Raw genomic sequence first — 55,603 nt, 5'->3', positions numbered from 1 at the left:
CGCCTTGTACGGCTCGAACCAGTTCAGGAACTCCTGCCCACGGGCCGAGGCCTCGGAGCCGGCGTAGTCGTCGACCACGTAGGCGGTCACCGCCTGATGCGCGAACGCGTACATGCTCAGCAGCTTGCCGACGAAGAACAGCGCGGCGAGCGTGAGAGGGAGGGTTCCGATCGCGACCCAGCGGCGGATGCTGCGCCGTCGGCGGTTCGACCGCAGCAGCGCCGCGGCCGCCTCGTCCTGAGGTGTCATGACGCACCTCCTTCGCCGGTCGATGCGGGCGTTTCGTCTCGTCGCTTCGTTCCTCGCTCAGGAACCGCGGAACGAGCGCCCTTCGTCTCGCTGCGCTCGCTCAGGGACCGATTGGTACGGGGCGACCGCAGCTGCCGGAGTCGCGCGATGAGCAGCGTCGCGCGCGTGAGCTCGACGCCGAGGAGCGCGATGATCACCAGCGCGGCGATCCAGTACAGCTCGGTGACGTTGCCGACCTCGCCGGACTCCGCGTAGCTCGTCGTGGTCGACGGGGCGTCCGGCAGCGTCGGCGCGGCATCCGCCGTTCGGTGCTGGTACTCGACGCCGAGCTGCTCGGCGAGCGCCTCGAGGTTCTGCTCGTCGATGACCGAGAGCGCATCCTCGCCCTGGTACTCGATGTATCCCTCGTCGTCGTCCACGCCTCCGCCCGTGATGCGCATGGGGCCGCCCTCGGCCGTGCCGTAGCCGAAAACGCCGCCGGCGTCGGTGTACTTCGCGCTGCCGCTGAACGGCTCGGGCGGCGTGTCGACCGTCTGCTCGCCGTCGCCGAAGTAGAACACCATGCGCGAGCGATCAGGGGAGGACTCGGCGGCCGAGGCGAGCGTCTCGGACACCAGCGGAGCGGAGATGCCGATCGAGCTTCCGCGCGACTGGCTGGTCACCTCGGGTCGCAGCACTTCGAGCGAACCCATCAGCGCCGTGGTGTCGGTGGTCAGCGGCATCCGCAGCTCGGCAGCGGCATCCGACGTGATGAGGGCGAACCGGGCGCCCGGGTACTCCTCGACGATGGCCCGCACGTCCTCGCGGACGCCGTCGATGCGGGGCTGCCCGTCGCCCCAGTCCTCCGCCACGATGCTCGCGGTGGTGTCGACCACGAGCACGATGTCGGTATCGGTGGCGAGCGTCTGCGTCGCTCCGCCGGGGATGCCGGGGCGCAGCAGCATCACGAAGCAGGCGAGCAGAAGGAGAACGCGCAGCGCCCACAGCGTGCGGGTGCCGGACTTCGCTCCCGCGGTGCCGGAGCCCGCTCCCTGGGTCCCTGAGCTCGTCGAATGGCCGCTCCCGCGCACGGTCAGCCAGACGGCGAGGGCGATCACGGGCACGAACAGCAGGACGAGCAGCAGCGGATGCAGGACGGGCTGGAAGATCACAGTCTCACCCTCCACAGCACGACGGCGAATGAGAGCAGTGCGACGGACAGCACCACGATCCAGAGGTTCGGGGTGTCGGTCCACACGACCTGCGCCTCGCCGCGCAGCTCGGTGGCCTCCTGCTCCTGCACCTCGGTCACGATGTCGGACACGGTCGTCGTGTCGCGCAGACCGTAGGCGGCGCCCCCGGTCGTCTCGGCCGCGGCGGCGAGCTCGGCGCTCACCTCGGCGTCCTTGCCCTGCACCGGGTTGAGAGCGAACACGCGCACGCCCTTGGACTTGGCGTAGCCCGCGGCCTCCTCGAGCGTCACGATCGAGGCGCCGTTGATCTCGTTGTCGGTGGCGAAGATCACCGAGCGCGACCGCTCGTCGTCGGGGCGGTCGAAGCCCATGGTGCACGCGGCGAGTCCGTCGCCGATCAGCGAGGCGCCCTCGCCGTTGAGCGTGCCGACCCAGTGCTCGGGGATCTGATCGACGTAGTCGAAGCTCTCCTTGATGCTCGCGAGGTGCTCGCGGATGAAGTCGTAGTCGTCGGTCAGCGGGAAGATCTGCACGGGCGAGCTGTTGAAGATCGTCAGACCGATCCGCTCGCCCTCGAAGTCCTCCAGCAGTTCCTCGAACACGCTCAGCACCTCGACGTCGACCTCGGTCATCGAGCCGGACACGTCGAGGCACAGCATGATGTCGCGGCTGGTGTTCACCGGCTGGATGGTCTGCGACGACATCGGCCGGGCGGCCACCACGCCGGCTGCGACGGTCGCCACGGTGCCGAGGACCAGGATGCCGGACAACGCGAGCACCCGCCGCGTCAGCGCCTGGCGGAACGACGGCAGCGCGCGCAGACGCTCTGCGCGGGCGACCCGCGCCCGCTCGCCGGCCTCGCCGCGTCCGGCGCGGCGGAGGCCCAGCGCGAGGCCGATGCCGAGTGCGATCAGCACGACCGCGAGCGCGACGATGATCATCCAGAAGTTGGCTAGTGCCATGTGCGCACCACCGTCCGCGCCGCCTCGGCGCCGGCGATCGGGTCGATCGCCGGTCCCTGGCGGAAGATGCTCGGGTAGTAGTGCCGGCCCATCGCGTCGATGAGCGCGGGGTGCACGCCGCGGGCCTTGAGGTCGTCGAGCGCGAGCACCGGCGCCTCCAGGCCGCTGTACTCGTTCACGAACGTGCGCACGACCCGGCTCAGCTCGAAGTTCGCGTTCCTCGCCGAGAGCTTCCGCTCCCGGTAGTCCGACTCGACCATCTGGATGCGCTCGAGGTACTCGGTGCGCAGCTGCGAGAGCACGTCGACCGTGAGCAGCGTGGGCCCCTGCGCCTCTCCGGCTGTCGAGAGCACGCGCCGCGGACGGGTGAGCACGATCAGCAGCCACGCGCCGAGCACCAGCAGGGCGAGGATGCCGATGGCGAGCAGCATCCATCCCCAGCCGTACTGCGCCGGCGGGTAGAGCTCGTCAGATCCCGGCATGAGACCTCCGGTTGAGCAGCTGCAGCAGCTGGGAGACGGCGTCGTCCTGCCCGTCGAGCGCGGCGTGGCTGATCTCCATGCGCTTCAGGGTCTCGGCGAGACGGGCGGCGTCCGCCTCGGTCTGCGCCGTGAGCTCGCGGACGATGCCGAGGTCGCCCTGCACGAAGTCCGGAACGTCCCACCGGCTGTCGACGTCGCTGCGGATGGTGCGCGTGGTGTGGTCGAGCACCGGGTCGGCGTCGCGCACCGTGAGCCACAGCACGTCGTGCTGCACGCGCAGGCGGCGCAGCATCCGCTCCGTCTCGTCGGTGATCGGCGCCTCATCGGTGATCACGACGACGATCATGCGCCGCGAGATGGTGCGCGTGACGTACGACAGCAGGGCGTCGCGATCGCTCGATGCGGTGCTCTCGTCGATGGCCTTGTCGATCGTGCGCAGGGCGTGCTCGAGCGCGCCCTCGCTGCGTCCTGGTGCGCGCCGACGCACACGCTCTGCGTCGCCGTAGACCATCGTGAAGTCGTCGCCGTGCCGCAGGGCGAGCACGCCGAGAACGCCGGTCGCGAGGATCGCCAGATCCTTCTTCGACTTCTCGTCGTGAGCGAGCGCGGCCATCGAGCGCCCGGTGTCGACCACGAACATGATCGTGTGCATGCGCATGGCGCGGTGACGCTTCACCAGCGGAGCACCCAGTCGTGCGGTGGCCCGCCAGTCGATGTCGCGCACCTGATCGCCGTACTCGTACTTGCGCAGGTCCTCGAAGTCGAGGCTGCGCCCGTGCAGCAGCGACGCGTAGGCGCCGTCGAGCGCGTGCAGCGACTTGCGCGACGAGTGGATGAAGAGCTTGCTCTTCACCTGCGTGATCAGGCTGGGCATGGGGGCTTTCCGGCTGGGTCCCTGAGCTTGTCGAAGGGGTCGAAGGGTCAGGGAGTCGGCACGGCGGCGAAGATCTCGTCGATGATCTCCTCGCTGCGGATGCCCTCGGCGTCGGCCTCGAACGTGAGGAGCAGACGGTGGCGCAGCACCAGGTGGCGGAGCGCCCGGATGTCCTCGGGCAGCACGTGCGCGCGGCCGTTCAGCAGCGCGAGCGCCCGCGAGGCCTGAAGGAAGGCGATGCTCGCGCGCGGGCTCGCCCCGTACTTGATGAGGCGTGCGCGCTCCTCGCCGATGTACGGCGCGGGGTTCCGGGTCACGTAGGCGATCGACACGATGTAGTTGCGGATCGCGGGGTCGACGTAGACCCGGCTTGCGACGTCCTGCAGCAGGTGCACGTCGTCGAGGGTGACCGCGCTCGTCACGTGACGGTCGGGGTCGAGCACGCCCGAGTCGATGCGGCTCAGGATCTCGAACTCCTCGGCCGGGCTCGGGTACTCGACGATCTCCTTGAGCAGGAAGCGGTCCATCTGCGCCTCGGGCAGCTCGTACGTGCCCTCCTGCTCGATGGGGTTCTGCGTCGCGATCACGAGGAAAGGCTTCGGGAGGTGATGGATCTCGCCGCCGATCGTGGTCTGGTGCTCCTGCATCGCCTCGAGCATGGCGCTCTGCGTCTTCGCGCTCGAGCGGTTGATCTCGTCGAGCAGCACGAAGTTCGCGTGCACCGGGCCGAGGACCGTGCGGAACGTGCCGGTCGCCGACTCGTAGATCTGGCTGCCGGTGATGTCGCTCGGGAGCAGGTCGGGCGTGCACTGGATGCGCTTGAACTGCGCCTTCACGGTGTCGGCGAGAGTGCTCGCCGCCGTCGTCTTGGCGAGCCCGGGCACGCTCTCGAGCAGGATGTGACCGCCGGCGATGAGCGACACGAGCAGGCTCATCCGCAGGCGGTCCTGACCGACCATCTTCGCGGAGTAGGAGTCCGAGATGACCGTGAGGACGGCGGCTGCGCGGGACATCTCGGCGTCGGTGGGGGCGCCCTGGTTCTTCGACCCGGAGACGCCCGCCGTCGTGGAGCTCGACGCCCGGGTCGCCGGGCTTGTGCCCTGGGCCCCGGAGCTTGCGCCCTGGGTCCCTGAGCTTGTCGAAGGGGCGGGAGGAGGCGGCGGGGGCGGCGGCGCAGAGCTCGCCTGCGGGTCCTGCGTGTAGGGCTCGTTCATGTGGTGGCTCCCTCAGTCACACGGGGACCACGCGTCACGGCCATCCCCCGCGCACCAGCGTAATCGCATCCGGGCCGGAGTCCGGCGGGCAGGGGTGCCCGGGTCAGGCGGAGACGGCGGGGCGGGTGCCGCGCTTGCGGCCGACCCAGACCACGAGGGCAGCGGCGCCGATGATGATCGCAGCGATCAGGAGGACGTAGAGGCTGACGGCGCCGTAGCCGCCCGGCTGGTGCGGGTCGAGGAACGGGTAGGGGTACCAGTACGGGTTGCCCGTCGCCGGGGCGATGATCAGATTCGCGCGGACCAGCGTGTAGACGACCCACACGATCGGGAAGATCGCGGCGACGAAGATCGTGTTCCAGCCGAGTGCGCGCCGCCGTGGTGCGAACAGCACGTCGAGCAGCAGCAGCAGCGGGATGACGACGTGCAGCACCTCGTTGGACCAGGGGACCGTGACGCCCTGAGGCAGCGGCACGCCCCTCAGGAGCGTGTTGTAGACGATGCCCGTCACGATCATGTACGAGTTCGCGCAGACGAGGAGGATCGCGAGCCAGCGCGGCTCGGGATCGGTGCTGTCGCGGTTGCGGAGCGCCCAGATCGCGGCGATGGCGAGCACGATCGCGGCCAAGAGGTTCGCCTCGATCGTGAAGAAGCTGAGGAAGTTCGCGGCGACGGTGGGAATGTGGCTGCCCCACTCCGTGGTCGCCGTGAGCCCGTTCTCGATGGAACGGCTCAGCTGCGCGATGATCGCCGCAAGAGCGAGTGCGGATGCCGCGAGTCGTGCATAGGGCCACCAGGTCGTCATTGTTTCGCCTCCGCCGGTCACTGTAGTGGAACCCGTGTGTAGACCGTCGTACCGGTATATCGATAGTGTTCCAGCGGGGACGCGCACGATGCACGGCGGAGGGCGCATGAGCGAGAGCGGGACCGGTAACAGCAGCGCAGAGGCTGCGACGCGAACGCGCCGATTCCGCGGAGGCGGACTCAGCATCCAGTCGAAGCTGCTGATCATGCTCCTCGCGGTGAGCCTGGTCTCCTCGGTCGTCGTGGGAGCGATCGGGTTCATCAACGGCCGGCAGTCCTTGCACGACGCGGCCGTCGATCAACTCATCACGATCCGCTCGATGAGAGCGGTCGAGATCACCGAGGCGATCGATGACGTCAAGCGCGAAGCCTCCCTGCAGTCGCGGAACCTCAGCGCGCAGACGCTCTCGAACACGATGAACGCCGCGTGGGACGAACTGCAGCAGCAGGAGCTCTCCGACGAGCAGTCCGCGCAGCTCGAGGCCTACTACGCCGACACCTTCATCCCGACGCTCGAGGCGCGCGCCGGAGAGGAGTACGGCACCGAGGCGTTCATCCCCGAGTCGAACGCCGGTCGCTACCTGCAGCTGCAGTACACGACGAAGAACGAGGACTTCGACGCCGACTACGACGAGCTGCTCGTGACCAACGACAGCGGCGACGGCACGAGCTACGCGGCTGGGGCCGAACGATACGGCGACTACTTCACACGGCTGGTGCAGCAGGCCGGCTACGAGGATGCGCTGCTGCTCAACCTCGACGGTGACGTCGTCTTCTCCGCCTACAAGGGCATCGAACTGGGCACGAACGTGAACACCGGTCCGTATCGCGACACCGTCTTCGCGCAGACGTACCGCGACACGATCGCGACCAATTCGGTCGATGCGATCGGCCTGACCGACTTCGAGCGCTGGATCCCCTCGCTGAACATCCCCACGATGTGGGTCATCTCCCCGGTCGGCAACGACAGCGGCATCACAGGCGCCATGGCGCTCCAGGTGCCGGTCGACACGATCAACGCCGTGATGACCGGCAGTGAGGGATGGAAGGCGCAGGGCCTCGGCGACACGGGCGAGGTGTACCTGGTGGGTCGCGACGACCTCATGCGCAGCACCTCCCGACGTCTGGTCGAAGACCCCGAGGACTACGTCAAGCGGCTGATCAGCGGAGGGATCGCCCCGACGATCGCCAACCGCATCGGCGAGGTCAAGGGGACCGTGCTCCTGCAGCCCGTCGACACCTTCGCGGTGTCCGAGGCGCAGGCCGGACGCAGCGGCACCGTCATCGGCCGCGACTACATCGGCGGCGACAGCGTCACCGCCTATGCGCCCCTGGAGATCGAAGGGCTCGACTGGGTCATCGTCGCGCGCATCGACACCGCAGAGGCGTTCGAGCCGGTCAACGACTTCACGCGCAACGTCCTGCTGTCGCTGCTCGGCATCATGCTCGGCGTCTCCCTGCTCTCGCTGCTCCTCGCCCAGGTGTTCACCCGTCCGATCCATCGACTGGTCGGTGCCGTGCACCGCGTCGCGGAGGGCGACCTCGACGTGCAGGTCCCGCAGGGCTCGCGCGACGAGTTCGGCGACCTCGGCAGCGCGTTCAACGACATGGCGTCGAGCCTGCGGATCAAGCAGGACCTCATCGACGAGCAGCAGAAGGAGAACGAGAAGCTGCTCCACACGCTGATGCCGGAGAGCGTCGCGACGAAGTACAAGCAGGGCGACGAGGCCATCACCGAGGCGCACGAGAACGTGTCGGTCGTCTTCGCCGAGCTGGTCGGATTCGACGATGCCGTCCGCGGCAAGAGTGCGGAAGAGGAGATCGGACTCCTCAACACGCTCATGCGTGGCTTCGACGAGGCAGCCGAGAAGGCCGGGGTCGAGAAGGTGCGCACGCTGCGCGGCGGGTACCTCGCGTCGTCCGGACTGATCGTGCCGCGCGTGGACAACATCCGCCGCAGCGTCGAGTTCGCCCGCAACCTGCTGGGCGTGCTCGAGCGCTTCAACTCCCAGCACGGGACCCAGATCGGGTTGCGCGCGGGCGTCGACGCCGGCACCGTGACCAGCGGCCTCGTCGCGCGCACGAGCCTCGCCTACGACCTGTGGGGCGATGCCGTGAACCTGGCGTACCGGGTGCGCTCGGTCACCGGCGAACCCGGGATCTACGTGAGCCAGAACGTGCGCGACCGCACGCAGGAGCTGGTCACCTACGTCGAGGCGGGGACGGTGGAGACCCAGGGCCGGACCGAGACCGTCTGGAAGGTGGTCTGACCGTGGCCGACGCGTTCGAGGACGGCTGGGCCTGGTGGGTGATCGGGCTCGCCGTCGGCGTGCCCGTGATCCTCGTCGTGCTGACCGAGATCATCGGAACGCTCACGCGTCGAGGCAATCCGGTCGCCAAGCCGCTGCGGATGCTGCGCAACGGCGTCGTGCCGGTCGGCGCGCTGTTCGGGCTCCTGGCGTTCGCGATCCAGTCGCCGGCCGATCAGGTGTGGACGCGCGTCGTGGCGACCGTGTTCGGCTTCCTCGTCATCCTGCTCGTGCTCTCCGCCTTCAACGTCGCGCTGTTCGCCAACGCGGAGAAGGATTCCTGGCGCGGGCGCATCCCCACGATCTTCGTCGAGATCGCGCGACTGATCCTCGTGGGCGTCGGGCTCGCGCTCCTGTTCTCCTGGGTGTGGGATGCCGATGTCGGCGGCCTCTTCACCGCTCTCGGCGTCGGGTCGATCGTGATCGGCCTCGCGCTGCAGAACGCCGTGGGCGGCGTGATCTCGGGGCTCCTGCTCCTCTTCGAGCAGCCGTTCAAGATCGGCGACTGGCTCGACGCGGCGGGCGTGAAGGGCCGGGTCGTCGAGGTCAACTGGCGTGCCGTGCACATCGAGACCGGCGGTGGCATCCAGATCGTCCCGAACTCGTCTCTCTCCGGAGCCTCATTCACGAACATGAGCGAGCCCGAAGGGCCGTACTCCGCCGAGACGCCGGTGAAGTTCTCTACCGATGATCCGCCGCACGAGGTCATGTCGCTGCTGGTCGCGATCGCGGATGCCCTGCCGATGAAGCTTCCTCGCGAGCGCGCCACGGTGCACTACTCGGGTGCCGGTGCGTATGCCGTCTCGATCCCGGTCGCCGGCCCCGCCGACGCGTCCCGTGCGCTCTCGATGTACCTCTCCTGGCTCTGGTACGCCGCGCGTCGCCGCGGGTTCGCGCTCGACGGGGATGCGACCGACCCGCTCGCCGAACCTCAGCGTCTGGTCGAGGCGATGGCCGCGATCGCGCCGACGCTGCATCTTCGCGATGACGATATCGAGGCGGTGACCGCGGGTGCGCGCCTCGAGCGCTACGGCGTCGGTGAGACCGTGCTGGGCAGCGGCATCGTCCCCGACGAGGTGCGTGTAGTGGTCTCGGGGCGGGCCGTGCTCGCGATCGAGGCTGATGGCGGCCGCATCGAGTTCGCCAGCGCCGAGAAGGGTGACATCGTCGGGCACACCGCCCTCACCCGCGAACGCACCCAGGCGGTCACGATCGCCGGCGAGGTCCTCACGGTCGTGGTGCTGCCGCTGTCGACGGTGGATGCACTGATCCAGAGCCGTCCGCGCCTGGCGGGCGAGATCGGCGAGGCGCTCGAGCTGAAGCGCACGCTGGCCGCCGCCCGGCTCGCCGAGCTCGGCATCGCGCGGAACGTCATCGGCGAGCGCTGAGCGCAGCCCCGTCGGTCTGCTTCCGGTCAGGCGCCCCGGCGTCGCCAGCGCATGCGGGTGACGAGGACGCCGAGAAGGCACAGCGCTCCGCCGAGGAACATCAGCGGTGTCGGCACCTCGCCGAGGATCGCCCACGACATGAGGATCGCGATCGCCGGCACCACGTAGGTGGTCGCCGAGGTCTGTCCCGCGGTGCTGCGCTGCAGCACATACGCCCAGGTGGTGAAGGCGATCGCCGTCGGGAAGATGCCGAGGTAGACGACCCACAGCGTCGCGTCGAGCGGTGCGGTCTGCAGGGCGCCGATGAGGCTGCCCGTCCACGGCAGCAGTGCGATCGTTCCGGCCGCGGCACCGAGCCAGGTCAGCGTCGTCGCGTCGGTCCCGGCGGTGAGGAGGCGCTTCTGCAGGAGCGTGCATCCGGCGTACATCACCGCAGCCAGGAGCGCGAGCAGCAGCCCGGTGATGTCGGGTCCTTCGCTCGTGGACGAGTTCATGCCGATGAGCACGACGCCGAGGAAGGCGATCGGGGCCCCGATCACGAGGGGCTTCGGGAAGCCCTCGCGCAGGAACAGTCCGCTGAAGACGACGACCATGAGCGGCGCGAGGTTCACGACCATCGCGGCGGTGCCGGCATCGAGGGTGCGCTCGGCGGCGTTCAGCGCCAGGTTGTAGACGCAGAACCATCCGACGCCCCAGACCGCGATCAACCACCAGTGGCGGCGCTCCGGGAGACGGATGCCGTGGCGCACGGCGAGGATCGTCAGCACGACCGTGCCGACGGCCATGCGCAGAAGGGCGAGCGCACCGGGGTCGTAGTGCGGTCCGGCGCCCCGGATGCCGATGAACGCGGACGCCCAGAGGACGACGGTCACGAGGGCCGCGAGGAGGACGAGCGGACCCTGCTTCTTGGGTGCGTCGGCGCTCGCGCGAACGCCGGCGTCGCCGGATGCTGCTTGTGGCATCCCCCGATCCTGACAGGGGCCTCCGACATCCGTCGATCGGCCGGACCGACAGCATCCGTCGCTTTCCCGCCACGTCCCGCCGGAGCCGCCCCGGTCGCAGATTCGGTCGCTCGCAAGCGGCCGGGGCGGCGCATACTGCGACCGGAGCCGCGCCCACCGGCACGAACTGCGACCGGAGTGCGACGGGAACGCCCCGAAACAGCCCCGAAACCCCCTCCCGATAGGATGGGACCGCCCGAAGAGGGCCAGCTCATCGGCCGGTGCAAACCCGGCGAAAGCAGGGGGGACACCCATGCCAGGAATCGTGATCGTCGGCGTGCAGTGGGGCGACGAAGGAAAGGGCAAGGCCACCGATCTTCTCGGTGAGCGCACCGATTGGGTGGTGAAGTTCAACGGCGGCAACAACGCCGGGCACACCGTCGTCGTCGGCGACGAGAAGTACGCGCTGCACCTCCTGCCGTCCGGCATCCTCTCTCCCGGCGTGACGCCGGTGATCGGCAACGGGGTCGTCGTCGACCTCGAGGTGCTGTTCTTCGAGCTCGAGGCGCTCGCCGCCCGCGGCATCGACGTCTCACGACTGAAGGTGAGCGCGAACGCGCACATCATCACGCAGTACCACCGCACGCTCGACAAGGTCACCGAGCGCTTCCTCGGCAAGCGGATGATCGGCACCACCGGCCGCGGCATCGGCCCGGCCTACGCCGACAAGATCAACCGCGTCGGCATCCGCGTGCAGGACATCTTCGACGAGAACATCCTGCGGCAGAAGGTCGAGGGCGCCCTCGACCAGAAGAACCACCTGCTGGTCAAGATCTTCAACCGTCGCGCGATCACCGCCGACGAGGTCGTCGAGGACCTGCTCTCCTACGCCGACCGCCTGCGCCCGATGGTCGCCGACACCGGCTACCTGATCGCCGAGGCTCTCGGCCGCGGCGAGGTCGTCGTCTTCGAGGGTGGCCAGGCCACGATGCTCGACATCGACCACGGCACCTACCCGTTCGTCACCTCATCGTCGGCGACCGCGGGAGGGGCTGCGACCGGCTCCGGCGTCGGTCCCGGGGCCCTCGACCGCATCGTCGGCATCGTCAAGGCCTACACGACCCGCGTCGGCTCGGGCCCGTTCCCGACCGAGCTGTTCGACGAGCAGGGCGAGTGGCTGCGCAAGCAGGGCTTCGAGTTCGGCACCACCACCGGCCGCCCGCGCCGGGTGGGCTGGTACGACGCGCCGATCACCCGCTACGCCACGCGCATCAACGGCATCACCGACCTCGTGCTGACCAAGCTCGACATCCTCACCGGTCTCGAGCAGGTCCCGGTCTGCGTCGCCTACGACGTCGACGGCGAGCACTTCGACGAGGTGCCGGTGAACCAGACCGACTTCCACCACGCGAAGCCGGTGCTGGAGTACTTCCCGGGCTGGAGCGAGGACATCTCGACCGCGCGCACCTTCGAGGATCTGCCGCAGAACGCCCAGGACTACGTGCTGGCGCTCGAGAAGATGAGCAACACACGCATCTCCGTGATCGGCGTCGGCCCCGAGCGCGACCAGGTCATCGTGCGCCACGACCTGCTCGACTGATCTCGGGAGCGACCGCATGACACGGTTCTGGCTCGGCGGCTACGGCCCCGCGATGGACGGGCAGGCCGACGGCATCGGCCTGCTCGCCGGCGACGAGGGGCGCGAGGCCACCACGCTCGCCTACCGCGGCGCGGTCGCCGAGACGCCGTCGCCGTCGTGGCTGGCGCAGCATCCGTCCCTCGACGTCGTCTACGCAGCGCTGGAGGCGGACGCCCAGGTGCAGGCCTTCGCACGCACCGGCGAGGCGGCGCTCTCGCCGCTCGGCGACCCGGTCGCGGTCGGCACGAACGTCTGCCACCTGGCCGTCGCTCCGAACGGCGCCTTCCTGATCGCGAGCTGCTACGGCGACGGACGCGTGGTGCGGATCGGTCTGGACGCGGCCGGCCGCGTCGTCCCGGCGCACGGGAAGGCGGATGCCGCGGCGGCGCTGCGCGCAGCTCTGTTCGGCGACGAGGACCCGGACGCACCGGCGGCGACCCCTCCGGGCGACGGCGTCGCCGCATCCGACCCGCACGCGGCCGGCGCCGACCGGGTCTCGCACGCGCACGCCGCGGCGTTCCTGCCCGACGGCCGCATCGCCACCACCGACCTCGGGTTCGACCTGGTTCGGTTCTGGAAGCAGAGTGCGAACGGGTTGATCCTCGACCACGAGGTGGTCCTGCCGCTCGGCACCGGGCCTCGCCACATGGTCGTGCACCCCAGCGGACACCTGCATGTCGTGACCGAGTACTCGTGCGAGGTGTTCACCCTCGCCGCGGGTGTCGACGGCACCTGGCGCGTCGTGTCGTCGACCCTGTCGAGCCCGATCGCCGAGATCGGCACCGACTTCCCTGCCGAGCTCGCGCGCTCCCGCGACGGCCAGTTCCTCTACACCGCGCTCCGCGGCAGCAACACGATCGCGACCCTGCGGGTGCGCGGCGGCGGCGACACCCTCGAGTCGGTCGCGCTCGCCGACTCCGGCGTCGACTGGCCGCGCCACCATCTCGTGCACGAGGGCAAGATGCTCGTGGCCGGGCAGCGCTCCGACACGGTCACGCTGCTCGACCTCGACGAGCGCACGGGCGCGGCGCTCGGCATCCGCCACGAGGCCCAGGTGCCCGCGCCGACGCACTTCCTTCCCGTGCGCTGATCCCACGGACTTGACCTCAACCTTTGTTGAGGTCCTATCGTCAGGTCTCATGACCACGGAAACAGGAGCGGTGCCGACGACGAGCACCGACGCGCCGAACCCCGCCCCGCCGCGCATCATGAGCAGCGAGTACCTCTGGATCACGATCGGCGCGTGCGCGCTCGTGTTCCTCGGGGCCTTCGAGTCGCTGGCCGTGACGACCGTGATGCCCACGGTCAGCGCCGACCTCGACGGCGAGCGGCTGTACGCGCTCGCCTTCGCCGGGCCCCTGGCCACCAGCGTGATCGGCATGGTGATCGCGGGCAACTGGTCGGATCGCCGCGGCCCCGTCGCGCCGCTGTACACGTCGGTCGCCATGTTCGTCGTCGGGCTGCTCATCGCGGGCCTTGCGCCGAGCATGGAGATCCTCGTCGCCGGGCGCTTCGCCCAGGGGCTGGGCAGCGGAGGGCTGATGGTGGCCCTGTACGTGGTCGTCGCCCGGGTGTATCCGCAGGCGCTGCATCCCGCCGTCTTCGCCGGGTTCGCCGCGGCCTGGGTCATCCCGTCGCTCATCGGCCCGACGGTGGCGGGCGCCGTGACGGAACTCTGGAGCTGGCACTGGGTCTTCCTCGGCGTGGTCATCCTGGTGCTCGTCGCCCTGTTCATGGTGATCCCCGCCCTGCGCGGGCTCTCGAACGACGGTGATGCGACGACGCCGTGGGCGTTCGGCCGGCTCGGCTGGTCGGTGCTGGCAGCCGTGGCGGTGCTCGCCCTGAACCTGGTCGGGGACATCCCCGGAGTCGGCACGGCGCTCGCGGCCGTCGCGGTCGTGGTCGCGCTCATCGCCGTGCGGCCGCTCGTGCCCCGCGGCACGCTTCGAGCGCGTCGAGGGCTGCCCTCTGTCATCCTCGTCCGCGGGCTCGCCGCTGCCGCCTTCTTCGGTGCGCAGGTCTACCTGCCGTACCTGTTGACCGACCGCTACGACCTCACCCCGACGCTCGCCGGGCTCTCCCTGACCGGCGGGGCGCTCGCCTGGTCGGCCGCCGCGACAGTGCAGGGGCGGATGGGCACGCGGCTGTCGAGCATCACGGCGGTGCGGGTGGGGACGATCCTCGTCCTGATCGGCATCGCCCTGACCGTCGCGACCGCCGGCTTCGGCTGGGATGCCGCGATGGTCGCCGTCGCCTGGGTCGTGGCGGGAGTGGGGATGGGATTGATGAGCCCGCGCACCAGCGCGTTGACGCTCTCGATGTCGACCCCCGAGAACCAGGGCTTCAACAGCGGCGCGATGACGGTCGCCGACTCGTTCGGCAGCGCGCTGGCGTTGGCCGTGACCGGGACGCTCTTCACTGCCGTCGCCGCGGTCGCGGATCCGTTCACCGCGGTCTTCGCCCTCGCGGCCGTCGTGGCTGTCGCCGCGGCCGTGCTGGCGCCACGGATGCGGACGCGGGTCGGAGCGCACGAGACGCACGAGGAGGTCGGCGCATGAGCGCGGATGCTGTGACGGAAGTCGAGTCGCGGACCATGCGGGCGGTCGTGCAGCGGGCGTTCGGGGGGAGCGAGGTGCTGCAGGTCGAAGAGGTGCCGCTGCCCGAACCCGCGGAGGGGGAGGTGCGTGTGCGCATCGCCGCCGCCGGAGTGCACGCGGTCGACACCGCCATCCGTCGCGACGCCGGTCCGCCGTCGATGCCGAGACCTGTGCTCCCGATGACGCCGGGGCGCGAACTTGCCGGTGTCGTGGATGCCGTGGGGCCGGGCGTCGACGCGGCCATCGTCGGATCGCGGGTCGTCGCCCACGTGGGCTTCCGCAGCGGCGGATACGCAGAGTTCGCGCTGGCACCGGTCGAGTCCCTCCACCCCGTCCCCGATGGCGTGACCTTCCCGCAGGCCGTCGCCACGATCGGCACGGGGCGCACGGCTCAGCTCGTGCTGGATTCCGTGGAGATCGGGCCGGAAGACGTCGTCGTCATCCCCGGGGCATCGGGCGGCCTCGGAAGCCAGCTCGCGCAGCTCGCCCTGTCGGGCGGGGCCACGGTCGTCGCCCTTCACGGCGGCGAGGCGAAGCGCGCCGTGGTCGAGCAGCTCGCACGCGGCGAGAAGCTCGCCGGAGGCCGATTGCTGCCGCTGGATGCGACCGACGAGTCGTGGCCAGCGCGGATGGCCGAGCTCCTCGGCGGGCAGCAGCCCTCGGTCCTGCTCGACGGCGTCGGCGGCGCGACGGGTCGAGCAGCGCTCGAAACACTCGGCCGCGGAGCACGTGTCGTGATCATCGGCTGGTCGAGCGGCGAGGTCCTGCGCCTCGACTCCGACGACATCGTCGAGCGCTCCCTCACCGTCACCGTCCCGCTCGGACGAGCTCTGCCGGACCTGCGGCTGCTCGAGACCCGAGCGCTCGCCGCGGTGGCGGAAGGGCGTACCGTTCCGCCCGTCGACGAGTATCGACTCGCGGATGCCGCGGCGGCGCATGACGCCATCGAGCAGCGTCGGCAGCGCGGGAAGGTCGTGCTGGTGCCGTAGTGTGCCGGCCCTTCCGCGGCGTGCGGTCTCAGTCAGGGGCCGGTGAGCAGGAGGGCCGCGTTGTGACCGCCGAAGCCGAACGAGGTCGACAGGATCGCGTCGACCGGATGCGATCGCTCGGTGTCGCGGACGAAGTCCCAGCCGTCCGCGGGATCGGACAGGTTGATCGTCGGAGGGAGCACCTGGTCGCGCAGGCTCATCGCGGCGATGACGGCCTCGACGACGCCGGCCGCGCCCAGCAGGTGTCCGGTGGTGGACTTGGTCGCCGTGAGCGGGACGGCCGGCGCACGACGGCCGAGCGCATTCCACAGCGCGACGAGCTCGGCGTCATCGCCGAGGACCGTTCCCGTGCCGTGGGTGTTCACGTGATCGACCGCGGATGCCGGCACGCCGGCATCCGCGAGGCAGGCCTCGATCGCCCGGGTCGCGCCGGCGGCCGCGGGGTCCGGCGCCGTGGCGTGATGCGCATCGCCGGTCGCGCCGAACCCGGCCACCGTCGCGACCGGTCGGGCACCGCGCCCCCTCGCGAAGTCTCCGGCCTCGAGCAGCACGGCCGCCGCGCCCTGCGACATGACGAAGCCGCGGCGCGCGCGGTCGAACGGCCGGGAGGCCGATGCCGGGTCGTCGGCGAAGCCCGTGACCACGGAACGGAGGTTCGTGTGCGCCGCGAGATGCAGCGGACCGAGGCAGTCGTCCATCCCGACGACCAGCACGGCATCCGCGTATCCGTGACGGATCCGCCGGAGACCCTCCCCGATCGCGACGGCACCGCTCGCGCAGGCCGCGGTGAAGGCGTGGGTCTGGCCGAGGATTCCGTATCGACGGCTGAGGACTCCGGCGACGGCATCCGCCGTTCCGTAGACCGTGAGTCCCGGCGGCACCGCGCGGGGGCCGCGTTCGCGCATGGTCGCGTCCGCGCGCAGCACCGCGTCGACCGGTCCGGAGCCCGTGGCGACGATCACCTGCACCGCAGGCGGACTCCACGGAAGGTCGAGCCCCGGCGTCGCGCCCGCGGTCGTCATGGCCTCGTCCGCCGCGGCGATCGCCCACTGCTGCATCGGTGTGAGGTGACGGGCGAGCGGTCTCGGCAGGTCGCCGGGAGCCGTGAAACCGCGGACGACTCCGCCGACCTGCACCGGTCCGGAGAGCTCCGGCGGCAGGCGGGTGATGCCGCTGCGTCCGGCCCGCACGGATGCCCACAGAGCCGGCGCCGTCAGGCCGCTGGGGGTCACGGCGCCGACGCCCGTCACGACGGCGGACCTCCGGGCGCTCATCATCGCCCCTGTCCACGGGCGATGAGTTCGGCCACGGCGGTGCGGCGGACCTTTCCGCCGGAGGTCCGCGGAAGCTCCGGCAGGGCGTACCAGCGACGAGGAACGGATGCCGGGGCCAGCCGGTCGCCCGCCCAGGCGCGCAACTCCGCCCGGGGCGGCGCCTCGCCCTCGACGACCAGTGCGATGCGCACGCCGAGAGCAGGCTGAGCCTCGGCGATCGCGCACACGGCGCCGAGCCGGGGCATGCCGTCGAACGCGCGTTCCACCTCGTCGAGCGCGACCGTGTGCCCACCTGTGGTGACGACGTCTCCGCGTCTGCCGACGAAGGTGAAGTCCCGGCCCCGCAGGTGACCCTGATCGTGCACGCTCGCCCAGCCGTCGGCATCCGTCAGCGATGACGTCGTCGTGCCGGGGAGGTATCCGGTCGAGCGCGAGCGCGAGCGCACCCAGAGAGTGCCGAACGCGCCGAGCGGCAGCACCGCGCCGTGATCGTCGCGCACCTGCGCCTCCACCTGCGGATAGAGACGGATCATCTCTCCGCCCGCACGATCGTCGCCGATGAAGCCGAGCTCGCCGGTGCCGAAATAGCCGGTGGCGTCGGCGCCCGGGAGTGCTTCGGCGATCCGGGCGCGGGTGTGCGATGAGAGCGCCGCGCCGCCGGTGATGATCCGTTCGATGCCGTCGTATCGTCCAGGGTTGCGGGTCGCGGCGTCAGCGAGAGCGTGCAGTGCCGCGGGCACCGTGACCAGGCGCGTGATGCCCTCGTCGTGCACGCGGGAGGTGAGCCACAGCTCCTCGAGGCGGTCGGCGACGTGCAGCCGGCCGCCGGTCGCGAGGACCTCGAACAGCGTGTAAAGGGTCAGGCTGTACGACATGGGCCCGGGCGTGAAGGTGGCGATGTCGTCCGCTGCGCCCAGGTGACGGCGGGAGACGTCGATGTTCGCCGCGTACTGTGCCCGCGTCTTCAGGAAGGCCTTCGGCGCCCCGGTCGTCCCCGAGGAGGTCAGCAGGAGGAACGGGGCGTCATCCGCGAGCGGCGTCGGGTCGGCCGGCAGCCGGTCGGCCGGCACCGGGTCGGCCCGCATCAGCTCGGGGAGGCCGAGGATCAGCCCGGGCCAGTCGTCGGCGCGCAGCGCGTCCCGCAGGGAGGGCGCATCCGTGACGATGACGGTCGCTCCGGTCGTGGCGAGCTGCTGCCTCTGCAGCGGGGCGGGTCCGTGCGCGTCGATCACTGTGACGATGCGGTCGCCGGCCCCAGACGCCACGACGAGGCGGGCCGTGTCGAACGCGGTGGTCAGGCAGACGGCGACGATCGGCGGCAGGGCGGTGCCGACCGCGGTGCCCCGGAGCAGGTGGTCGAGGGCCGTCGAGATCCGCCGCGACTCCGCGTAGAGCTCGCCGTACGTCAGACGGGCGTCCTTCGCGACGATCGCGGATCGGGTGGGATCTTCGACGGCGAGACGACGCAGCGTCGGGGTGATGGACGTGATCGCTCCTCGGACGGGTTTGCAGGACTTCGATGACGCCCCCTACTCTAGTGAACACCGTTCAGGTGAACAGTGTTCAGGAGGATTCATGTCGACATCCCACCCCGCCGGCTCCAGCGCCGTGCTCGGTCGCATCGCGGTCTTCTCCGCGCTGATCGTCGTGCTCGGCACGGTCATCGTGCCGCTGCCGGGAGGCGTGCCGATCACCGCGCAGACGCTGGGGGTCATGCTCGCCGGACTCGTGCTGGGCCCCCGGGTCGCGCCCCTCGCCGTCCTCCTCGTCCTCGCGCTCGCCGCGATCGGACTCCCCGTGCTGGCCGGCGGCCGCGGCGGACTCGGCGTGTTCGTCGGCCCCAGTGCCGGCTACCTCCTCGGCTGGGTCGCCGGCGTCGTGGTGATCGGACTCCTCATGCGCACGGGCCGTTTCACGTGGTGGCGTGCGGCGACGGCATCCCTGCTCGGCGGTGTGCTCGTCGTCTACGCCGTCGGCATCCCGGTGCAGGCGCTCGTGACGGGCGTCCCCCTGGATCTCACGGCCCTGTCGAGCCTGGCGTTCCTGCCCGGAGACCTCATCAAGGTGGCGGCGGCCACGCTGGTCGTCGTCGCACTGAAGCGCGCCTATCCGCGGGCGTTCCCCGCCCGCCGCATGCCGCCGGAGGCCGTCGCGGCCTGAGGCGTCGACATCGGGGGGATCCGTTGTGGCCGCCGTCGATCCGGGCCCTCGGATCCATCCGTAGGTTCGGATCACGAGTGCAGGACGACACGCCGCGGTACGCGCCTGCATCCGTGATCTCGACCTGCGGATGCAGGCCCGGACGACGCCGCAAACGCCCGACAGGGAACAACACACCCGTGACTCTGCGTTGCTCTTGAGCGAGACTGGCGACGGAGAGGTGCGACATGACTGCTGCCGAGAAGACCGACGAGTACGACCTGATCGTCCTGGGCGGAGGTGCCGTGGGCGAGAACGTCGCCGATCGCGCCGTGCAGGGCGGGCTCACCGCGATCATCGTGGAGAGCGAGCTCGTCGGAGGCGAGTGCTCGTACTGGGCGTGCATGCCCTCGAAGGCGCTGCTGCGTCCGGCCCAGGCTCTGCGCGCCGCGCAGCACGTGGGCGGCGCATCGCAGGCGGTGACCGGGACGCTCGACGTGCGGGCCGTCTTCGACCGTCGCGATTCGTTCACGAGCAACTGGTCGGACGACGGCCAGGTGAAGTGGCTCGACTCGGCCGGCATCGACCTCGCCCGCGGCTTCGGCCGGCTCACCGGTGAGCGCGAGGTCACCGTGACGGATGCCGACGGCGGAACGCGCGTGCTGCGCGCCCGTCACGCGGTCGCGATCAGCACCGGGTCGGAAGCCGTCATCCCGCCGATCGACGGGCTGCGCGAAGCCGCGCCCTGGACCAGTCGCGAGGCGACGAGCGCCGAGGAGCTGCCGAAGAGCCTCGCCGTCATCGGCGGTGGTGTCGTGGCCGTCGAGATGGCCACGGTCTACGCATCGCTCGGCTCGACCGTGACGCTCATCGCCCGGGGCGAGCTGCTCTCGTCGATGGAGCCCTTCGCCGGTGAGCGCGTGGCCGCTGGCCTGAAGGAGCTGGGCGTCGACGTGCGCACCTCGACCGGCACGACCTCCGTCCGCCGCGGCGATGACGGTGTGACGATCACGCTGGAGGGCGGCGAGGAGATCACCGCGAGCGAGGTGCTCGCCGCGACCGGTCGCTCGGCGCACAACCGCGACATCGGCCTGGAGACGGTCGGCCTCGAGCCCGGGAAGTGGATCGAGACGGATGACACGATGCGCGTGCCGGGGAGCGACTGGCTGTACGCGGTGGGCGACGTGACGGGCCGCGTGCTCCTGACGCATCAGGGCAAGTACCAAGCGCGGGCGGCCGGAGACGTCATCGCCGCGCGCGCCAAGGGCGAGGAGGTCGACGACGCCCCGTGGGGTCGGCACGTCGCCACGGCTGACCACGCGGCGGTTCCGCAGGTCACCTTCTCGTTCCCCGAGGTCGCCTCCGCCGGACTCACCGAGGCCGCTGCCCGCGAGGCGGGCCACGAGGTCGCGGTCGTCGACTACGACCTCGGCTGGGTCGCCGGCGCCAGCGTGTACGAGGACGGGTTCGAGGGTCAGGCGCGGCTCGTGATCGACACCGCCCGCGACGTCGTGATCGGGGCGACCTTCGTCGGCCCCGAGGTGGCCGAGCTCATCCAGGCCGCCACGGTCGCGATCGTGGGAGAGGTGCCGATCGCACGGCTCTGGCACGCGGTGCCGGCGTACCCGACGATCAGCGAGATCTGGCTCCGTCTGCTGGAGGGCTACGGCCGCCAGTCCGCGTGAGAGGCGGATGCCGACGGGATCATGCAATCCGTTGACGCCTCGGCACCGAACAGGTCCAGGAATGTTTCTCACATTGACGGCATCCCGCGCAACCCCGACCCGGATGTCGCAGCCGTCTTATACGCTCGAACCCACATCCGAGGAGGCAGGACCATGAAGGCTGTACTCGCAGGAACCGTCATCGCCGAAGCCGACGAGAGCGATCTCGTCCGCATCGAGGGCAACTGGTACTTCCCGCCGGCATCCATCGCGCAGGGCGCCCTCGTCGAGAGCCCCACGCCGTACACCTGTCCGTGGAAGGGCGCGGCCCAGTACTTCTCGGTGCAGACCGGAGACGAGCTGCACACCGACTACGCCTGGTCGTACCCGAACCCGTACCCGACCGCGTTCGACCGCGTCGGCAAGGACTTCTCCGGCTACGTGGCCTTCGATCCGCGCGTGCAGATCTCCGAATGACCTCCGTATGCCGGCGCCGGGGCGCTGATGTCCGCCTCGTCGATCGACCGACTGGAAAGTGACCCATGATCGAGTTCCGCAACGTCACGAAGCAGTTCCCCGACGGCACCGTCGCCGTCGATGACTTCAGCCTGGTCCTGCCGTCGCGCAAGACCACGGTCTTCGTCGGCTCCTCCGGGTGCGGCAAGACCACCCTGCTGCGCATGATCAACCGCATGGTCGAGCCGACCTCGGGCGACATCGAGATCGACGGGGAGAACGTGCTCGTCGGTGATCCGGTGCAGCTGCGCCGCCGCATCGGCTACGTCATGCAGAACTCGGGCCTGATGCCGCACTTCTCGGTGATCGACAACGTCGCCACCGTACTGCGGCTGACCGGTGTGAAGAAGCCCGAGGCGCACAAGCGGGCACGTGCCCTGCTCGACACCGTCGGCCTCGATCAGGCGCTCGCCGAGCGGTATCCGAGCCAGCTGTCCGGCGGGCAGCAGCAGCGCGTCGGCGTCGCCCGAGGCCTCGCCGCCGACCCGAACATCCTGCTGATGGACGAGCCGTTCGGTGCCGTCGACCCGATCGTCCGCGCCGACCTGCAGCAGGAGACCCTGCGACTGCAGCACGAGCTCGACAAGACGGTGGTCTTCGTCACGCACGACATCGACGAGGCGTTCCTGCTCGGCGACCAGGTGGTCATCCTCGACAAGGGCGCGCGCATCGTGCAGGTGGGCAGCCCGAGCGAGATCATCGAGAACCCGGCGGATGACTTCGTCGCCGCGTTCATCGGCGCCGACCGCGGACGCCGCGCGCTGCACCTCAAGGAGACGCCGCACGGCACCGTCGTCGTCGACTCCGAGGGGCGCACGCAGGGAGCGATCGTGGCAGAGGCCAAGACGGATGCCGTCGCCACGACCGCCGGGCAGGACGAACTGTCGTGAACTGGGTCACCGACAACCTCGGCCTGATCCTCGAGCTGACGCTGGTGCACCTGCGACAGAGCATCGTGCCGATCGTGCTCGGCTTCGTGCTGTCGCTCCCCCTCGGCTGGGTCGCGTGGCGCTACCGGCTCGTGCGCGGTCCGATCATCGTGCTCACCGGACTCCTCTACACGATCCCGTCGCTGGCGCTGCTGATCCTGCTGCCGGCCACGCTCGGCTATTCCGCGATCAGCGAGACCAACCTGGTGATCGCCCTGACGATCTACGCGGTCGCGATCCTGGTCCGAGCGGTCGCCGACGGCCTCGACTCGGTCGACGACGGTGTCCGCCAGGCGGCGACCGCCACCGGCTTCGCACCGTTCCGGCGCTTCTGGGCCGTCGAGTTCCCGCTGGCGGGACCGGTGATCCTCGCGGGTCTTCGCGTCGCCGCCGTCAGCACGATCTCGCTCGCGACCGTCGGCATCCTGATCGGCGTGACCAACCTCGGCTACCTCTTCACGAACGGACTCGAGCGCCGCATCATCGCCGAGGTGTTCGCCGGCGTCGTCGCGGTCGTGATCATCGCGCTCGTGATCGACCTGATCCTGCTGCTGATCGGTCGCGCGCTGATGCCGTGGACGACGGCCGCGAGCCGTGTCTCCGCGAGTCGCGCCGTTCCTGTGAGGGCAGCCGCATGAATCTCTTCGCAGACGCCATCGCCTGGATGTTCGCCCCGGCGCAGTGGACCGGGAACTACGCCCTGCCCAAGCTCCTCGGCGAACATCTCGCCCTCACCGCGATCTCGGTGCTGATCGCCGCGATCATCGCCCTGCCGCTCGGCTGGCTGATCGGTCACACCGGCCGCGGCCGCGAGATCGCCGTCGCGGTCTCCGGCGCAGCACGTGCCATCCCCGCCTTCGGTCTGATGGTGCTGCTGGTCCTCCTGCTCGGGGTGCTCCGCGTTCCCGAGGCGGCCATCACGACCTTCGTGCTCCTCGCGATACCCTCCCTCCTCGCCGGCGCCTACACAGGGCTCGAGGCGATCGACCGTCGCGTGATCGATGCGGCGCGGGCCATGGGCATGACCGAGTGGCAGATCTTCTGGAAGGTCGAGGTGCCCCTCGGCCTGCCGCTGCTCGTCGGCGGCATCCGCTCCGCGCTCCTGCAGGTCATCGCGACCGTCACGATCGCCGCCTACGTCAACCTCGGCGGACTCGGCTGGCCGATCATCCAGGGCATTCCGCTGCGTCGCTTCGATCAGGTGCTCGGCGGAGCGCTCATCGTCGCCGTGCTCGCGCTGGTCGTCGACCTGCTGCTGGCCGCCGCACAGCACGCTGCCGTTCCGCGCGGGCTCCGCACCGGTCGCCCGGCCCGCCGTCGCACCCGTCCGCTCACTCCGGCCCCCGCGCCGGCGGCATCCACCGCCTGATCTCTCCGTCCCGCACTCACAGCACCAGAAGAAGTCCCAGAGAAGAAGAGGAAGTCCATGTTCACAGCACGAGGCAAGCGCTCCGTCCTCGCCGTCGGCCTGGTGGCCGCGGCGACACTCGCCCTGTCCGCCTGCGGCGGCAACCCGCTCGACGAGCCGTCGAGCGACGCCGGATCCGGGTCGGGCGACTCCGAGACGATCGTCGTCGGCTCGCAGGGGTACTACTCCAACGAGATCATCGCCGAGATCTACGCCCAGGCGCTCGAGGGTGCCGGCTTCACGGTCGAGAAGAAGCTCAACATCGGTCAGCGCGACGCGTACATGCCCGAGGTCGAGTCCGGTGAGATCGACGTCTTCCCCGAGTACACCGGCAGCCTGCTGGAGTACCTCTCGGACGACGAGATCGATGTCACCTCGCCGGACGACGTCTACACGGCCCTCACCGAGGCGCTGCCCGAGGGCCTGACCGCCCTCGACTACGCCGAGGCGTCCGACCAGGACACCTACACGGTGCTCAAGAGCTTCGCCGAGGCCAACAACCTCAAGACGATCGAAGACCTCAAGAACGTCACCTCGACCGTCACGATCGGCGCCCCGCCGGAGTTCGAGCAGCGTCCGTACAACCCGGCCGCCGCCAAGGAGGTCTACGGCGTCGACCTGGCGTTCTCGGCCACCGGCCCGACGACGCTCGAGTCGCTGCTCGCCGGTGAGATCCAGGTCGCGGACATCTACACCGCGGACCCTGCCTTCGAGACCGAGGACATCGTCGCGCTCGAAGACCCGAAGAACCTGATCATCTCGTCGAACGTCGTGCCGATCGTCTCGAGCGACATCGCCGACAAGGTGTCGGACGTGCTCAACGCCATCAGCGCGAAGCTGACGGCCGAGGAGCTCGTGTCGCTGAACGTGCTCAGCACCGTCGACCAGCAGTCGTCGGCCGACATCGCGAAGAAGTGGCTCGAGGACAACGACCTCGTCTGAGTCTCTCGTTCAAGAAGTGCCCGGACCTGTTGCTGATTCCTGCAGCGGTCCGGGCACTTCTGCGTTCCCGGCGGCGAAGATCCGTCGTGAGGGGGATGCCGAGCCGGTCCGAGTCTGGTGCAGTGGAGTCATCCGTTCGACATCGTCACGCCCGGAGGAGGAAGTGTGCAGAATCTACGCACTGCGCGGTTGCGTCTGGCATCGCGGTTGGTCTCCACCGTTGCGATCATCGGGATCATCGCGGCCGCAGTCTGGTTCGGTTTCGCAGCGGTCGATGCGTCCGGCGCTCAGATGACCGCAGCCAGCGCGATGGCAGCGGCCTTGGCCAGCGGCTGGTCCGCAGCATTCGCTGTCATCAGAGCCAGATCGACGTCGTCCGAGACGGCGCACGCGTAGTCGACGCGGCTCGGATCACGCGGCAGCGATCCTCGCACTCTCGTCGACCTCTGTCGGATGCGACCTAGACCCTGGCGTCCTGGCGCGGGACCCAGACCTGCTTGATGATGATGAGGATGGATGCCGTGACCGGCACGGCCACGAGCGCGCCGAGCAGCCCGAGCAGAGTGCCGCCGGCGAGGGCGCCGATGACGACGAGCGAGCCGGGGATCGAGATCGCGCGGTTCATGACGCGCGGCGTGATGACGTAGGCCTCGATCTGCATGTAGATGAGGTAGACGATCGCGAAGACCAGCGCGCCGATCGGGTTGGTGAAGAGCGCGATGCCGGTGCCGATGATCCAGAACATCACGGAGCCGACGAGCGGGATCAGCGTGATGCAGAAGGCGACGGTCGCCATCAGCGGGGGGAACGGCAGGCCGAGGAAGAAGTAGAGCAGGAAGGCGAGCAGCGCGTTGAAGAACGCGAGCACCACCATCCCCATGACGTAGCCGCCGACCGAGTCGGTGATCTGATCGGTGATGTCACCGGCGCGGGCGCGGTCGCGGGCCGGCGCGAGACGCAGCAGGCTGGCCTTGATCCCGGAGAGGCTCGCGAGGAAGTAGAGCGTCAGCACGATCACGATGATCGTGCCAGAGATCCCGGTGGCGATCGATGCGCCGACCTTCAGCGCACCGCCGCCGATGGTGGCGAGGTTGCCGAAGTCCGAGAGGAACTTCTGCACCTCGGCCACCAGATCCTGGAACTGCTCGCCGAACTGCCTCTCCAGAGTGGCGTAGAGATCGCTCCGGGTGAACTCCTGGACCATGCCGGGCACCGAGCGGACGAAGCTCGAGATCTGGTCGACGACGATCGGGATGACCATCCACAGCAGGAGGGCGAACACCACGATGAGGCCGAGGGTCACGACGAGGACCGCGATGGCCCGGGACAGGCCGCGACGCTCGAGCAGGCGAACCGCGGGGTCGAGACCGAGAGCCGCGAAGAGGGCGAGGGCGATGTAGATGAGGACCGTCGAGAGGCTCGTGAGGGCCAGGCCCAGCACGATGGCGCCGAGGCCGCCGAGTGTCACGAGGAAGCCGAAGACGAAGGGGCGATCGATGCGGGTCCAGAACGATCCACGCGGTGCCGTGGGCTCGACGACGGGACGCGGAACAGTCTCGGTCGTCGGTCCGCCGGGGGCATCGGTCGGGGTCTCGGATGCCGCGCCGTCGGTGGGTGCGGAGGCCGGCGACTCTTCGTTGCTCATGTGCTCACGATAGCGGTGGGCGTCGTCGGAACACGGGCGTTCGGCGGCTCTAGAGTAGGGGAATGACAGCCGCTGAGGACCCGAAGGCCGAACTGCTCCGACTTCGCGCCAGCATCGACAACATCGACGCCGCGCTGATCTTCATGCTGGCCGAGCGCTTCCGCGCCACCCAGCAGGTCGGGCAGCTGAAGGCCGAGCACGAGATGCCCGCATCCGATCCGAATCGGGAGGAGCAGCAGGTCGCGCGCCTCCGTGCGCTCGCGGAAGAGGCGCATCTCGATCCGGAGTTCGCGGAGAAGTGGTTCAACTTCGTGGTGGCTGAGGTCATCCGCCACCACACCGAGGCGGCCGAGGGCCGCTGAGAAGAAGTGCCGGACGGGCGACGGTGTGTGCAGCACTCGCCCGTCCGGAGCTGGGGGAGGCCTTTCGGCCAACTAAGTTCAATGAATAAACTTACGGAGAGACTACGGATCGCAGACCGATCTGTCAACAGCTCGCTCGCGAGAGCCTGAACGGAACCCATGCTCAACTCGGATGACGCCCTCGACACCCAGGCCTCGGTGCGGCGCGCCAACCTGCGGCGGGCGCTGCAGCTGGTCTTCCGCAATCCCGGCGTGCAGACCAGGGCCGGGATCGCACGGTCGACGGGGCTGACCGCGGCCACCGCGTCGTCGCTGGTCGCCGAGCTGCTCGAGAACCGCCTCATCGTCGAGGGGGAACAGGCGGCGAGCACCGGCGGAAAGCGGGCGACGACCCTCAGCATCGACGCGAGTCACCACCTCATCCTCGTCATCGTGATCCAGCCCCGCCATGCGCACATCGCGCTCGTCGCCCTCGACGGCACCGAGGTCGATGTCCGGCGCGTGACCTACTCGGCGGAGGACCGCGACCGCGTGCTCGATGCCGCGGTCGCGGCCGTGGCCGTCGAGTTCGGCGACCGCCTGCTCGCCGCCCGAGTGCAGCTCCCCGGCACCACGGACGGCCGTTCGGTGCTCGAGAGCGTGCAGCTGAAGTGGCAGGACCTGCCCCTGGCCGAGCGATTCGAACGCGTCCTGAAGGCACCGGTCCTGCTGGTCAACGACGTCGATGCCGAGGCCATCGCCGAGGCGGGGCGGGAGGAGTCCCCCGCGGGCTACCGGCTCTTCATCCACATCGGCGGCGGGATCGGTGCCGCGGTGACCCTCGACGGCGAGCTCGCCCCGGGGCCGCGCGACCGGGCCGGGGAGATCGGCCACGTGCAGGTGGTGTTCGGTGAGGCTGCGCGGGACTGCAGCTGCGGACGGCGCGGGTGCCTCGAATCGGCATCCGCCATGGGCGCCATGCTCGGCGAGGGCTTCTCCGACGCGATGGATGCTGCGGAGATCGCGGTGCTCGCCGCTCGTGCCGACCCGCGGCAGCTGGACGACGGCGCCCGCGCGCTCGCCCGCGCCGTCAAGCTCATCAGCGCGCTCCTCGATCCGACGGAGGTCGTCATCGGGGGTCCGGCCACCGTACTCGGGCCCCGCTTCCTCGAGCGCGTGCGCAGCGAGACGGACTATTCGTCGCGGGGAACAGCGCAGGTGCCCATCCGCTACGCCGACCCGCGCGTCGCGCTCTCGGCCGGTGCCGCCCAGGCCGCGCTGACCTCGGCGCTCGGCGTGCGATGGAGTCCGGAGCAGTTGCTCGCGGCATCCGCTCCTCGCCCCTGACGCGAGCGGGGTCGCGTCCTGCGGCTCTTACCTCTGCGACCGTTCGGCGCGCGTGAGCGCGAAGAAGGGCCGTCACCGCCGCTGAGGGGGAGGCGGTGACGGCCCATGGGGAAGCCCGATCAGGCGCGGGGGGAACGCCTGCGTCGGACGGCGACGGCGCCTCCTGCGAGGAGAAGCAGTGCCAGGAGGATGGCCGTCGTGATCAGTGCAGGGTCCTGGCCGGTGGTGGCCAGAGCACTGCCGTTCGATGAGCCGGAGCCCGCGCCGGACCCGGACCCGGTGGAGCCGTCGCCGCCTCCGCCGGGGTTCGGCGCCGCACGCACCGTGACGGCGACCGAGATGCTGCCGGGTGTGCCCGCCGCGTCGCGTGCGCTCACCACCAGGTCATGCGCACCGACCGGCACCGTCGGCACCGTGAAGGCGAGGCGGGCCGTGCCATCGGCATCCGCCGTGGCCGTGCCGAGCAGCACCGGGTCGGAGTGCAGCTCGAACGTCGCGGCCGTCCCGGGCTCCAGCCCGGTCACCGTCGCGGTGGCCGGAGTCCCGACCGTGAGCGCGGTGTCCGAGATCGACACGTCGAAGGCCGCTTCGCGATCCGCGAGATACGTCCGCGTCGCCGCGTCGAGCGCCGCCTGCAGCCGGTCGACCTCGGCGGGGATGTCGACGTCACCCGGGTCGATGACGCCGCCGAAGGGATCCTTCTTGAAGCCGGGGTTCGCCATCTCCGCCATGGCGGCGTTCAGTGTGGCTGCGGCATCCGTCGATCTGGCGGAGAGCCACCGGACCTTCTCGGCGTCTCGGATCCCCTCGTTCATGTGCTCCCAGCGGACCGATGAGATGTCGTGCGGGTACACCTGCGCCGCGTCTCCCGATTCCCAGGTCTTGAAGTCCACGGTGGTGAACGGATCCTCGACGAAGCTGTCGTACGCCCACCGGAGGTAGCCGTCGGATGCCGTCGCCGTCGTCTTCCACTGCCCCCAGACCGCCTCGGCGAGGTTCGATCGCACGAAGGTGTTCGGGTAGATGCCGACGCAGTAGTAGATGCTCGTGATCAGTCCGAGCTCGCGGCGGTGCGCGGCGACGGTCTCGAACTCCTCGTCGCCGATGAGCACGTTGTCGGCCGAGACCGAGATCTTGTCGATCCGGTCGAGGCGCGGATCGTGCAGGCTGTTGTAGTTCATCGCGGCGCCGACCTTGAGGCCGGGTGCTGCCTCGTCGATGAGATCGACCGCCTGGAGGATGTCGTCGAGTCCGCGCTCGTCCATCGCCATGTAGGTGATGTCGAACCAGCCCTTCTCCTCGAGGTGCGGGCCGAACTTCTCCAGGAACGCGGTCCACATCTCTCGCCAGATCGGGGTGCCGACCGGCACCGATGCCGTGATCCGGCGGTCCTGCGCGACGTCGAAGTACTCGACCTTGCTCGCCCAGTTGACCATCGAGTACGCATCGATCTGCCCGTCGATCCCGACGTCGTCCATCATGAACTCGACCCACCGGTCGAAGACGCTGAAGTCGAACGACCAGGTGCCGTCGGCGTTCTTCGTCCACTCGACCATCGAGTCGTACGGGTCGTAGGTCTGCGACGCCCAGGGGTCCTTGACCACGGTCGTGGTGATGACGTCCTGGCCCGCGTCGCGGAGGCGCTGGTAGTGCGGGAGCATGGCGGCGAAGTGCGCGTCGCTCCAGAGCTGGTCGTGCGGGATGCCCTCGGTGCGGGCGACCGCGTACGGGTTCTGCCACAGGTCGATGAACTGCTCCCAGTCGCCTGCGGCGGGGAGCCGGAGGTCGAGGACTTCGAGTCCGAGGGTCAGCTCGATGCGATCGCCCTGGTCGCTGACCACGACGACCGTGCCGTCGTAGACGCCGGGCGCGGCATCGGCAGGCACGTCGACCGTCATCCAGACCGGCTGCACCGAGCGGGGTGCCATCTCGACAGAGGCGATGGGCTTGAGGATGTCCGGGATCGGCTCTTGCGGTTTTCCGAGCGACGGGCGTCCGCGTCCGGCCATCACGGTCGAGACCAGGGTGGCGGTGATGCCGTCGTCGAGGGATGCGCCGTCGGCGCCGGCCAGGTGCACGCTTTCCACGCGGACGCCGGTCTTGGCCTCGCCGGCGGTCCAGAGCACGAACTGCGCGTTGACGCGGTCCTGCTGCCATGCCGTCCCCTGCCACGCCGTCTCGCTCATCGTCATGACATCGGAGTAGTACTTGCGGCGGTAGTCGTCGAAGGACTTGGTGGTCACGTAGTGGAAGTTGGTGTCCGCCACGGCTCCGGACAACTCTGTGCGCGCGGCGGTCACGGTGACGGTGCGGTGGGCGGTGAATCCGCCGTCTCGCGTGGTGGCGGTGATGGTCGCCTCGCCGGCCGCGACCGCGGTGATCGTGCCGTCGGCGGCGACCGCGGCCACGCCCTCGTCATCGGAGGACCACGTGACGGTCTTGTCGGTCGCGTCCGCCGGGGTGACCGTCGCCTCGACCTTCGCCGTGCTGGTCGCCTCGAGCGTCAGCGGCGACTGATCCAGGGATACACCGGTGGCGGCGACGAGCTCTTTCGTCACGCGGGCGAAGTCGATCTGTGCGCCGGCGCGGGAGGCGGCGGGGTTCTTCTCCCCGGTCACGCGCAGCACGACGGTGTGCGGCCCGGACGGCAGGACGCCGGTCGAGAAGAGCAGCTGCTGATACTGGCGCGTCGCGGAGTACGCGTCGACGATCGTCTCCGGGCCTCCGTCGACCGAGAACGCGTAGGTGCCGTGGGCGGGGTCCGTGTTCCCGAGGAGCTCGGCCTGCACGCCGGTGAAGCGGAAGGTCATGCTCGGGGTGTCGCCGGCGCGGACCCAATGCTCCGTGCCGTTCATCCACTTGGTGGGATCGAGATCGGCGTCACCCACCCACTTGGCGGGGAACTCGAAGCCCTCGGTCGTGGAGGTGACGGCGTCGTCGACGATCACGGTCGTCTCCGCCGCCGCTGCGGGTGCGGACAGCATCGGGAGGAGGGGAAGCGCCAGCGCGAGGGCGAGGATCGCCGCCCCGCCTCTGCGGAGGGATCGGGCACGCGAGCGGCGTGGGGGAAGCAAGGTCTCGGGCACGTTCATCGGGTCCTGTCTTGTCGGCATCGAGAAAGCGGGGAACTCGTGATGGGGGACTTTACTTAGTGAGTAAGCGAAGTGGGGCTAGCGTAGAGTTTGGAGCGGCCGCGTGTCAAGGTTCCGCGGCGAACGGGCGCGAACAGGCGCGAAGGGGAGCGGGGCGTCGATGCTGGCAGAGGTGCAAGGGACGAGGGCGCGGCTCGAGCGGTCTGTCTTCGGCGGCGGTGCGGAGGGCCTCCTGGACGGCAGGGGGAAGATCCGCCGCGATCACCTGCGTCGTGCGCTCGCGCTCATCGGCTCCGACGACTCGGTGACCCGCGCGAGCCTCGCCCGGCTGACCGGCCTGACGACCGCCACCACGTCATCCCTCGTCAACGAGCTGATCGCGCTCGGCCTCGTCGTCGAGGGCGAGCAGGCCGAGAGCACGGGCGGCAAGCCGGGCACACGCGTGGAGCTCAACCGCGCGTACTACGTCGTGTGCGTCGTCATCGTCCGGGCGCAGAGCGTGGAGGCCGTGCTGCTCGATCTGAGCGGCGCGCGCGTCCTCACACGCGTGACGACCTACGCGTCCGGCGTGCAGCCCGCAGATGTCGCTCGGGTGACCGGCGAGCTCGTGCGCGAGTTCCCCGACCGCGTTCTCGCCGTGTGCCTGCAGTCCCCCGGCGTCACCGACGGAGCTGTCGTGCGCGAGAGCGTGCTCCTCGGCTGGAGGGATGTGCCGCTGGCTGAGCTCGTCCGAGCGGAGGCCGACCTCCCCATCGTCATCCTCAACGACGCCGACGGCGAGGCTCTCACCGAATCGGTGTTCGACGAGGCGGCGGGGGTGCAGCGGCTCGTACTTCGCATGGGCGAGGGCATCGGGGCCGCCGTGACGATCGACGGCCGCGTGCTCCCCGGCGCGACCAATCGGGCGGGTGAGATCGGTCACGTGGCCTTCGGTGGCAACGGCTCCCGCGTTCGCTGCCGGTGCGGCGGCTACGGGTGCATCGAGGCGGTCGCCTCCCTCACTGCCATCCTCGGCCCCGACTTCCACGACGAGCTGGAGCCGGAGGGCGTGCAGGCGCTGCTGCGGGCCGACGGCGCGGAGGAGCGGATGCTGCTCGGCGCCGAGTCCGTCGCCGCCGCGTTGCGGATCCTCTCGGGGCTCACCGACCCCCACGAGATCGTGATCGTGGGGCGTGCCCCGCTGCTCGGGGAGCCGTTCCTGACGGCTGTGCGCTCCGGGTTCGAGCAGAACCGGCCCAAGGGGACGGCATCCCCGCCGATCCGCTTCGCGCACGACTCCGACCCGGCATTGGGGCCGGGTCGGCACGTGCTCGGCAGTGTGCTCGGCGTCGCGCTGATGCGCCCGTCCGCGCGTACGTGAACGTGCCCGAACAGAGCGACTTCCGCGGCCGTGCGTGACTTCTGCGGCCATTCCGGGTGGGAGTGGCCGCAGAAGTCAGCGATGGCCACAGAACTCGAGCGTGTGAACTGCCCTACTTGACGCTGCCCGCGGTCAATCCGCCGACGAGTCGCTTCTCGATGAGCATGAAGAGGATGACGACGGGCAGGATCGCGACGATGGAGACGCCGAAGACGTATTGCCAGCTGGTCTCGTATTGTCCGACGAACTTGGTGAGTGCGACGGAGAGTGGCTGGTTCTTGTCGGTGGAGAGGATGACGAGGGAGGCGGCGAACTCGTTCCAGCAGGCGACGAAGGTGAACACGATCGCGGTGACGATGCCGGGCCAGACGAGGGGGAGGTTGATCTTGAACAGGACGGTGAAGCGTCCGGCGCCGTCGATCTGGGCTGCTTCGTCGACTTCTTTGGGGATGCCGGCGAAGAAGGAGTGCATGATCCAGACGGCGAAGGAGAGGTTGAACGCGGCGTTGATGAAGATCATCGCCGCCCACGTGTCCCCGAGGCCGAGGGTCGTGAACTGGCGGAACAGGCCCGAGGTCAGGACCGCGGGCTGCAGCATCTGGGTGACGATCACGAGGAACAGGAACACCATGCGGCCGGGGAACTTGAACCGTGCCGTGTAATACGCGGCCGGCAGCGACACGACGAGGACGAGGAGGGTCGCGAACACGGCGATGATGACCGTCGAGATGAGGTTGTAGGGCAGGGGCGTCTCGGGCGTCGACCACATCGTGAGGTAGTTCTCCCAGTGCCATTCGATCGGGAGATACGTGGGGTCGACGGAGCGGATCTGCGGTTTCGTCTTCACGGACCCGAAGAACATGATCAGGTACGGGAGCACGAAGATCGCGAGGACGAGGAACCCGGCGGCCATGCGGAGGATGACCCGCGGGAGGGTGACCTGGTCTTCGGTGTAACGGCGCTTGCGGCCGTTGATCGGGGCGAGGGCGCGTCCGCTACGGCCGGTGGTGGTGACGAGTTCGGTCTCGGTCACGGTCATGATCAGACCTCCTTCATGGGCTTGACGACCTTGACGTAGATCGCGACGATCACGATCACGATCAGGAACGCGACGACGGACAGGGCGCTGGCGACATCGACCTTCTTCTGCAGCTCGATGTATTTGAAGATCATCGTCATGATCGTGTCGGCCCCGTATCCGGGGATCGACCCGGTCATGACCTTCAGGATCGGGAGGGAGTTGAACACGTTGATGATGTTGATCAGCACCGCGACGGCGAGGGCGCTGCGCAGCTGCGGGAGCACGATCGACCAGTAGGTGCGGGCGGGACCGGCGCCGTCCATCTTCGCCGCCTCGATCGCATCCGCGGGCACCGACTGGAGGCCGGCGAGGATCGTGTAGGTCGTGAACGGGAGCGATACGAAGATCGCGATCACGATCGACCAGGCGAACGCGGTGGCGGGGTTCTTCGTCCACCCGTATCCGACGGCGTCGTCCGAGAGGCCGATGTCGTAGAGGAACTTGTTGAACACCCCGAAGTACGGCTCGAGGCTGTAGTAGAAGACCATGGTCGTCATCACGACGGATGCTGCCCAGGGGACGATGACGGCCATGCGGACGATCTGTCGTCCGGGGAACGCCTTGTTGAGGATCTGTGCGAGGGCGAGGGAGATCACGACGGTGAACGTCACGACCGACACGACCCAGATCACCGTGCGGCCCAGGATCGGCCAGAACTCCGCGAACGCGAACACGGTGGCGAAGTTGTCGAACCCGACCGACCCCTTGTCGAGGCCCGAGAGGGAGATGTCGCGGGTGGAGTTGAAGAACATCACCCCAGCGGGGAAGAACACCACGCCGATGATGAGCAGCAGCGCGGGCGCGATCCAGGGCAACGCCTGAAGAAGATCTTTCCCCCCGGACCTGCCGCGCACGGCGTTCCGTCGGGGGGTGCGGGGGCGGCCGGTGGCCGCCCCCGCGAGGTTCGAGGACTCTTTCGTCTGGCTCATGGGAATACCCGAACCTCTCCGTTCAGCGGGCTCAGCCCGCGTCGACCTGCGCCTGGATCTCGGTCAGGACATCCTGAGCCGGCTTCGACTGCAGCTGACCGAACAGCGACTTGAAAGCGCCGTCGGCGGCGGACCACTTGGCGTTCGTCGACGGGTAGAACTGGGCGTCGGGCAGCACGTCGAGGAACGGCTTGAGAGCCTCCTCGCCGGACAGCTGCTCGGACCCGGACTTCGTGACGGGCAGGAAGCCCTCGGCCTGCACCCACGGCACGTAGACGTCTGCCGAGTAGTAGTAGTCGAAGAACTTGGTGATCGCGTCCTTCTTGTCGCCGTCGTTCTGGAACGCCATCAGCTGGTCCATGACGCCGAGCGTGAACGGCGAGCCGTCCTTGGTCGGGATCGGGACGATGGAGTAGTCCAGGTCGGGGTTGCCCTCTTCGATCTGGCCGACCGTCGGCGGGAGGCCGACCTGCATGCCGATCTTGCCCTGGATGAAGATGTCCATCAGCGGCGAACGCTGCGTGGAGCCGGGGTCAGCCTGGGTCGCACCGGCGTCGATCATCTTCTTGATCTGCTCGGCACCGACGAGGTTCTCGGGGGTGTCGATCGTGATCTCGGACGCGTCGCCGAACGAGCCGCCGCCGCCCCACAGCCACACGGCCGCCTCGGCCTGCGCCTCTTCGGATCCGAGCGGCATGCCGTAACCGGCGACACCGCCACCGAGCGCGGAGACCTTCGTCGCGGCGTCGAGCAGCGAGTCCCAGTCGGTGGGCGCCGTGGCGCCGGCCTGCGCGAGCAGGGCGTTGTTGACGAACAGGGCACGAGCCGAGGCGATCAGGGGCAGCGCGTACGCGGTGCCGTCGACCTCGGCGTTCTTGATGAACGAGTCCTGGAAGTCGGCGAACGTGTCCTTCGACACGACATCCTCGACCGGGTACAGCAGCTCATCGCCGACGAAACCGGCGAACGGACCGCCGTTGTAGATGTCGGGTGCCTCGCCCGCCTGGATCTTCGTCGAGACGACCTTCTCGAGGTTGTCCCACGACTGGACCTCGAGCTTGACCTTGATGTCGGGGTTGGCCTTCTCGAACCCCTCGATCACGGTCTCCCAGTTCGCCTTGGTCCCGTCGGAGTAGCTGGGCACGAGGAGATCGATGGTGTTCGAGTCCTCTCCTCCGCCGTCTCCGGCCGAGCCGCCGAACCCGCACGAAGCGAGCGAGAGCGTGGCGACGGCCGCAATGGCGGCGGCGCCGAACCGCAGTGACTTCTTCATGTGTATTGCATTCCTCACTGTGAGTGTCCGCTCCGGATGCGGAGCCCGTGTCCGGACGGGGTGTGGTGCACAGTCGCAAGCACGATCACGCGACAGTGCGTGGTGATCGCTTCGCCGGGGGCAGCTGCGATCGTTCAAGCCGAGGCTCGGAGTTCGACGGCAGGAATCGCCGCCAGGGTGGTGGAACTTGTTCGATTATTTGTCAAGGGAACAAACAAATCAAGAGAAACCTGATCTTGATGTTCCTGATCGACATACTATGATCGAATCAAGCTACAAACAATCACAACTATGCAACATCCGCCCGAGAAAGGCACTCCGATGACTGAATCGCTGCCCGGCGCACACATGCGCGAAGAGCTCCGCTCGCAGCCCCAGACCTGGGCGACGGCCGCCGACATGAAGGCCGAGCAGGGTCTCCTTCCCGCCCTCGGGGCCCGCGTCGCCGTCGTCGGCTGCGGAACTTCGTGGTTCATGGCCCAGTCGTACGCCGCTCTGCGCGAGACCTCGGGTCAGGGCGAGACCGACGCCTTCGCCGCCTCCGAGGCGTTCATCGACCGCGGGTACGACGCTGTCGTCGCACTCACCCGCTCCGGCACCACCACCGAGGTGCTCGAGCTCGTCGACCGCATCAAGGGCCGCATCCCCACGATCGGCGTCATCGGCGACCCGACATCGCCGCTCGTCTCGATGGTCGACGAGGCCGTGCTCCTGCCGTTCGCCGACGAGACCTCGGTCGTGCAGACCCGCTTCGCGACCACGGCCCTCGCGCTCTTCCGCGCGTCTCTCGGCGAAGACCTCACCGCGGCCATCGCCGACGCCGCTGCCGTGCTGACCGACACCGACGACGAGGCCCTCCGCGATGCCGAGCAGTACACGTTCCTCGGCCGCGGCTGGGCGACCGGTCTCGCACACGAGGCGGCGCTGAAGCTGCGGGAGTCGTCGCAGTCGTGGACCGAGTCCTACCCCTCGATGGACTACCGGCACGGTCCGATCGCGATCGCCGCTCCCGGCCGCGTGACCTGGCACTTCGGCGACGCTCCGGAGGGACTGGCCGCACAGGTCGAGGCGACCGGCGCCCGTTTCGAGCACCGTGCGATCGACCCCATGGCCGACCTCGTGCGTCTGCACCGGCTCGCCCTCGACCGCGCCGTCGCCCGCGGCCTCGACCCCGATCAGCCCCGCAACCTCACGCGATCCGTCATCCTGGATGCATGAGCGGATCCATCAATGACCGGACCTGACGGCGCAGCATCCGTCCCCGACGTCGAACGCGACGTGGCGGGCGAGAGGCTCGCCGCCGTGCGGACGCTGGGTGCGGGTTCCCCCGTGCTCGCCTTCGACGTCGGCGGCACCGACATCAAGTCGGCGCTGTTCGACGCGGAGGGAAACGCCCTCGGGTTGCGGCGCACGCCGACCCCGATCGCCGACGGCGACCGCACCGACGTGCTCCTCGACCGTCTCGAGGTGCTGGCGGGTGAGCTCCGCGCCGCGCACCCCGGCGTGGTGCCGATGGCGGCCGGTCTGGTCGTTCCCGGGATCGTGGATGCGGATGCCGGGCTCGGCGTCTTCGCGAGCAACCTGGGGTGGCACGACTCTCCGCTGCGCGACCTCGCCACCGCCCGACTCGGGTTGCCGGTCGCCTTCGACCACGACGTCCGCGCCGCGAGCTGGGCGGAGCGCCGACTCGGCGGGGCGCGCGACTACGCCGACGCGGTCGTGCTCGTGATCGGCACGGGGATCGCCGGCGCTCTGCTCGTCGGCGGGGTTCCCTACACGGCCGGAGGATATGCGGGCGAGATCGGCCACTCCCCGATCGCCGACGGACCGATCTGCGCGTGCGGTGCGCGCGGCTGCCTCGAAGCGGTCGCGTCCGCCGGGGCGATCGCGCGCCGCTACCGCGACGCCACCGGAATCACTCCGGACGGTGCGAAGGACGTCATCGCCCGTGCCGCCGCCGGCGACGAGGTCGCCGCAGAGATCTGGAACTCGGCGCTCGACGCCCTGACCATGTCGCTCGCTCAGCTCACGGCTGTCGTCGCGCCCGAGGCGGTGGTCATCGGCGGCGGGCTCTCCCGGGCCGGCGGGGCGCTGTTCGACGAGCTGCGCGAGCGGCTCGCGGCCCGGTTGAGCTTCCACCGGATTCCGGAACTCGTTCCGGCCGAGCTCTCGGGCAACGCGGGGCTGCTCGGCGCTGCGCTGCGTGCGAGGGAGCTCACGTGATCCTGACGGTCACTCCGAACCCGGCGCTCGACCTCACCTGGCGCGTCGATCGGCTCGTCGAAGGCGGCACGCACCGCGCGGATGCCGGCATCGCCCGTGCCGGCGGCAAGGGCCTGAACGTCGCGCGCGTCGCGCACGCGGAGGGTGAGCAGGTGCTCGCGGTGACCACGACCGGCGGGCGCGTCGGCGAGGAGTTCGCCGCAGAGCTCGGCGCGAGCGGCGTCCCGCATGCGCTCGTTCCGGTCGCCGCCGAGACCCGCCGCAGCATCGCCGTGGTCGATGAGGCGCTCGGCGACACGACCATCATCAACGAGCGCGGCGTGAATCCGAGCGACGTCGAATGGGCGGCCGTGCTCGGCGAGGTCGTCGAACGACTTCCGAGCGCGCGGGTGCTCGTGATCTCCGGGAGCCTGCCGCCGGGCGCGCCCGACGCCCTGCTGCCGATGCTGATCGCGGTCGGGAAGGATGCCGGCGTGCCGGTCATCGCCGACACCTCCGGCCCCGCGCTCCTGCGCGCAGCGGATGCCGGAGCGACCGTGCTCAAGCCGAACGCCGCCGAGCTCGCCGACGCCACCGGCATCGCCGACCCGGTCGAGGGCGCGCGGTCGCTGATCGACCGCGGCGCCGAGCTGGTGCTGCTGTCGCTCGGGGCGGACGGGATGCTCGCCGTCACGGCATCCGCCCTCGTCCATGCCCGTCTCGACGAACCGCTGGCCGGCAACCCGACGGGCGCCGGCGACGCGGGCGTGGCAGCCTGCGCCGTGCTCTACGCGGCCGGGGTCCGCGACCCCGAGCAGATCCTCCGCCGGGCCACGGCATGGTCGGCCGCAGCCGTGCTGATGCCCCTCGCCGGCGACATCTCCCCGCGCTGGACCGCGCTCGAGCAGCAGCTCCGCGTCACGCACCCCGATCCTTCGTCGTTCCGGCCCGCATCGTCCTGAAAGGACCCTTCGTGACCCTCGTCTCCGCCCGCGAACTCGTCTCCGCGGCATCCGCCGCCGGCACCGGCATCGGCGCCTTCAACGTCATCCATCTCGAGACGGCCGAGGGGCTCGTGCGCGCGTCGGCGCTCGCGCAGCTTCCGGTCATCCTGCAGATCTCGCAGAACTGCGCGGACTACCACGGCGGCCTCGAACCGGTCGCCCTGGCCGCGCTCGCGATCGCCCGACGCGCGCAGACGCCGGTCGCCGTGCACCTGGACCATGCGGAGCGCCCGGAGCTGGTCGACGAGGCGATCGCCCTGGGGTTCGGCTCCGTGATGTTCGACGGCGGCGCGCTCCCGTACGACGAGAATGTGGCGCTCACGGCCGAGGTCGCGGCGCGTGCGCACGCGGCCGGCGTCTACGTCGAAGGCGAGCTCGGCGAGGTCGGCGGCAAGGACGGGGCGCATGCGCCCGGTGTCCGCACCGACCCCGATGAGGCGCAGGCCTTCGTCGCCGCGACCGGCGTCGACGCCCTGGCCGTCGCCGTGGGCTCCTCGCACGCGATGACTGATCGCACGGCGTCACTCGACCTCGAGCTGATCGCCCGCCTGCGCGCGGCACTGCCCGTGCCGCTGGTGCTGCACGGATCCTCCGGTGTGGCTGATGCCGTGATCGCCGACGCCGTGCGCGCGGGCATGACGAAGATCAACGTCTCCACGCATCTGAACGGGTTCTTCACGCGGGCGATCCGCGAGAAGCTGGCCGCCGACGAGCAGCTGGTCGACTCGCGCAAATACCTCGCGCCCGCACGCGACGCCCTGGCCGACGAGGCCGCGCGGATGCTGCGTCTCTTCGCGCTGGCCGGGAGCGATACGGTGGCGGGATGAAACGGGCGGCGCGACTCAACGCGATCCTCGATCAGCTCGCCGAGGCCGGCGAGGTCACGATCGATGAGCTCGTCGACCGGTTCGGCGCCTCGGCTGCGACCACGCGACGCGACCTCGACAGCCTCGCCGAGCAGCGCCTGCTCACCCGCACGCACGGCGGCGCCGTCGCGCAGACCGTCGCGTACGAGCTGCCCATCCGCTACAAGAGCCACCTGCGCGCGCACGAGAAGGCGAGCATCGCTCAGGCCGCGGCCGCGCTCGTCGTGCCGGGGACGGTCGTCGGGCTGTCCGGCGGCACCACGACCACCGCGATCGCGGCAGCCCTCGCGGCCCGCGACGATCTCGCGGCGAACGGCGGCATCACCGTCGTCACCAACGCCGTGAACATCGCTGCGCAGCTGGCCACGCGCCCGGACATCAAGGTCGTCGTGACCGGCGGGGTGATCCATTCGCGCAGCTACGAGCTCGTCGGGCCGTTCGTCGAGCAGCTGCTGCGGGGCGTGCGCCTCGACATCGCCTTCATCGGCGTGAACGGGATGGATGCCGACGCCGGAGCCACCACGCAGGATGAGCGCGAGGCCGCCGTCAACCGGATGATGGCCGAGCGTGCGCGCCGCGCCGTCGTCGTCACCGACGGCAGCAAGCTCGGCGTCGTGGCGTTCGCCGCCGTGGGCGGAGTGGACCTGTTCCCCACGGTGATCACGGATGCCGCAGCGGATACCGGCGCCGTCGACGCTCTTCGAGAGGCCGGACACGAGGTTCTGCTCGCCTGACCGCGATCACGACGAAGGTCCGAGGCCGCACGGCCCCGGACCCTCGTCACGCATCCTCACATGCGCTGCGACCGACCGTCAGGAGCGGCCGAACACCTGCGTCCAGTAGATGCCGTACGGGCCGCCGTGGCCGATGCCGACTCCCATCGTCGTGCTGCCGCAGTTCAGGATGTTGGACCGGTGTCCTGAGCTGTTCATCCAGCTCGACATCACGTCCTGGGCGGTGCTCTGACCCGCCGCGATGTTCTCGCCGCTCCCGTCGGAGTACCCTGCGCCTGCCAGGCGATCCCAGGGCGAGCGGCCGTCGAGCGAGGTGTGGCTGAAGTACGCCTGATCCGCCATGTCCTGGCTGTGTGCGCGAGCGACCTCGGCGAGGACCGGGTTGACCGTGACGGCCGCGCATCCGGCCGCGGCGCGCTCGACGTTGACCAGCCGCAGCACCTCGGCTGCCGCGGCGGAATCGGCATCTGTCGCTGCGGGTGCCGATTCCGGTGCAGGGGCGGGTTCCGGTGCCGGCGCCGGTTCCGGTGCCGGGGCGGGTGCCGGCTCGGGGACCGGTGCAGGGGCTGGAGCAGGTTCCGGGGCCGGGGTGGCTGTCGGCGTCGGCGTGGGTGCCTGCGTGGGCTTCGGCGTTGGCGTGGGCTGGGCCGTGGGCGCTGCCGTCGGTTCGGCCGAGTGCGCCGCTGCCGGCGGCGCGACGCTCTGGGTGAGGGAGTAGTGACCGCAGAAGGTGGCGATCAGCAGGAGTGCGCTCACGGCGCTCCACCACGTGCTGTGGCGGCGAGCATGATCCGTCAGTCGTTGGATGAACATGGAACCTCCATGCCGGCGCAGTATGTGTATAGACGTAGGCGGGGATATGTGTCCGGGGCGCACCGACCTTTTTACCCTAGGTGCAACAAACCTCTGGGCGAAGACCCGCGAAGCTTCGGGCACGCGCAGAAGGGCCTCGGCGTCCCCAGATCGCCGAGGCCCTGCGAGAGCGCCGCGGCCTCCCAGCCGCGGCACTCCCAGAGCAGAGGGTGTCGTGTCGTATCCGCGCTCCCCAGCGAGCGGATGTCCCCAGCCGACTGCGCCTCCTCGCACCTCACACCTTCGAGGTCCTTCGCATGGCACCTTCTGAAAGACAGGAGCGCTCCGCATCGGTTCTGATACATCGAATGGAGAAAAAGATTCGCGGCCTTCAGGGAATGAGTCGCCGATCGCGGAGGTCCTGGAAGATCCGGAGGAACATCTGCTCGCTGTCCACGTAGCTGTGGAAACCCGCTCGACGTGATTTGGATGTGTCGGCGATGACGTCGTAGTCCCAGGCGAAGACGAAGTCCCCGAACTCCCACGAGGACACGTCGCTGTACGGCGTGGGGCGCAGCCCGTGGCGCTCCACCATCGTCTCCCACAGGGACGCCTTGTCGGCCATGATCTCGCTCAGTCGCATCGGGAGCGGTGGTGCCGTCTCGAGTTCGAAGAAGGCCGCGATCTTCGGCCACATGCTCGACCAGCGGAACATGTCGCCGTTCGTGATGTTGTAGGCCTCGTTGCGGCTGCCCGGCGAGGTGGCCGCCCAGACGGTCGCTGCAGCCAGCAGGTCGGCGTCCGTCATCTCGATCAGGCTCGTGTACGCGCCGGGCTTTCCAGGGAAGCGCAGCGGAATCCCGAGCTCTTTGCTGATGGAGGCGTAGATCGCGATCACCATCGCGAGGTTCATCGGATTCCCGAGCCCCACACCGGCGACGACGGACGGCCGGAGCGCCGACCACGACCACGAGGCGCCCGCTTGTCGCCCTTCGAGGAACTGCTGCTGATCCACGTTGAACTCCGGCGGCATGTGCGGGGGATCGCTCTCCTTGGCAGGGGTGGCGAACGGACCCAGGTGCGCGCCGTATACCTTGTATCCCTGCATGAGACTGATGTGCTCCAGCCGCGGTGCGACCGGTTCGATCGCGTCCACGACGTTGACGAGCATGGCCAGGTTGGGCGCCACCAGTTCTGTCCAGCTCGGTCGATCCTGGTAGGCGGCGTAGAACACGTGCGTGACATCGGTCAGACCGGACAGCCGAGCAGTGGTGTCGTCGCGATCGAGCAGGTCGACGGCGATATGGCGGACCGCGCCGACATCGGGTCCGCCGCGACGCGAGAGCCCGATGACCTTCCATCCGCCCTCCTTCTCGAGGTGCGCGATCAGGTTCCCGCCGATCACTCCCCGCGCTCCCACCACCAACGCGGTCCTGTCCATGTCGCTCCCATCGGTAAATCGCGTTTTTACGATCTAAGAACTATCACATAATCGGTAAATCGCGATACTGCGATATGATCGACGCATGGTCGATGAGCATGCGGGGGATGAGCTGGTCACGGTCTTCAAGGCGCTCGCCCATCCGACGCGTCTGGCCATCCTCGGCTGGCTGAAGGAACCCACCTCGTTCCCTCCGCAGGATCAGCCCGCGGAGGACGTCGGTGTGTGCCTCAAGCACATCCAGGCCAGAGCGAACGTGTCTCAGTCGACCGCTTCACAATTCATGGCGACGCTGCAGCGCGCGGACCTCGTGACATGCACCCGAGTGGGGCAGTGGTCGCATTACCAGCGCAATGAGGAGCAGATCGCCCGCCTCGCTCGGGCGGTGGGAACGTCGATCTGAGTCGCGTCGTCACGCTCGAAAAAGGTCAGAATCCGTTCCCGTGGCACTGGAACGGGGCCCGCACGCCGGTCGAAGCGGATGCCGCGGCCAGGGCGACCGCCGGTGGGACGCCCTGCGCCAGCCCCTGGTGCACGGCGCTGAGCAACTCGCACGCGTCGGCGTCGGGCACGGCCACCGGGGCGGCGATCACGCAGTCCGCTCCAGCGTGCAGCCACACCCGCGTCATCCCGAGCGCCTCCTCACCCCACCGGATCGAGGAACGGCCGAGCTCGCAGGCCGAGAGGATGACCGTCGCGGGCACGCGGGGGATCAGGTCGACGTCGTAGCCGAACAGGGTGCCGTCGGCCAGCTCGAAACCGGAGAACAGCGGGTTGTCGACCGCGTGACGCCCGTGGGCGGCGATATGGAGCACCTCGACGTCGGCGGCGAGAGCGGTCACCGCGGCGACCGTGGCGCCCGGTCCCTCGAGGATCCGCGTCTCGTCAGCAGGCCAGGCGTCCGCCGCCCGCCGGACCTCTTCCCCCGCACGAGGCACCCGCGGACCCGCGGCGAAGGCGACCCGCGAAGATCCGGCACCGTGGCCGACCGTCCACGATTCAGCAAGATCGGCGCCGCCTCTCCCCGCGAGGGCGGATTTCCGCGCTGCAGCACGAGTTCTTGCTGCGCTGTGCACGGCGAGCCACCGTGACACCGACGTCGCCAGCGTGAAAGGGGTTCCGGCCATGCCGGGCAGCATCGCCCACGGCACCCCGCCGAGCGCACCGGGCACCGTGATCACGAGCCGTTCGGCGTGCGGGGCGGCACCACGCACCGGAGCAAGGAGCTCGGCGTCGAGCAGCTGCAGCCGTGCCGCGAGCGCCCGCCCGGTCACGGCACCCATCACCCCGCCGCGCGTGAGCGCCGCCATGTCGAGGTCGGCGCGCAGCCCGTCGAGCGCGGCCCGCAGGCGCTTCCAGGCGAGCCCGACGACCGTCGCCCCGGATGCCGTCACCACGACGGCGAGCAGGCCGGTGCCGGTGAACACGTAGGAGAGCACGGCCGTGTCGGGGGAGAGCGCGGCCCTCGCCTCGGCCAGTCCGAGCCGGTCGCGGGTGCCGCCTGACCCCGTCGTCGCCCACTGCCGTTCGCGCACGCGGTCGCGCAGGCTCCGGACCCTGGCGTCGGACGTCCAGTCCTGTCCCGCGAGTTCGGCGCGCAGCATCCGCAGCTCCGCGAGATCCCCCGCGAGGTCGTCATCGTGTGGGGGCCGTACGGGCGCGACCTGCTGGCTGAGGTGTCGTGCGCGCTCCGACCACTCGAACAGCACCTCGGGGTCGCCGAGGCGCGCGGCCGCGGACAGCCCCGCGAACATCAGGTCACTGCCGTGCATCGCGACCGAGGCCTGCAGGTCGAGAGCGCCGAACGACCGCTGCCAGGCCGTGAGCAGGTCGAGGCCCTCGGCCGCGGCGCGGAGCGCATCCCGATCGCGTCCGGCGGCGGATGCGCGCGCCGCGCGAACCTCGTGGGCCCGCAGCTTCAGGGGCGTGGGTGCGGCGGGGTCGAGCCGCGGCATCCGTCCCGTCCCGTCGCGTCGCGCGCTGAGACGGAGGCCGGCGGCCTCGCTGCGGAAGCCGCTGCGGTCGAGCGCCTTCGCGACGCGGACGAACTCCGCGGCGTCGGGGGGATTCCGGGGTCGCGACCGCTGCTGCGCCTCCAGCCGCACGGCATCTGCACGCGCAGCCCAGCCGTGATTGTCGAGGGAAGCGAAGCGCCGGACCGCCGTGCGTGCAGCGAGTTCGGCCGCGGCCGGGTCATGGCGCAGCAGCGATCGCGCACGATGGAGCTCCGCCTCGCCGCGGGCCTGGCGCATGCGCTGCGCCCCGAACTCGCGAGCGACCTGTTCGAGCAGCGTCTCCGCCTCGGTCGTGAGCCCGGCATCGCGGAGCACCTCGGCGCGGTCGAGGTCGCTGATCGCGGCGGCGAGGTCGCTGGTCGCGGCCAAGGTGGGACGGGAGCGCGTCATGAGGGTGAGCGCGGTGACCAGGTCTCCGCGCAGCAGCGCCGCATAACCGAGGTTGTGCTGCGCTTCGGCGAGGGGCTCCGCCGCATCGGCGGCCTCATACACGGCGACCGCGCGCTGGAGGTCGGCGGTGCAGGCGTCGAGTTCGTGCCGCTGCATCCGCACGACCGAGCGGTTCATCAGGCAGTTGGCGAGCTCGATCGTCTCGGCGCCGACGGTCGTCAGTGCGTCGATCGCCTGCGTGAGCATCGTCTCGGCCTCGTCCAGCCGGCCCGCGTGCGAGAGCAGGGTGCCGAGCTGGCCGCTGAGCACCGTGACCGTCTCGGCGGTCAGGCCGGGGCGGGCGAGCGCCGCGCGACACAGCTGCTCGGCCGCGGCCGGCTCACCCGTCTGACCGAGCACATACGCGATGGTCCCGTCGATGCGGGCGCGCAGATCGGCGTCGTCGGTGCGAGCGGATGCCGCGTCGAGTGCGCGCCGCGCCTGCGTGAACCGCCGCGCGTTCGCCGCTTCGACGCCACGCCGATGCAGCTCGCTCGCAGACAGGGGCATCCGTCCAGGATGCCGTGCGCCGAGGTTCCGCGGAAGAGTGCGACACCCGGCATCCGTCGGTCTTCTCCTCGGTGCGCGCTGTCCGAATGCAGGTCGAGACTACGGATGCAGGTCCATTCGGCCCGTTTCGACCTGCGACTGTCATCTCGGCCGACGGGTGAATTCGAGCCGGCGGCCGACCCCGAGAAGAACGGATGCCGCGGCGTCAGCCCCGATCCTTCGGGGCGGGCAGGTTCTTCCGCACGGCGGCCACGGCTGCAGCGGCGGCATCCGTCTTCACCCCTTCGACAGGCACGGTGCCGAGCTCGGCCGCGATGCGCCCGGCGACGTAAGGCGCCGCGAACGAGGTGCCGCTCCACACCGCGAACCCGCCGCGGTAGTCGTCCGGATCCAGGGTCTCGCGGCGGAGGCCGTCGAAGTCCGCCCGCGATGTCGCCTGCTCGCCACCGATGAAGGCGGGCGACGTGCTCACCACGGCCGCCCCCGGCGCATAGGTCTGCACCCACGGGCCGACGTTGGAGAAGAGCGCGACCGACTGCGCGGACGGGTTGAGCGCGCCGACCGACACGTGCGGTGCGGCGGAGTCAGGACGGATGCCGTTGTCCGATCCCGGCCACGGCCAGAGCGAGGCAGGGAACGACGGACGATCGATCGCGTCGTTGCCGGCCGAGCACACGACCACGCAGCCGAGCTCGCGCGCCTTCGCCAGCAGCGCGAACAGCGTCATGCTGAACAGTCCGTCGGTCGGTGTCTCGTGGTAGTAGCCGAGCGAGAGGTTCAGCACGTCGATCGGGAAGCCGGTGCGCGGATCCTCGCGATGCCGGCGCAGCAGCTCGACGACCTGGGCGACCGTCTCCAGCAGCGCACTCTCGTCGATCACGCCGAGTGCGCCGGCGACGCGAACCGAGAGGATGTCGGCATCCGGCGCCGCCTGCCGCACGATACCGGCGATGAAGGTGCCGTGCCCGGCGACCGCATCGATCTCGCCGTCGAGCTGACCGTACAGATCGGGATACCGCTCGGGATCGGCCTCGTCAGTGAGCCCCACCGGTACGCCGTCGAGCTCGACGTGACGGGTGACGATGTCGGCGGGCAGCCAGGCGTGCTCGCCGCAGCCGGTGTCGAGCACCGCGACGACAGGTCGCCGCCCGCGCTTCGGGTCGGGTCCGCGCTGCGGCGCAGGGCCCAGCCAACTGACCGGCTGCCTGGCGCCGCGACCGGGCTCGAGGTAGTCATCGCTGCCGCCCGCTCCGGCCCCGCGGATCGGGTTGGTGCGGGTGAAGGGGTTCGTCCGGGTGAACGGGTTCGTGCGGGTGAACGGATTGAGTCCGACCGGATCGATCGACAGCACGTGCTCGAGGCTCGTGCGCGGCATCGTCGAGCGCGACATGCGCCGCGCCCGCTGCAGCACCCGCCAGGCATCAGGGGCGACCGGTGATTCGCCGCGGGCGGGCTCATCGGGCGTCGTCAGGTACGCGCGCAGGAATCCGGGCACGCCGGCGGCGAGCGCGCGTGCTCGCCGGGACTCGCCCTCGATCACGAGCTGCCAGCCGAAGGTGTCGGCGGCATCGCGGAGAGTGCGCACCTCCTGGTCGTACTCCTCCTGATCATCGTCGGTCCGGGTGATCAGCAGCCGTTGCGGCAGGTACGCGGTCGGGAAGGCGCGGATGCCGTCGACCGGCTCGAGACTCGGATCCAGAGCCGTGCCACGGCGGATCGAACCCTCCGCGCGGTCCTGCCAGCTCCATCCCTTGGGCTGCTCCATGGATCATCCTCTCCGTGCGGGTCTCCCCGCGGTGTCATCGACGGGCAGCGCCCGGCGTCACAGCTCGAACTGCGGGGTCGACAGCGTGCGCGTCGCGTCGCCGTCGCCCGTCGTCAGTCGCACGCGGGTGAGGCCGGGCGGCACCTCGTCGAAGACGAAGCGCCCGGTCTCGGCCGGAGACGTCGTCGCCGATCTCTCCCCCTGGGTCAGCACGATCTCGGCCGTGGCCGTGTCGACCCACCCGTCGACCCTCCGTCGGCCGGTGGCCGTCGTCGTGACGTGCAGCAGGATGCTGGTGGTGCCGTCGCTGAACTGCAGCGTGAGGGCATCCGCCTCGCCGCGCACCGCGCCGAGCTCTCCCTCGACCAGGGTGAGCAGGGCGTACTCGCGCGTGAGGCCGTCGGCGGCGACCGCCGCCACCATGCGGTCGATCAGGTCGGCGGGCACCGGGTCGACCTCGCGCCAGAGCGTGCGCAGTCGGGCGAAGACCTCGGCGTCCTCGTGGTCGCTCATGAGAGTCCTCCCGTCTTCGGCGCGGGCGGCGCGTCCAGCAGGGCGCGCAGCTTGGCGAGGCAGCGGTTGCGGGTGGGTCCGATGCTGCCGACCGGCATTCCGAGGTCAGCGGCGATCCGTGCGTAGTCGGGCCGATCCTCGAACGCGATCACGCGCAGCAGGCGCTGGCAGCGTTCGGCGAGTCGTCGCACCGCCGACCAGAGCCGGCGGTTCTCGTCGCCGATGGTCGCGTGCTCCTCGGCGGAGACCTGCTCGGGGAGCAGCGCGTCGAGGTCATCGGCATCCGTCGTGTCCACGCGGCCGTTCGCCTTGCCCACCTTCCAGGCTTCGCGTCGCGCGGTGGTGGTGAGCCAGGCGGACACGGCCCGCGGGTCCGCGATCGAGCCGTGCCCGCGCACGAGCTGCAGCCACGTCGTCTGCACGGCGTCTTCGGCGAGGGTGCGCTCGAGGCCGTAGGCGCGCACGACGTGCCAGAGCACGGGCGTCATCAGACGCACGAGCTCGTCCATCGCGTGACCGTCGCCCTCGCGCCATGCGTCGAACAGGTCCGCGGCTCGCTGCCAGCGCGCAGGGCCACCGCCCGAAGCAGGATCGAGAGCGGCGCCGGGTGCACCGTCGATCATGAAGCCCATTGTGATCACACCTACCAGGAGCACGGCAAGAGCATCCTGATACATGTCCGCGTCCAAGAATTCCCGCAGTCGCTACGGTGGAGGAGTGATCCCCCTCGCCATCGTGCTCTTCCTCAACGCCGCCTTCAACGCGATCGTGTGGCCGCAGTTCTACAAGCGGGTCGCGAGGGATCCGCGTGCGCGCGACGAGAACGGCAAGGCGACGACGTTCCTCACCGTGCATGTCGTGCTCATCTCGATCGCCCTCGTGCTCGCGCTGGTCTCGGTGCTCCTCGGGATCGCGGCGCTCACCGGCGCCATCTGACGCCGATCAGGCCGATTCGTACTGCTTCGCGTGCGCGGCCCACTGCGCCTCGACGGGCAGTGCGCGGAGCGCGCGGTTGCCGAGGGCGAGGGTGACAGCGATCAGGCAGAGCCCGGCGCAGATGAGCAGCGTCCACTCACGCCCGACCGAGGTGAGACCGAACCCGGCGATGAGCGGCGCGAGCGGCAAGGCACCCATGCCGAGCACGCCGGCGGCGCTGTTCGCCCGGCCGAGAAGCTCGGTCGGAGTCGCGACCATGAAGTAGCCCATCATCCCGGCGTTCAGGGCTGGGAGCATCAGCACCGCCGCTCCCAGCACCGCGACGATCGCCCAGGGTTCGGTGACCATCGAGAGGGCGACGGCGCCCGCAGCGGCGGTCGAGAGACCGACGATCGCCAGGATGCCGGCCCGGAAGCGCGGCACGAGCAGAGGGGCGACGATCGCGCCGACGAGCATGACCGCGCCGACCGCCGCGGTCATCCCGCCGATCAGGACCTCCGGGTATCCCTCCTGCTGCAGGGAGTAGATGACCGTCGTGACCGCCGCGTTGAAGCCGAGGTTGATGATCGTGATGATGAGCAGCACGCCTCCGAGATCGGGGCGGGACATCAGCCACCCGAAGCCCTCGCGCAGCTCGGCCCAGGCGTTGGGCGCGGTCTTCTCCTCCGGGGCGCCCGGCTCACGATCGCTCTCGGCTCCGGCATCCACGATCCCGGCCCGGCGCGCTTCCCGGCCGAGCATCCACGCCGTCACGGCCGCCACCAGGTGGCAGGCGGTCATCGCGACGCCGACCAGCCAGCCGCCGACCGCGAGCAGGAGTCCGCCGATCGGCCCGCCGGCGAGCTGCAGCGCGGCGTCGCGCCCCTGGTTCGCGGCCTGCGCGCGTCCCATCGCCTCATCCGGCACGATCTCCTTGATCGCACTCTCGCCGGCGACGTCGAAAAGTCCGCTGCGCGCGGCGAGGAGGATGTCGATGACCAGCAGGGAGCTGAAGGTGAGGGCATCGCCGAGCGCCAGCAGCGTGAACCCGCCGGCGAGCACGATGCCGATCAGCGAGCCGAGGAGCATGAGCGCGATGCGGCGGTGACGGTCGGCGAGGATGCCGCCGGCGAGGGTCATGAGCAGCCGGGCGACCATGCCGGCCCCGCCGATGATGCCGGCCTGCGCGGGGTCGTTCGTCACGATGAGCGCGAGGAGCGGGATCGCGAAGCCGAAGAGGGAGGCGGCGAGACCCTTGCTCGTGTCGCTCACCAGCCACGTGAGATAGCGACGGTTGCGCCAGAGGCGGTGGGGCTGGGTCGCGACGCTCATGTGATCGAGATTAGATGCGCAACAACAGTTGCGCAAGTCTCATTGCGCAAGTTTCGTTGCAGGTATGATTCGAGAATGACGCGGGGTACGGAGGGCAAGCGGGACGAAGATCCCGTCTGGATGACGTCCGCGATGCTGAAGGCCTACTCGCACCCATTGCGCCGCCAGATCCTCCGCCTTCTGGCGCGGCATGAGTTCCTCCGCGCAGCGGATATCGCCGCCGAGCTCGACGTTCCTGCGAACGGCGCCAGCTTCCACCTGCGCACCCTCGCCGACGCCGGACTCATCGAGGAAGCACCGGAGAAGGCGCGCGACCGGCGCGACCGGGTCTGGACCGCGCGGAAGGGTGCGCTCAACGTCGGTGGTCCCGAGAGTCCCGTCGTCGACGAGGCGCTCACGACATCGGTGGTGGCCGGTCTCGCCGAAGATCACCAGGAGCTCGTGCGGCGAGTGCTCGCCTGGACGCCGGAGTACGTGACCGGACGCACCGCCGAGGTGCACGCGGCCTTCACGCAGCGCACGATCCGGCTCACCGAGGCCGAGTTCGACGCGGTCATCGTGAAGATCAACGAGGTGCTCTCCGCCGCGGACGAGGCGCACGACGTGAACGACCCGGACGGCCGGTTCTGGCAGATCGATCTGATCGCAGCCGACGACACGATCTGAGTCCGGACTTCCGCAGCCCCTCCTCAGGTCGCTTCCCGTCCGCGATCGCCATGATCGTCGCCCCCTAGTGATCGGCTCGCGGAGCAGGCAGCCGCACGACGAGCCGGTACAGCGGCCGCGTGAGCCACGAGGGGAGATACCGGTGCCGCTCCTCCTGCCAGACGCGAGCCCGGTCGTGCGGATGCACTGCCCGGAGCGCGCGTTGCACGCTGCGCCGCGGATGGAAGATCGGCTCGGGTTGCTCGACATGCAGCTCGATGCGCGTCAGGTGCTTCGTGTTGATGTAGCCGTACTGGTCGGGGCTCACCAGTCGGATCGGCGCGCCGTGCTCCGGCGTGAGCGGTTCGCCGTCGAGCCGGTCGGCGAGGAGCACGTTCGCGCGGACAGCATCCTCCCGGGTCACGATCGAGCGGTATCCGTCCGCTCCGATGAACACGAGGAAGGCGATGCGTTCGCCCTCGGGCGTCTGAGGCAGGATGAGCCGGTTCAGTACGTCGTCGAAGCGCCACCCCTCCCACCTCAGGTCCGTCGCCGACCAGCCGGCGACGCAGTGGAGGTCGGCGTCGACCGCCGTGCGGGGCAAGGATCCCAGGAGAGCGTCGGAGATGACGAGCGCCTCGGCCACGTCGCCGCCGACGACGATGGAGATCTCGGATGCCGTCACCGGTGGGGGCGCGTGCAGGTCGATGCCGAACCGGGGAAATCCGACGACGGCACGCTGCCCTGGTGGCAGCCGGTGCGGCGACCCGCTCACCCGAGGGCCTTCTTCAGGAGGAAGGTGAGCTGCTGCTGCTCCGCATCCGTCAAGCGGCTCACGGCGGTGCGCCCGAAGGCGAACGCCTCCTCGAACCGCCTGTTGACCGCGTGACCGCGTCTCGTGCGCTTGACGAGACGAGCTCGGCGGTCGGACGGATCTGGCTCCCGAGTCACGAGCCCGACTGCCTCGAGTCGGGACACGAGCTGCGTGATGTTGGAGGCATCGCATCCGAGTTCCTCGGCCAGCGAGCCCATCCCTCGGCGCTCGTGCAACCGGCCGAGCACGCAGGCCTGTGCGGCGGTGAGCGAGAGCTGTTCCGCAGCGGACTCGTAGGCGCGGTCGTAATCGTCGACCAGCTCGAAGAGCACCGCCTCAGCGGTGGAGGAGGGGGCTGTCGGGCCGCTCGGAAGAGCCATGACCCGAGTGTACCGAAGAGAGTCCTTGACTGTCTCAAGGAATTGTGGATTTAATTGAGCAACTCAAGGATTGGGGTCGTCATGACGAAGGCGGAGCAGATGCAGGCGGTCGTGTTGGACCGCTTCGGTGGAATCGAGGAACTGCACCTGCGCAGCATCGCCGTGCCGCAGGTCGGAGATCACGACGTCCTCATCGAAGTCCAGGCCGCTGGCGTGGGCTCTTGGGACGCGACGGAGCGCGAGGGCGGCTACGACGGCGTGTTCGGTGTCGCATCCGCCTTCCCGTACGTCCTCGGGTGGGACGGCGCGGGGGTCGTGGCGCAGGTCGGGGACGCGGTGCAGGACTTCGTGCCCGGCGATCGGGTCTACGCGGCTTCGACGCCCGTGCCTCGAGGCGGCTTCTACGCCCGGTTCGCGGTGGTGCCGGAAGCCCATGTGTCTTCCGTCCCCGCCGGCCTGCCCATCGAAGAGGCGGGCGCCCTCGCATGGGACGCAGTCACCGCGCAGAGCGGCGTGGATCTCCTGAACCCCGCCGAGGGGTCGACCGTGATCGTGTTCGGCGCCAGCGGCGGCATCGGCCACCTCGCCCTCCAGTTCGCGCGACTCCGAGGCGCGCGGACGATCGCGGTCGCGTCGGGGCACGACGGCATCGAGCTGAGTCGCGAACTGGGTGCCGACCTCGCGTTCGACGGACGCGTCGACGACATCGAAGCGGCCGTCCGGAACTTCGCACCGGACGGCGCCGACGCTGCTCTGATCACCGCCGGCGGCGCGGGTGCGCTCGCCGCATTGCGCGGCGTGAAGCCGTCGGGCAGGGTGGCGGTGCCGCACGGCGTGCGCCTCGATCCCTCCGTCGACGATGCTCGGGTGCAGTACTACGACGGCGATCGGAGGCAGGCTGCCCTGCGGCGAGTGAGCGAGGCCGTCGAATCAGGCGCTCTTCGACTGCACCTCGCGCACCGCTTCGACCTCGATCAGGTGAGGGAGGCGCATCGGATGCTGGCGGGACATCACCTCGGCAAGATCGTGCTGAGCATCTGAGACCGCACTGCAGGCTCGGCGCTACTCGTCGTCGGTCTTCGCGGGACCGGCGCTGAGGATCAGGATGCGGCGCAGGTGCATCGCCGTCAGCACGCCAGGGCCCATGGTGCGGCGCACATCCAACGTACGGTCGTCGACCTGCTCGAGCAGGAGCCGGATGGCCCGGGCCGCCTCGCTGCGCTCCCGATGACTCTCGCTGGAGGACGGCTCTCCCCGTGCGATCACATCCGCGACCGCATGGCACGCCGCAGACAGGGGTTCGGGGAGGACGGGATCGAGGGGCATCGCGGCCGGCCGATCCCAGATCGTGTCGGCGGTGGCATCCGAGATGTCGCGGATGAGGTGGGCGATCCGATCCAGGGCAGCCAGCTCGTCGTGGATGTGCTGCGTCTCGCCGCGCGGGCCGCGGGCTCGCGGATTGCCGAGGCGGCTCTCGTCCGCCTCCGCGAGCGCGGCACGCAGGATGGCGGTGGTGTCGGCGAGGGACGCCGCGTCGTCGGCCCACTGCTCATGTTCGGGAGGCCAGGACTCCGACACGGCGGAGCCGATGTCGTGCAGGTGCTGTGCCAGCTGCTCGCGGAAGGCGCGGACGCGCGCTTCGGCCTCGCCGGTGAGCGGTGCGGGCGCGATCACGACGTTGATGAGCAGGCCGATCACCACTCCGACCGCCATCTGCGTCAGGTAGCCGAGCGAGAAGTCCTCCGCATCCTGTCCGCCGACGGCGAGCACGAACAGGGCCGCCATCGGGACGTATTCGCGACCGACGCCGAACCAGCCGGTGCCGGAGAGCAGCACGCCGACGCCGATGATCAGCGGGACCGTCCACCAGGTGGGGCCGATCGTCAGCACGACCAGCGTGGCCAGCCCGATGCCGGTAGCCAGCCCGAACAGCGTCTGGAGGCTCGACCGCACCGAGCCCATCAGCGTCGGATACATGCTCACCAGGGCGCCGAGCGGTGCGTAGTACGGATACTCATCGGTGACCCCGGGCATGTGCGGGGCGATCGTCCAGGCGAGCCCCGCGGCGAGCGTCGTCTTCGCGACGAACAGCAGGCGGGCGGGGAGGACGGCCTCGCGCAGGGAGAGCGCGATGCCGGATCGGCGCGTGCGCAGGGAGGATGTCTTCACGTGCAGTGACGCTAGTCGTCGGCATCCGACGCGGGCACCCGGTTGCGTCGGAAGCCGGTGGCGGGTAGCGCGCGCCCGCTCACACGACGACGCCGGCCGCCCCGAGGGCGACCGGCGTCGAAGGATCGGTGACGGATCAGGGGATCGTCCTCCGGAACGCGAGGAACGAGACACCGGTCAGCACCGCGGTGAGGAGGAGCCCCCAGAGCGCGAGACCGAGCGCGCCGAGGTCCATGATCCCCGCGCCGACGTTGTTCCACAGGTCCAGTCGCGTCACCAGGAACACCAGTCCGATCAGCACCAGGGAGAGCGCGACGCTCACGATGATGAGCACGAGCTGCCCCCAGCTCTTGTAGATCGTCGCTCCGGTGAAGCCGAGCACGAAGAAGAAGAGCGCGAGGGTGAAGAAGACCACGAAGGCGCCGCCCGGTCCGGCATCCCACAGCCACGGCAGATAGAACAGGTAGCCGTTGACCCCGTACCCGTTCGTGGCGACCTCGATGCCGCCGCCGATGAGGAACAGCGCACCCATGAGGGCGCTGCCGAGGATCGCGGTGAGCATCGTGCCGAAGAAGAACTCCCGACGGGTGATGCTCATCGCCTGCGAGAACGGGAAGGTCAGGGTCATCGCCGACATCCCGATGGCGAAGAAGTACCAGAGCGGAGCCTGGCCGCCGCCGCCGTACTTCGGCGTGTCGACCGGGATCATCGCGTAGATGAGGATCGAGATCAGGGTCGCCGCTCCGAGGATCATCAGCGGGTACCAGAGGAAGGTGCCCTTGTTGATCAGCTGCAGGCGGATGACGTTGACGGTGCGTCGCATCAGCGGACCTCCTCTTTCGTGGTCGTGGCTTCCGTGGCAGCGTGCGCCTCGGCCTTCTGGGTGAGCCGCACGACGAGCTGCTGCAGGGATACCGGTGCGAGATCCAAACCGGATGCCGTGACCTCGGCGCGTTCCTCGGCGGAGAGTCGACCGAGCACCGTGACGGATGCCACGCGGCCGAGCGCCTCGCGGTGCAGCACCTCCCGGCCGGCCACCCAGGCGTCGACCTTGGCGGCGTCGCCCACGATCGTGACGGCGCGCTCGCGGACGGCATCCGTGTCCTCGTTCAGGAGGATCTGGCCGTTGTCGATCACGATGACCTTCTCGATGAGGTTGGAGACCTCGTCGATCAGGTGCGACGACAGGATGACGGTGCGCGGGTGCTCGGCGTAGTCCTCGACGAGCCGGTCGTAGAAGATCTGGCGGGCGACCGCGTCGAGCCCGAGGTAGGGCTCGTCGAAGAAGGTGATCTCCGCGCGGGACGCCAGGCCGATGATCACGCCGACCGCCGAGAGCTGGCCACGGGACAGCTTCTTGATCGTCTGCTTCATCGGCAGCTGGAACTCCGCGACGAGCTCGTCGGCGAGCGCCTGGTCCCAGTTCGGGAAGAACAGGCTGGCTGCCTTGAACGCATGCTTCGGATAGGCGTCGTCCGGGTACTTCTGGCTCTCGCGGACGAAGCAGATCCGGCCGA

53 protein-coding genes (2 of these 53 only partly in view) are annotated in these 55,603 nt (G+C 69.8%); 25 read left to right on the top strand and 28 right to left on the bottom strand.

Annotated elements, in window-relative coordinates; genetic code table 11:
* The 7 genes from ABS642_RS14100 to ABS642_RS14070 form a co-directional block, all read right to left on the bottom strand.
* Positions 1 to 249 carry the 5' portion of a hypothetical protein gene (locus tag ABS642_RS14100; protein WP_350350589.1) on the bottom strand. Its footprint begins 501 nt before the window's first position, so only the first 249 of its 750 coding nucleotides appear in the window; its start codon is at positions 247 to 249; its stop codon lies beyond the left edge, outside the window.
* Entirely contained in the window at positions 246 to 1,400 is a 1,155-nt protein-coding gene (locus tag ABS642_RS14095) for a VWA domain-containing protein (protein ID WP_350350588.1), read from the bottom strand. The genes ABS642_RS14100 and ABS642_RS14095 overlap by 4 nt, the downstream gene beginning before the upstream one ends.
* Positions 1,397 to 2,383 carry a VWA domain-containing protein gene (locus tag ABS642_RS14090; RefSeq protein ID WP_282215215.1) on the bottom strand — a complete coding sequence of 329 codons (987 nt, stop codon included), beginning with the start codon at positions 2,381 to 2,383 and terminating at the stop codon, positions 1,397 to 1,399. The genes ABS642_RS14095 and ABS642_RS14090 overlap by 4 nt, the downstream gene beginning before the upstream one ends.
* A complete protein-coding gene (locus tag ABS642_RS14085; RefSeq protein WP_350350587.1) occupies positions 2,374 to 2,865 on the bottom strand; it encodes a hypothetical protein in 492 nt (163 codons plus the stop codon). Before ABS642_RS14085 ends, ABS642_RS14090 begins: the two co-directional genes overlap by 10 nt.
* A complete protein-coding gene (locus ABS642_RS14080; protein WP_282215213.1) occupies positions 2,852 to 3,739 on the bottom strand; it encodes a DUF58 domain-containing protein in 888 nt (295 codons plus the stop codon). The genes ABS642_RS14085 and ABS642_RS14080 overlap by 14 nt, the downstream gene beginning before the upstream one ends.
* 47 nt (positions 3,740 to 3,786) lie before the next feature.
* A complete protein-coding gene (locus ABS642_RS14075; RefSeq protein WP_282217544.1) occupies positions 3,787 to 4,752 on the bottom strand; it encodes an AAA family ATPase in 966 nt (321 codons plus the stop codon).
* 304 nt (positions 4,753 to 5,056) lie between these two features.
* Complete coding sequence (locus ABS642_RS14070; protein WP_350350586.1) at positions 5,057 to 5,758, bottom strand: Pr6Pr family membrane protein; 702 nt, start codon at positions 5,756 to 5,758, stop codon at positions 5,057 to 5,059.
* Positions 5,759 to 5,864: 106 nt separating this feature from the next.
* Here ABS642_RS14070 and ABS642_RS14065 point away from each other — a divergent pair, with 106 nt between their 5' ends.
* Both ABS642_RS14065 and ABS642_RS14060 read left to right on the top strand, forming a co-directional pair.
* Positions 5,865 to 8,027 (top strand): adenylate/guanylate cyclase domain-containing protein, encoded by a 2,163-nt coding sequence (locus tag ABS642_RS14065; protein WP_350350585.1) that lies wholly within the window; start codon positions 5,865 to 5,867, stop codon positions 8,025 to 8,027.
* A 2-nt stretch (positions 8,028 to 8,029) separates the two neighbouring features.
* On the top strand, positions 8,030 to 9,454 hold the full coding sequence (locus tag ABS642_RS14060; protein WP_282215210.1) for a mechanosensitive ion channel family protein: 1,425 nt from the start codon (positions 8,030 to 8,032) through the stop codon (positions 9,452 to 9,454).
* 26 nt (positions 9,455 to 9,480) lie between these two features.
* On the opposite strand, the gene ABS642_RS14055 is transcribed toward ABS642_RS14060, so the two are convergent.
* Positions 9,481 to 10,416, bottom strand: a complete 936-nt coding sequence (locus ABS642_RS14055) for a DMT family transporter (RefSeq protein WP_350350584.1) — start codon at positions 10,414 to 10,416, stop codon at positions 9,481 to 9,483.
* A 292-nt stretch (positions 10,417 to 10,708) separates the two neighbouring features.
* Here ABS642_RS14055 and ABS642_RS14050 point away from each other — a divergent pair, with 292 nt between their 5' ends.
* The 4 genes from ABS642_RS14050 (at position 10,709) to ABS642_RS14035 (ending at position 15,620) form a co-directional block, all read left to right on the top strand.
* On the top strand, positions 10,709 to 11,995 hold the full coding sequence (locus ABS642_RS14050) for an adenylosuccinate synthase (protein WP_282215208.1): 1,287 nt from the start codon (positions 10,709 to 10,711) through the stop codon (positions 11,993 to 11,995).
* A gap of 16 nt (positions 11,996 to 12,011) precedes the next feature.
* Entirely contained in the window at positions 12,012 to 13,124 is a 1,113-nt protein-coding gene (locus ABS642_RS14045) for a beta-propeller fold lactonase family protein (protein ID WP_350350583.1), read from the top strand.
* Between the two features lie 118 nt (positions 13,125 to 13,242).
* Entirely contained in the window at positions 13,243 to 14,592 is a 1,350-nt protein-coding gene (locus ABS642_RS14040) for an MFS transporter (RefSeq protein WP_350353440.1), read from the top strand.
* Positions 14,589 to 15,620, top strand: a complete 1,032-nt coding sequence (locus tag ABS642_RS14035) for a zinc-binding dehydrogenase (protein ID WP_350350582.1) — start codon at positions 14,589 to 14,591, stop codon at positions 15,618 to 15,620. The genes ABS642_RS14040 and ABS642_RS14035 overlap by 4 nt, the downstream gene beginning before the upstream one ends.
* A gap of 32 nt (positions 15,621 to 15,652) precedes the next feature.
* Here the strand turns inward: ABS642_RS14035 and ABS642_RS14030 are convergent, their stop codons facing one another.
* Together ABS642_RS14030 and ABS642_RS14025 are read right to left on the bottom strand one after the other, a co-directional pair.
* Complete coding sequence (locus ABS642_RS14030; protein ID WP_350350581.1) at positions 15,653 to 16,894, bottom strand: beta-ketoacyl-[acyl-carrier-protein] synthase family protein; 1,242 nt, start codon at positions 16,892 to 16,894, stop codon at positions 15,653 to 15,655.
* Positions 16,894 to 18,363 carry a long-chain fatty acid--CoA ligase gene (locus tag ABS642_RS14025; protein WP_350353439.1) on the bottom strand — a complete coding sequence of 490 codons (1,470 nt, stop codon included), beginning with the start codon at positions 18,361 to 18,363 and terminating at the stop codon, positions 16,894 to 16,896. Before ABS642_RS14025 ends, ABS642_RS14030 begins: the two co-directional genes overlap by 1 nt.
* Positions 18,364 to 18,469: 106 nt before the next feature.
* Between ABS642_RS14025 and ABS642_RS14020 the strand changes: the two genes are divergently transcribed.
* From ABS642_RS14020 to ABS642_RS13990, 7 genes are all read left to right on the top strand, one after another.
* Positions 18,470 to 19,054, top strand: coding sequence for a biotin transporter BioY (locus ABS642_RS14020; RefSeq protein WP_350350580.1), 585 nt, complete (start codon positions 18,470 to 18,472; stop codon positions 19,052 to 19,054).
* A gap of 227 nt (positions 19,055 to 19,281) precedes the next feature.
* Entirely contained in the window at positions 19,282 to 20,718 is a 1,437-nt protein-coding gene (locus ABS642_RS14015; RefSeq protein ID WP_350350579.1) for an NAD(P)/FAD-dependent oxidoreductase, read from the top strand.
* A gap of 153 nt (positions 20,719 to 20,871) precedes the next feature.
* Positions 20,872 to 21,174, top strand: a complete 303-nt coding sequence (locus ABS642_RS14010; RefSeq protein WP_282215202.1) for a DUF427 domain-containing protein — start codon at positions 20,872 to 20,874, stop codon at positions 21,172 to 21,174.
* Between the two features lie 65 nt (positions 21,175 to 21,239).
* Positions 21,240 to 22,103 (top strand): ATP-binding cassette domain-containing protein, encoded by an 864-nt coding sequence (locus ABS642_RS14005; protein WP_350350578.1) that lies wholly within the window; start codon positions 21,240 to 21,242, stop codon positions 22,101 to 22,103.
* Complete coding sequence (locus tag ABS642_RS14000; RefSeq protein WP_350350577.1) at positions 22,100 to 22,780, top strand: ABC transporter permease subunit; 681 nt, start codon at positions 22,100 to 22,102, stop codon at positions 22,778 to 22,780. The genes ABS642_RS14005 and ABS642_RS14000 overlap by 4 nt, the downstream gene beginning before the upstream one ends.
* Positions 22,777 to 23,511, top strand: a complete 735-nt coding sequence (locus ABS642_RS13995; protein WP_350350576.1) for an ABC transporter permease — start codon at positions 22,777 to 22,779, stop codon at positions 23,509 to 23,511. Before ABS642_RS14000 ends, ABS642_RS13995 begins: the two co-directional genes overlap by 4 nt.
* Before the next feature lie 57 nt (positions 23,512 to 23,568).
* Positions 23,569 to 24,492 (top strand): ABC transporter substrate-binding protein, encoded by a 924-nt coding sequence (locus ABS642_RS13990; RefSeq protein WP_350350575.1) that lies wholly within the window; start codon positions 23,569 to 23,571, stop codon positions 24,490 to 24,492.
* A gap of 287 nt (positions 24,493 to 24,779) precedes the next feature.
* On the opposite strand, the gene ABS642_RS13985 is transcribed toward ABS642_RS13990, so the two are convergent.
* Positions 24,780 to 24,926: a hypothetical protein gene (locus tag ABS642_RS13985; protein WP_350350574.1), complete on the bottom strand. Its 147-nt coding sequence runs from the start codon at positions 24,924 to 24,926 to the stop codon at positions 24,780 to 24,782.
* A 26-nt stretch (positions 24,927 to 24,952) separates the two neighbouring features.
* A complete protein-coding gene (locus ABS642_RS13980; RefSeq protein WP_350350573.1) occupies positions 24,953 to 26,137 on the bottom strand; it encodes an AI-2E family transporter in 1,185 nt (394 codons plus the stop codon).
* 62 nt (positions 26,138 to 26,199) lie between these two features.
* On the opposite strand from ABS642_RS13980, the gene ABS642_RS13975 reads away from it, so the two are divergent.
* Both ABS642_RS13975 and ABS642_RS13970 read left to right on the top strand, forming a co-directional pair.
* The gene (locus ABS642_RS13975; RefSeq protein ID WP_350350572.1) at positions 26,200 to 26,499 is read left to right on the top strand and encodes a chorismate mutase; all 300 of its coding nucleotides are present in this window, start codon (positions 26,200 to 26,202) and stop codon (positions 26,497 to 26,499) included.
* Positions 26,500 to 26,658: 159 nt separating this feature from the next.
* Positions 26,659 to 27,825: an ROK family protein gene (locus tag ABS642_RS13970; RefSeq protein ID WP_350350571.1), complete on the top strand. Its 1,167-nt coding sequence runs from the start codon at positions 26,659 to 26,661 to the stop codon at positions 27,823 to 27,825.
* A gap of 119 nt (positions 27,826 to 27,944) precedes the next feature.
* Here ABS642_RS13970 and ABS642_RS13965 read toward each other — a convergent pair whose 3' ends face one another.
* A complete protein-coding gene (locus ABS642_RS13965) occupies positions 27,945 to 30,917 on the bottom strand; it encodes a glycoside hydrolase domain-containing protein (protein ID WP_350350570.1) in 2,973 nt (990 codons plus the stop codon).
* Positions 30,918 to 31,089: 172 nt separating this feature from the next.
* Between ABS642_RS13965 and ABS642_RS13960 the strand changes: the two genes are divergently transcribed.
* Positions 31,090 to 32,277 carry an ROK family transcriptional regulator gene (locus tag ABS642_RS13960; RefSeq protein ID WP_350350569.1) on the top strand — a complete coding sequence of 396 codons (1,188 nt, stop codon included), beginning with the start codon at positions 31,090 to 31,092 and terminating at the stop codon, positions 32,275 to 32,277.
* Between the two features lie 112 nt (positions 32,278 to 32,389).
* Here the strand turns inward: ABS642_RS13960 and ABS642_RS13955 are convergent, their stop codons facing one another.
* Genes ABS642_RS13955 through ABS642_RS13945 form a run of 3 tightly spaced genes read right to left on the bottom strand, consistent with a single transcriptional unit; the run spans position 32,390 to position 35,560 of the window.
* Positions 32,390 to 33,316 carry a carbohydrate ABC transporter permease gene (locus ABS642_RS13955; RefSeq protein ID WP_350350568.1) on the bottom strand — a complete coding sequence of 309 codons (927 nt, stop codon included), beginning with the start codon at positions 33,314 to 33,316 and terminating at the stop codon, positions 32,390 to 32,392.
* 2 nt (positions 33,317 to 33,318) lie between these two features.
* Positions 33,319 to 34,287, bottom strand: a complete 969-nt coding sequence (locus ABS642_RS13950) for a sugar ABC transporter permease (protein WP_282215192.1) — start codon at positions 34,285 to 34,287, stop codon at positions 33,319 to 33,321.
* 31 nt (positions 34,288 to 34,318) lie between these two features.
* Positions 34,319 to 35,560: an extracellular solute-binding protein gene (locus tag ABS642_RS13945; protein ID WP_282215191.1), complete on the bottom strand. Its 1,242-nt coding sequence runs from the start codon at positions 35,558 to 35,560 to the stop codon at positions 34,319 to 34,321.
* 321 nt (positions 35,561 to 35,881) lie between these two features.
* Here ABS642_RS13945 and ABS642_RS13940 point away from each other — a divergent pair, with 321 nt between their 5' ends.
* From ABS642_RS13940 to ABS642_RS13920, 5 genes are read left to right on the top strand one after another with little or no spacing between them, the layout of a single operon-like run.
* Positions 35,882 to 36,778 carry a sugar isomerase gene (locus ABS642_RS13940; RefSeq protein ID WP_282215190.1) on the top strand — a complete coding sequence of 299 codons (897 nt, stop codon included), beginning with the start codon at positions 35,882 to 35,884 and terminating at the stop codon, positions 36,776 to 36,778.
* Positions 36,779 to 36,790: 12 nt separating this feature from the next.
* Positions 36,791 to 37,783 carry an ROK family protein gene (locus ABS642_RS13935; RefSeq protein WP_350350567.1) on the top strand — a complete coding sequence of 331 codons (993 nt, stop codon included), beginning with the start codon at positions 36,791 to 36,793 and terminating at the stop codon, positions 37,781 to 37,783.
* Positions 37,780 to 38,724 (top strand): 1-phosphofructokinase family hexose kinase, encoded by a 945-nt coding sequence (locus tag ABS642_RS13930; RefSeq protein WP_350350566.1) that lies wholly within the window; start codon positions 37,780 to 37,782, stop codon positions 38,722 to 38,724. The genes ABS642_RS13935 and ABS642_RS13930 overlap by 4 nt, the downstream gene beginning before the upstream one ends.
* A gap of 11 nt (positions 38,725 to 38,735) precedes the next feature.
* A complete protein-coding gene (locus ABS642_RS13925; RefSeq protein ID WP_350350565.1) occupies positions 38,736 to 39,593 on the top strand; it encodes a class II fructose-bisphosphate aldolase in 858 nt (285 codons plus the stop codon).
* Positions 39,590 to 40,366: a DeoR/GlpR family DNA-binding transcription regulator gene (locus ABS642_RS13920; RefSeq protein ID WP_350350564.1), complete on the top strand. Its 777-nt coding sequence runs from the start codon at positions 39,590 to 39,592 to the stop codon at positions 40,364 to 40,366. The genes ABS642_RS13925 and ABS642_RS13920 overlap by 4 nt, the downstream gene beginning before the upstream one ends.
* Before the next feature lie 78 nt (positions 40,367 to 40,444).
* Here the strand turns inward: ABS642_RS13920 and ABS642_RS13915 are convergent, their stop codons facing one another.
* Both ABS642_RS13915 and ABS642_RS13910 read right to left on the bottom strand, forming a co-directional pair.
* Positions 40,445 to 41,179: a CAP domain-containing protein gene (locus tag ABS642_RS13915; protein ID WP_350350563.1), complete on the bottom strand. Its 735-nt coding sequence runs from the start codon at positions 41,177 to 41,179 to the stop codon at positions 40,445 to 40,447.
* Positions 41,180 to 41,549: 370 nt separating this feature from the next.
* Complete coding sequence (locus ABS642_RS13910) at positions 41,550 to 42,599, bottom strand: SDR family oxidoreductase (protein WP_350350562.1); 1,050 nt, start codon at positions 42,597 to 42,599, stop codon at positions 41,550 to 41,552.
* Between the two features lie 85 nt (positions 42,600 to 42,684).
* Between ABS642_RS13910 and ABS642_RS13905 the strand changes: the two genes are divergently transcribed.
* A complete protein-coding gene (locus ABS642_RS13905; protein WP_282215181.1) occupies positions 42,685 to 43,002 on the top strand; it encodes a metalloregulator ArsR/SmtB family transcription factor in 318 nt (105 codons plus the stop codon).
* Positions 43,003 to 43,027: 25 nt separating this feature from the next.
* Here ABS642_RS13905 and ABS642_RS13900 read toward each other — a convergent pair whose 3' ends face one another.
* The 4 genes from ABS642_RS13900 to ABS642_RS13885 form a co-directional block, all read right to left on the bottom strand.
* Positions 43,028 to 45,553: a CHAT domain-containing protein gene (locus tag ABS642_RS13900; protein WP_350350561.1), complete on the bottom strand. Its 2,526-nt coding sequence runs from the start codon at positions 45,551 to 45,553 to the stop codon at positions 43,028 to 43,030.
* A gap of 205 nt (positions 45,554 to 45,758) precedes the next feature.
* The gene (locus ABS642_RS13895) at positions 45,759 to 47,318 is read right to left on the bottom strand and encodes a S8/S53 family peptidase (protein ID WP_350350560.1); all 1,560 of its coding nucleotides are present in this window, start codon (positions 47,316 to 47,318) and stop codon (positions 45,759 to 45,761) included.
* A 57-nt stretch (positions 47,319 to 47,375) separates the two neighbouring features.
* Positions 47,376 to 47,831 carry a hypothetical protein gene (locus ABS642_RS13890; protein ID WP_350350559.1) on the bottom strand — a complete coding sequence of 152 codons (456 nt, stop codon included), beginning with the start codon at positions 47,829 to 47,831 and terminating at the stop codon, positions 47,376 to 47,378.
* Positions 47,828 to 48,454, bottom strand: a complete 627-nt coding sequence (locus ABS642_RS13885) for a sigma-70 family RNA polymerase sigma factor (protein WP_350350558.1) — start codon at positions 48,452 to 48,454, stop codon at positions 47,828 to 47,830. Before ABS642_RS13885 ends, ABS642_RS13890 begins: the two co-directional genes overlap by 4 nt.
* 94 nt (positions 48,455 to 48,548) lie before the next feature.
* On the opposite strand from ABS642_RS13885, the gene ABS642_RS13880 reads away from it, so the two are divergent.
* Entirely contained in the window at positions 48,549 to 48,767 is a 219-nt protein-coding gene (locus ABS642_RS13880) for a hypothetical protein (protein WP_282215176.1), read from the top strand.
* A gap of 6 nt (positions 48,768 to 48,773) precedes the next feature.
* Here ABS642_RS13880 and ABS642_RS13875 read toward each other — a convergent pair whose 3' ends face one another.
* Positions 48,774 to 50,078 (bottom strand): MFS transporter, encoded by a 1,305-nt coding sequence (locus ABS642_RS13875; protein WP_350350557.1) that lies wholly within the window; start codon positions 50,076 to 50,078, stop codon positions 48,774 to 48,776.
* Between the two features lie 75 nt (positions 50,079 to 50,153).
* On the opposite strand from ABS642_RS13875, the gene ABS642_RS13870 reads away from it, so the two are divergent.
* Positions 50,154 to 50,744, top strand: a complete 591-nt coding sequence (locus ABS642_RS13870) for a helix-turn-helix domain-containing protein (RefSeq protein WP_350350556.1) — start codon at positions 50,154 to 50,156, stop codon at positions 50,742 to 50,744.
* Positions 50,745 to 50,808: 64 nt separating this feature from the next.
* Here ABS642_RS13870 and ABS642_RS13865 read toward each other — a convergent pair whose 3' ends face one another.
* The gene (locus tag ABS642_RS13865) at positions 50,809 to 51,498 is read right to left on the bottom strand and encodes a molybdopterin-dependent oxidoreductase (RefSeq protein ID WP_350350555.1); all 690 of its coding nucleotides are present in this window, start codon (positions 51,496 to 51,498) and stop codon (positions 50,809 to 50,811) included.
* Positions 51,495 to 51,917: a MarR family transcriptional regulator gene (locus ABS642_RS13860; protein ID WP_282215172.1), complete on the bottom strand. Its 423-nt coding sequence runs from the start codon at positions 51,915 to 51,917 to the stop codon at positions 51,495 to 51,497. The genes ABS642_RS13865 and ABS642_RS13860 overlap by 4 nt, the downstream gene beginning before the upstream one ends.
* An 81-nt stretch (positions 51,918 to 51,998) precedes the next feature.
* Here ABS642_RS13860 and ABS642_RS13855 point away from each other — a divergent pair, with 81 nt between their 5' ends.
* On the top strand, positions 51,999 to 52,958 hold the full coding sequence (locus tag ABS642_RS13855; protein ID WP_350350554.1) for an NADP-dependent oxidoreductase: 960 nt from the start codon (positions 51,999 to 52,001) through the stop codon (positions 52,956 to 52,958).
* 21 nt (positions 52,959 to 52,979) lie between these two features.
* On the opposite strand, the gene ABS642_RS13850 is transcribed toward ABS642_RS13855, so the two are convergent.
* The 3 genes from ABS642_RS13850 to ABS642_RS13840 all read right to left on the bottom strand — a co-directional run.
* The gene (locus ABS642_RS13850; RefSeq protein WP_350350553.1) at positions 52,980 to 54,086 is read right to left on the bottom strand and encodes an aromatic acid exporter family protein; all 1,107 of its coding nucleotides are present in this window, start codon (positions 54,084 to 54,086) and stop codon (positions 52,980 to 52,982) included.
* Positions 54,087 to 54,222: 136 nt separating this feature from the next.
* Entirely contained in the window at positions 54,223 to 54,909 is a 687-nt protein-coding gene (locus tag ABS642_RS13845) for a hypothetical protein (RefSeq protein ID WP_282215169.1), read from the bottom strand.
* Positions 54,909 to 55,603: the 3' portion of an ABC transporter ATP-binding protein gene (locus ABS642_RS13840; RefSeq protein ID WP_350350552.1), read on the bottom strand. 223 nt of this gene lie beyond the right edge of the window; 695 of the gene's 918 nt are visible here — the last part of the coding sequence; its start codon lies off the right edge, out of view; its stop codon occupies positions 54,909 to 54,911. Before ABS642_RS13840 ends, ABS642_RS13845 begins: the two co-directional genes overlap by 1 nt.

The organism is Microbacterium sp. A8/3-1, assembly GCF_040267695.1.
GTDB classification, from domain to species: domain Bacteria; phylum Actinomycetota; class Actinomycetes; order Actinomycetales; family Microbacteriaceae; genus Microbacterium; species Microbacterium luteolum.
This window is presented reverse-complemented; position numbering and strand designations above follow the sequence as displayed.

Coding starts and splice junctions, on each gene's coding strand:
- ABS642_RS14090 (WP_282215215.1), bottom strand. CDS start 2,383: ATGGCACTAGCCAACTTCTGGATGATCATCGTCGCGCTCGCGGTCGTG.
- ABS642_RS14085 (WP_350350587.1), bottom strand. CDS start 2,865: ATGCCGGGATCTGACGAGCTCTACCCGCCGGCGCAGTACGGCTGGGGA.
- ABS642_RS14080 (WP_282215213.1), bottom strand. CDS start 3,739: ATGCCCAGCCTGATCACGCAGGTGAAGAGCAAGCTCTTCATCCACTCG.
- ABS642_RS14075 (WP_282217544.1), bottom strand. CDS start 4,752: ATGTCCCGCGCAGCCGCCGTCCTCACGGTCATCTCGGACTCCTACTCC.
- ABS642_RS14070 (WP_350350586.1), bottom strand. CDS start 5,758: ATGACGACCTGGTGGCCCTATGCACGACTCGCGGCATCCGCACTCGCT.
- ABS642_RS14065 (WP_350350585.1), top strand. CDS start 5,865: ATGAGCGAGAGCGGGACCGGTAACAGCAGCGCAGAGGCTGCGACGCGA.
- ABS642_RS14055 (WP_350350584.1), bottom strand. CDS start 10,416: ATGCCACAAGCAGCATCCGGCGACGCCGGCGTTCGCGCGAGCGCCGAC.
- ABS642_RS14050 (WP_282215208.1), top strand. CDS start 10,709: ATGCCAGGAATCGTGATCGTCGGCGTGCAGTGGGGCGACGAAGGAAAG.
- ABS642_RS14045 (WP_350350583.1), top strand. CDS start 12,012: ATGACACGGTTCTGGCTCGGCGGCTACGGCCCCGCGATGGACGGGCAG.
- ABS642_RS14040 (WP_350353440.1), top strand. CDS start 13,243: ATGAGCAGCGAGTACCTCTGGATCACGATCGGCGCGTGCGCGCTCGTG.
- ABS642_RS14035 (WP_350350582.1), top strand. CDS start 14,589: ATGAGCGCGGATGCTGTGACGGAAGTCGAGTCGCGGACCATGCGGGCG.
- ABS642_RS14030 (WP_350350581.1), bottom strand. CDS start 16,894: ATGAGCGCCCGGAGGTCCGCCGTCGTGACGGGCGTCGGCGCCGTGACC.
- ABS642_RS14020 (WP_350350580.1), top strand. CDS start 18,470: ATGTCGACATCCCACCCCGCCGGCTCCAGCGCCGTGCTCGGTCGCATC.
- ABS642_RS14015 (WP_350350579.1), top strand. CDS start 19,282: ATGACTGCTGCCGAGAAGACCGACGAGTACGACCTGATCGTCCTGGGC.
- ABS642_RS14010 (WP_282215202.1), top strand. CDS start 20,872: ATGAAGGCTGTACTCGCAGGAACCGTCATCGCCGAAGCCGACGAGAGC.
- ABS642_RS14005 (WP_350350578.1), top strand. CDS start 21,240: ATGATCGAGTTCCGCAACGTCACGAAGCAGTTCCCCGACGGCACCGTC.
- ABS642_RS13995 (WP_350350576.1), top strand. CDS start 22,777: ATGAATCTCTTCGCAGACGCCATCGCCTGGATGTTCGCCCCGGCGCAG.
- ABS642_RS13990 (WP_350350575.1), top strand. CDS start 23,569: ATGTTCACAGCACGAGGCAAGCGCTCCGTCCTCGCCGTCGGCCTGGTG.
- ABS642_RS13980 (WP_350350573.1), bottom strand. CDS start 26,137: ATGAGCAACGAAGAGTCGCCGGCCTCCGCACCCACCGACGGCGCGGCA.
- ABS642_RS13975 (WP_350350572.1), top strand. CDS start 26,200: ATGACAGCCGCTGAGGACCCGAAGGCCGAACTGCTCCGACTTCGCGCC.
- ABS642_RS13970 (WP_350350571.1), top strand. CDS start 26,659: ATGCTCAACTCGGATGACGCCCTCGACACCCAGGCCTCGGTGCGGCGC.
- ABS642_RS13965 (WP_350350570.1), bottom strand. CDS start 30,917: ATGAACGTGCCCGAGACCTTGCTTCCCCCACGCCGCTCGCGTGCCCGA.
- ABS642_RS13955 (WP_350350568.1), bottom strand. CDS start 33,316: ATGACCGTGACCGAGACCGAACTCGTCACCACCACCGGCCGTAGCGGA.
- ABS642_RS13950 (WP_282215192.1), bottom strand. CDS start 34,287: ATGAGCCAGACGAAAGAGTCCTCGAACCTCGCGGGGGCGGCCACCGGC.
- ABS642_RS13945 (WP_282215191.1), bottom strand. CDS start 35,560: ATGAAGAAGTCACTGCGGTTCGGCGCCGCCGCCATTGCGGCCGTCGCC.
- ABS642_RS13940 (WP_282215190.1), top strand. CDS start 35,882: ATGACTGAATCGCTGCCCGGCGCACACATGCGCGAAGAGCTCCGCTCG.
- ABS642_RS13935 (WP_350350567.1), top strand. CDS start 36,791: ATGACCGGACCTGACGGCGCAGCATCCGTCCCCGACGTCGAACGCGAC.
- ABS642_RS13920 (WP_350350564.1), top strand. CDS start 39,590: ATGAAACGGGCGGCGCGACTCAACGCGATCCTCGATCAGCTCGCCGAG.
- ABS642_RS13915 (WP_350350563.1), bottom strand. CDS start 41,179: ATGTTCATCCAACGACTGACGGATCATGCTCGCCGCCACAGCACGTGG.
- ABS642_RS13910 (WP_350350562.1), bottom strand. CDS start 42,599: ATGGACAGGACCGCGTTGGTGGTGGGAGCGCGGGGAGTGATCGGCGGG.
- ABS642_RS13905 (WP_282215181.1), top strand. CDS start 42,685: ATGGTCGATGAGCATGCGGGGGATGAGCTGGTCACGGTCTTCAAGGCG.
- ABS642_RS13900 (WP_350350561.1), bottom strand. CDS start 45,553: ATGCCCCTGTCTGCGAGCGAGCTGCATCGGCGTGGCGTCGAAGCGGCG.
- ABS642_RS13895 (WP_350350560.1), bottom strand. CDS start 47,318: ATGGAGCAGCCCAAGGGATGGAGCTGGCAGGACCGCGCGGAGGGTTCG.
- ABS642_RS13890 (WP_350350559.1), bottom strand. CDS start 47,831: ATGAGCGACCACGAGGACGCCGAGGTCTTCGCCCGACTGCGCACGCTC.
- ABS642_RS13885 (WP_350350558.1), bottom strand. CDS start 48,454: ATGATCGACGGTGCACCCGGCGCCGCTCTCGATCCTGCTTCGGGCGGT.
- ABS642_RS13875 (WP_350350557.1), bottom strand. CDS start 50,078: ATGAGCGTCGCGACCCAGCCCCACCGCCTCTGGCGCAACCGTCGCTAT.
- ABS642_RS13870 (WP_350350556.1), top strand. CDS start 50,154: ATGACGCGGGGTACGGAGGGCAAGCGGGACGAAGATCCCGTCTGGATG.
- ABS642_RS13860 (WP_282215172.1), bottom strand. CDS start 51,917: ATGGCTCTTCCGAGCGGCCCGACAGCCCCCTCCTCCACCGCTGAGGCG.
- ABS642_RS13855 (WP_350350554.1), top strand. CDS start 51,999: ATGACGAAGGCGGAGCAGATGCAGGCGGTCGTGTTGGACCGCTTCGGT.
- ABS642_RS13845 (WP_282215169.1), bottom strand. CDS start 54,909: ATGCGACGCACCGTCAACGTCATCCGCCTGCAGCTGATCAACAAGGGC.